General features: G+C 51.5%; 45 protein-coding genes (1 of these 45 only partly in view). 33 read left to right on the top strand and 12 right to left on the bottom strand.

Going from position 1 to position 52,871, the window contains the following annotated elements; all coding sequences use genetic code 11:
* Positions 1–140 precede the first annotated feature (140 nt).
* The 3 genes from E5987_RS01730 to E5987_RS01720 all read left to right on the top strand — a co-directional run bounded on the left by E5987_RS01730 (position 141) and on the right by E5987_RS01720 (position 3,069).
* Positions 141–1,205: a porin gene (locus E5987_RS01730; protein WP_160334357.1), complete on the top strand. Its 1,065-nt coding sequence runs from the start codon at positions 141–143 to the stop codon at positions 1,203–1,205.
* 295 nt (positions 1,206–1,500) lie between these two features.
* A complete protein-coding gene (locus tag E5987_RS01725; RefSeq protein WP_160334356.1) occupies positions 1,501–2,427 on the top strand; it encodes a ketopantoate reductase family protein in 927 nt (308 codons plus the stop codon).
* Between the two features lie 63 nt (positions 2,428–2,490).
* On the top strand, positions 2,491–3,069 hold the full coding sequence (locus E5987_RS01720) for an NAD(P)H-dependent oxidoreductase (protein WP_160334355.1): 579 nt from the start codon (positions 2,491–2,493) through the stop codon (positions 3,067–3,069).
* Between the two features lie 66 nt (positions 3,070–3,135).
* Here the strand turns inward: E5987_RS01720 and E5987_RS01715 are convergent, their stop codons facing one another.
* From E5987_RS01715 to E5987_RS01705, 3 genes are all read right to left on the bottom strand, one after another.
* The gene (locus E5987_RS01715) at positions 3,136–4,404 is read right to left on the bottom strand and encodes an aspartate kinase (protein ID WP_160334354.1); all 1,269 of its coding nucleotides are present in this window, start codon (positions 4,402–4,404) and stop codon (positions 3,136–3,138) included.
* A 146-nt stretch (positions 4,405–4,550) separates the two neighbouring features.
* Positions 4,551–4,964 (bottom strand): hypothetical protein, encoded by a 414-nt coding sequence (locus tag E5987_RS01710; RefSeq protein WP_160334353.1) that lies wholly within the window; start codon positions 4,962–4,964, stop codon positions 4,551–4,553.
* On the bottom strand, positions 4,948–5,628 hold the full coding sequence (locus E5987_RS01705; protein WP_160334352.1) for a VOC family protein: 681 nt from the start codon (positions 5,626–5,628) through the stop codon (positions 4,948–4,950). Before E5987_RS01705 ends, E5987_RS01710 begins: the two co-directional genes overlap by 17 nt.
* A 134-nt stretch (positions 5,629–5,762) precedes the next feature.
* On the opposite strand from E5987_RS01705, the gene E5987_RS13260 reads away from it, so the two are divergent.
* Positions 5,763–5,897 carry a hypothetical protein gene (locus E5987_RS13260; RefSeq protein ID WP_255453126.1) on the top strand — a complete coding sequence of 45 codons (135 nt, stop codon included), beginning with the start codon at positions 5,763–5,765 and terminating at the stop codon, positions 5,895–5,897.
* A gap of 92 nt (positions 5,898–5,989) precedes the next feature.
* Here E5987_RS13260 and E5987_RS01700 read toward each other — a convergent pair whose 3' ends face one another.
* Positions 5,990–6,565, bottom strand: coding sequence for a flavin reductase (locus tag E5987_RS01700; RefSeq protein WP_160334351.1), 576 nt, complete (start codon positions 6,563–6,565; stop codon positions 5,990–5,992).
* Between the two features lie 353 nt (positions 6,566–6,918).
* Here E5987_RS01700 and E5987_RS01695 point away from each other — a divergent pair, with 353 nt between their 5' ends.
* On the top strand, positions 6,919–7,890 hold the full coding sequence (locus tag E5987_RS01695; protein ID WP_160334350.1) for a TAXI family TRAP transporter solute-binding subunit: 972 nt from the start codon (positions 6,919–6,921) through the stop codon (positions 7,888–7,890).
* Positions 7,891–7,975: 85 nt separating this feature from the next.
* A complete protein-coding gene (locus E5987_RS01690) occupies positions 7,976–10,168 on the top strand; it encodes a TRAP transporter permease (protein WP_160334349.1) in 2,193 nt (730 codons plus the stop codon).
* Positions 10,169–10,293: 125 nt separating this feature from the next.
* On the opposite strand, the gene E5987_RS01685 is transcribed toward E5987_RS01690, so the two are convergent.
* The 3 genes from E5987_RS01685 to argA form a co-directional block, all read right to left on the bottom strand.
* Positions 10,294–11,442 carry a pyridoxal phosphate-dependent aminotransferase gene (locus E5987_RS01685; protein ID WP_160334348.1) on the bottom strand — a complete coding sequence of 383 codons (1,149 nt, stop codon included), beginning with the start codon at positions 11,440–11,442 and terminating at the stop codon, positions 10,294–10,296.
* A 229-nt stretch (positions 11,443–11,671) separates the two neighbouring features.
* On the bottom strand, positions 11,672–11,950 hold the full coding sequence (locus E5987_RS01680) for an oxidative damage protection protein (protein ID WP_160334347.1): 279 nt from the start codon (positions 11,948–11,950) through the stop codon (positions 11,672–11,674).
* 55 nt (positions 11,951–12,005) lie between these two features.
* Positions 12,006–13,337, bottom strand: coding sequence for an amino-acid N-acetyltransferase (argA, locus tag E5987_RS01675; protein ID WP_202074520.1), 1,332 nt, complete (start codon positions 13,335–13,337; stop codon positions 12,006–12,008).
* Between the two features lie 293 nt (positions 13,338–13,630).
* On the opposite strand from argA, the gene hrpA reads away from it, so the two are divergent.
* From hrpA to dusA, 12 genes are all read left to right on the top strand, one after another.
* Positions 13,631–17,752 carry an ATP-dependent RNA helicase HrpA gene (gene hrpA / locus E5987_RS01670; protein WP_160334346.1) on the top strand — a complete coding sequence of 1,374 codons (4,122 nt, stop codon included), beginning with the start codon at positions 13,631–13,633 and terminating at the stop codon, positions 17,750–17,752.
* Between the two features lie 150 nt (positions 17,753–17,902).
* Positions 17,903–19,003: a D-alanyl-D-alanine carboxypeptidase family protein gene (locus E5987_RS01665; protein ID WP_160334345.1), complete on the top strand. Its 1,101-nt coding sequence runs from the start codon at positions 17,903–17,905 to the stop codon at positions 19,001–19,003.
* A gap of 170 nt (positions 19,004–19,173) precedes the next feature.
* A complete protein-coding gene (dnaQ, locus tag E5987_RS01660) occupies positions 19,174–19,956 on the top strand; it encodes a DNA polymerase III subunit epsilon (protein ID WP_160334344.1) in 783 nt (260 codons plus the stop codon).
* Positions 19,957–20,099: 143 nt separating this feature from the next.
* Positions 20,100–21,170, top strand: a complete 1,071-nt coding sequence (rluB, locus tag E5987_RS01655; RefSeq protein WP_160334343.1) for a 23S rRNA pseudouridine(2605) synthase RluB — start codon at positions 20,100–20,102, stop codon at positions 21,168–21,170.
* Between the two features lie 188 nt (positions 21,171–21,358).
* The gene (rimP, locus tag E5987_RS01650; RefSeq protein ID WP_160334342.1) at positions 21,359–21,922 is read left to right on the top strand and encodes a ribosome maturation factor RimP; all 564 of its coding nucleotides are present in this window, start codon (positions 21,359–21,361) and stop codon (positions 21,920–21,922) included.
* Positions 21,923–23,425 (top strand): transcription termination factor NusA, encoded by a 1,503-nt coding sequence (gene nusA / locus E5987_RS01645; RefSeq protein ID WP_160334341.1) that lies wholly within the window; start codon positions 21,923–21,925, stop codon positions 23,423–23,425. It abuts the gene before it with no gap.
* A gap of 20 nt (positions 23,426–23,445) precedes the next feature.
* Positions 23,446–26,142: a translation initiation factor IF-2 gene (infB, locus tag E5987_RS01640; RefSeq protein ID WP_160334340.1), complete on the top strand. Its 2,697-nt coding sequence runs from the start codon at positions 23,446–23,448 to the stop codon at positions 26,140–26,142.
* 72 nt (positions 26,143–26,214) lie between these two features.
* Entirely contained in the window at positions 26,215–26,589 is a 375-nt protein-coding gene (gene rbfA, locus E5987_RS01635) for a 30S ribosome-binding factor RbfA (protein WP_160334339.1), read from the top strand.
* Entirely contained in the window at positions 26,590–27,510 is a 921-nt protein-coding gene (gene truB / locus E5987_RS01630) for a tRNA pseudouridine(55) synthase TruB (protein ID WP_160334338.1), read from the top strand.
* A gap of 18 nt (positions 27,511–27,528) precedes the next feature.
* Positions 27,529–29,379 carry a translational GTPase TypA gene (gene typA / locus E5987_RS01625; RefSeq protein ID WP_160334337.1) on the top strand — a complete coding sequence of 617 codons (1,851 nt, stop codon included), beginning with the start codon at positions 27,529–27,531 and terminating at the stop codon, positions 29,377–29,379.
* Positions 29,363–29,752, top strand: a complete 390-nt coding sequence (locus tag E5987_RS01620) for a YchJ family protein (RefSeq protein ID WP_160334336.1) — start codon at positions 29,363–29,365, stop codon at positions 29,750–29,752. The genes typA and E5987_RS01620 overlap by 17 nt, the downstream gene beginning before the upstream one ends.
* Positions 29,749–30,786, top strand: a complete 1,038-nt coding sequence (gene dusA / locus E5987_RS01615) for a tRNA dihydrouridine(20/20a) synthase DusA (RefSeq protein WP_370455735.1) — start codon at positions 29,749–29,751, stop codon at positions 30,784–30,786. The genes E5987_RS01620 and dusA overlap by 4 nt, the downstream gene beginning before the upstream one ends.
* A gap of 112 nt (positions 30,787–30,898) precedes the next feature.
* Here dusA and E5987_RS01610 read toward each other — a convergent pair whose 3' ends face one another.
* On the bottom strand, positions 30,899–31,951 hold the full coding sequence (locus tag E5987_RS01610; protein WP_251450864.1) for a hypothetical protein: 1,053 nt from the start codon (positions 31,949–31,951) through the stop codon (positions 30,899–30,901).
* Between the two features lie 261 nt (positions 31,952–32,212).
* Here E5987_RS01610 and E5987_RS01605 point away from each other — a divergent pair, with 261 nt between their 5' ends.
* The 4 genes from E5987_RS01605 (at position 32,213) to nrfD (ending at position 38,868) form a co-directional block, all read left to right on the top strand.
* Entirely contained in the window at positions 32,213–34,504 is a 2,292-nt protein-coding gene (locus E5987_RS01605) for an inorganic phosphate transporter (RefSeq protein WP_160334335.1), read from the top strand.
* A 310-nt stretch (positions 34,505–34,814) separates the two neighbouring features.
* The gene (locus E5987_RS01600; RefSeq protein ID WP_160334334.1) at positions 34,815–37,391 is read left to right on the top strand and encodes a molybdopterin-containing oxidoreductase family protein; all 2,577 of its coding nucleotides are present in this window, start codon (positions 34,815–34,817) and stop codon (positions 37,389–37,391) included.
* Positions 37,392–37,396: 5 nt separating this feature from the next.
* A complete protein-coding gene (locus E5987_RS01595; protein ID WP_160334333.1) occupies positions 37,397–37,969 on the top strand; it encodes a 4Fe-4S dicluster domain-containing protein in 573 nt (190 codons plus the stop codon).
* A 2-nt stretch (positions 37,970–37,971) separates the two neighbouring features.
* Positions 37,972–38,868, top strand: a complete 897-nt coding sequence (gene nrfD, locus E5987_RS01590) for an NrfD/PsrC family molybdoenzyme membrane anchor subunit (RefSeq protein ID WP_202074519.1) — start codon at positions 37,972–37,974, stop codon at positions 38,866–38,868.
* Between the two features lie 243 nt (positions 38,869–39,111).
* Here the strand turns inward: nrfD and E5987_RS01585 are convergent, their stop codons facing one another.
* Positions 39,112–42,090 carry an Rne/Rng family ribonuclease gene (locus tag E5987_RS01585; protein WP_160334332.1) on the bottom strand — a complete coding sequence of 993 codons (2,979 nt, stop codon included), beginning with the start codon at positions 42,088–42,090 and terminating at the stop codon, positions 39,112–39,114.
* 734 nt (positions 42,091–42,824) lie between these two features.
* Here E5987_RS01585 and E5987_RS01580 point away from each other — a divergent pair.
* Both E5987_RS01580 and E5987_RS01575 read left to right on the top strand, forming a co-directional pair.
* Positions 42,825–43,856: an RluA family pseudouridine synthase gene (locus E5987_RS01580; RefSeq protein WP_370528063.1), complete on the top strand. Its 1,032-nt coding sequence runs from the start codon at positions 42,825–42,827 to the stop codon at positions 43,854–43,856.
* Positions 43,843–44,496, top strand: coding sequence for an HAD family hydrolase (locus tag E5987_RS01575; RefSeq protein ID WP_160334330.1), 654 nt, complete (start codon positions 43,843–43,845; stop codon positions 44,494–44,496). Before E5987_RS01580 ends, E5987_RS01575 begins: the two co-directional genes overlap by 14 nt.
* Here the strand turns inward: E5987_RS01575 and E5987_RS01570 are convergent.
* Positions 44,474–45,208, bottom strand: coding sequence for an SAM-dependent methyltransferase (locus E5987_RS01570; protein WP_160334329.1), 735 nt, complete (start codon positions 45,206–45,208; stop codon positions 44,474–44,476). The genes E5987_RS01575 and E5987_RS01570 overlap by 23 nt on opposite strands.
* Positions 45,208–45,804, bottom strand: coding sequence for a Maf family protein (locus E5987_RS01565; protein WP_160334328.1), 597 nt, complete (start codon positions 45,802–45,804; stop codon positions 45,208–45,210). The genes E5987_RS01570 and E5987_RS01565 overlap by 1 nt, the downstream gene beginning before the upstream one ends.
* Positions 45,805–45,883: 79 nt before the next feature.
* Between E5987_RS01565 and E5987_RS01560 the strand changes: the two genes are divergently transcribed.
* Together E5987_RS01560 and rpmF are read left to right on the top strand one after the other, a co-directional pair.
* A complete protein-coding gene (locus E5987_RS01560; RefSeq protein WP_160334327.1) occupies positions 45,884–46,408 on the top strand; it encodes a YceD family protein in 525 nt (174 codons plus the stop codon).
* A gap of 92 nt (positions 46,409–46,500) precedes the next feature.
* A complete protein-coding gene (gene rpmF, locus E5987_RS01555) occupies positions 46,501–46,689 on the top strand; it encodes a 50S ribosomal protein L32 (protein ID WP_160334326.1) in 189 nt (62 codons plus the stop codon).
* Between the two features lie 129 nt (positions 46,690–46,818).
* Here rpmF and E5987_RS01550 read toward each other — a convergent pair whose 3' ends face one another.
* A complete protein-coding gene (locus tag E5987_RS01550) occupies positions 46,819–47,454 on the bottom strand; it encodes a LysR family transcriptional regulator substrate-binding protein (RefSeq protein WP_237178677.1) in 636 nt (211 codons plus the stop codon).
* Between E5987_RS01550 and E5987_RS13370 the strand changes: the two genes are divergently transcribed.
* The 7 genes from E5987_RS13370 to lepA all read left to right on the top strand — a co-directional run.
* Positions 47,398–47,727, top strand: a complete 330-nt coding sequence (locus E5987_RS13370) for a carboxymuconolactone decarboxylase family protein (RefSeq protein WP_288319302.1) — start codon at positions 47,398–47,400, stop codon at positions 47,725–47,727. The genes E5987_RS01550 and E5987_RS13370 overlap by 57 nt on opposite strands.
* A 231-nt stretch (positions 47,728–47,958) precedes the next feature.
* Complete coding sequence (locus tag E5987_RS01540; RefSeq protein ID WP_160334324.1) at positions 47,959–48,945, top strand: beta-ketoacyl-ACP synthase III; 987 nt, start codon at positions 47,959–47,961, stop codon at positions 48,943–48,945.
* 20 nt (positions 48,946–48,965) lie between these two features.
* Positions 48,966–49,907 carry an ACP S-malonyltransferase gene (gene fabD / locus E5987_RS01535; RefSeq protein ID WP_160334323.1) on the top strand — a complete coding sequence of 314 codons (942 nt, stop codon included), beginning with the start codon at positions 48,966–48,968 and terminating at the stop codon, positions 49,905–49,907.
* Between the two features lie 5 nt (positions 49,908–49,912).
* A complete protein-coding gene (gene fabG / locus E5987_RS01530; RefSeq protein WP_160334322.1) occupies positions 49,913–50,674 on the top strand; it encodes a 3-oxoacyl-ACP reductase FabG in 762 nt (253 codons plus the stop codon).
* Between the two features lie 94 nt (positions 50,675–50,768).
* Complete coding sequence (acpP, locus tag E5987_RS01525) at positions 50,769–51,008, top strand: acyl carrier protein (protein WP_160334321.1); 240 nt, start codon at positions 50,769–50,771, stop codon at positions 51,006–51,008.
* Positions 51,009–51,033: 25 nt separating this feature from the next.
* Positions 51,034–52,260 carry a beta-ketoacyl-ACP synthase II gene (gene fabF / locus E5987_RS01520; RefSeq protein WP_160334320.1) on the top strand — a complete coding sequence of 409 codons (1,227 nt, stop codon included), beginning with the start codon at positions 51,034–51,036 and terminating at the stop codon, positions 52,258–52,260.
* A 129-nt stretch (positions 52,261–52,389) separates the two neighbouring features.
* A protein-coding gene (lepA, locus tag E5987_RS01515) for a translation elongation factor 4 (protein WP_160334319.1) crosses the window boundary here: on the top strand, positions 52,390–52,871 show its 5' end (the start). 1,312 nt of this gene lie beyond the right edge of the window; only the first 482 of its 1,794 coding nucleotides appear in the window; the start codon lies at positions 52,390–52,392; the stop codon falls past the right edge of the window.

The raw sequence follows: 52,871 nt of genomic DNA, 5'->3' as shown, positions 1-52,871 counted from the left end.
TTTCATTAGTGTAGATATCTGTTCTTCAACTTTCATTGTTGACTCCCTAAGTAGTCAACTTTTTTCAGGACAAGACATCCTCTTTCGAGAGACGTAAGCATAGTTATAGAGAAACAAATAAGAATCCTAGGAGAAAACTTATGATTAAATTTAAACCGATCGCCCTGATGCTGGCTTTAGGCGCTTTCTATTGCCAGGGCGCTTTTGCTTCTCAGGTCACACTCTACGGCAAAATCGACGAAGGTCTGCTTGTTGGAAAGACTCGTCACGGTGATGCGACATTCCAAGTTAAATCCAGTTTTACTACCGGCTCCCGCTGGGGTATCAAAGGCGTTGAAGATTTGGGTAACGGCCTGAAAGTTGGTTTCATCCTCGAACAAGGTTATTCCGTAGATGACGGTGCTGCGGGAGACCCCGATCTTGCGTTTAACAGAGAGTCAGCGCTTTATGTTGACGGCGGATTTGGACGACTGACATTCGGCCGTCTCGGAACCTTAGGCTTCGCACAGAGCACCGGCATTCTTCGCGGCGCAATTTTTGGTGTTACGCACGGTGCCTCCGGCTGGGCTTCCGGCACAACATCCCTCCATTTCAGCCGAGTTGACAACGCTGTTGCCTATAAGACACCGTCTTTTGGCGGAGTAACGTTGCACGCAATGTACTCCAATGGTACTAACACGGATGACTCCAAGAATAAATGGTCTAAAAATAATCACTACTACGGCTTAGGCGCCTTGTATAGCTCCAAGACACTGAGCGGAAGTGTTATTTTTGAAACGATTGACTACAAGTCTTTAACTGGAAATACAAAGCATCCTTTGTACCATGTGACGATGGGCGGCTGGTGGCAGGTTGGTATTTTCCGCCCGATGGCGATTTACCAGTATCAGTGGGGCGAAAACAGATATAAACAGCATGCTGCGCAGATTGGTTCTCAGATCAAGCTTGGCGGCGGCACAGCAAAACTCGGCTTCAAGTATGTGACTCGTAAAATTGACGGCACCGCCTCTAAGATTGAAGGCGAAAAGAAAGGCAATCTCTGGAACGTTGGCGCTGGCTACGAATATCCGCTCTCCAAGAGAACTAAGGTATACGGCTTTGCCGGATACACGGACGGCGGAAAAGGCTGGGGTAAAGGCAAAAACCTCACTACTACCAACTTGAACGGCTATCAGATCGCCGTCGGTATGGTTCACGACTTCTAATACGTAGGAACATTTTCTCTACATAGAGACAATTCCTGGAAGCTTCCGGGCAGCACATCCTCCTAGTGTGGTTTGGCTGCCCGGTTTTTATTTTTCCTTTAAATCTTTTCATTGCGCAGCGCTGAGCAGGCGCTTGATAAGTTCGATATCTCTTTACAGATTTGAAACAGCACAAGTATTCGGCAGAATGACTTTACATGCGTCGCATTACTTTCTCCCGCTCGAAAGATCGATAAAAAGTGATAATCTCAAAAACTTCAAGCGGTTTGATATTGACTAAACGGTTACTCTGCCAATGACAATCCAATCAGCAGCAATTCTCGGAAGAGGCGCGCTTGGCGTGATGTACGGCTCTTTCCTGTCACCTCAGCTTCCTTCTGAACAAACTTATTTCCTGGCGGAACCCCATCGCGTGGAGCGTTATCGTCAGGAAAGAATTACCGTCAACGGAACGCCAGCAAACCTTTGCTTTAAAAGTCCTAAAGAACTCAATAAAGCGCCGGATCTTTTAATCGTGGCTCTTAAGGCGCCGGTCCTGAGACAGGCCCTTCGCTTGGTTAAGGACGCAGTGGATCAAAATACCATCGTGGTCTCGGTCATGAACGGAATCTCCAGCGAAGACATCATTGCTGAAGAGCTCGGACTGAAAAAGATTGTGCATTGTGTGGCGCAGAGGATGGACGCGTTGTTTCAGAACAACACACTGACGTACCGCACGTTTGGAGAACTTGTGATCGGCCTCAGCCCGCAAAATCGATCACAAATCGAAGCTCTGCAGGATACGGTTGAATTCTTCCGCCGAACTCAAATGCCGCATTTGGTCGACAGCAATATTATTCATCGAATGTGGTGCAAATGGATGCTGAATGTCGGTGTGAACCAAACGCTTTCCGTCTACAACGGCTGCTTCGAGATGATTCATAAGCCGGGAGAGGCCAGAGATGTCATGATCGGAGCGATGCGCGAAGTGCTGAAGCTCTCGGAGCTCGAGGGCACAGGGCTTACCGAGATGGATTTCAAAGAATATCTGAAAATTATTGACGAGCTGAACCCAAAAGGAATGCCGTCTATGCGGCAGGACCGTTTGGCTAAGCGCCCGACGGAAGTTGAGAGCTTCGCAGGAACAGTGATCGACAAGGCGGCTAGCTTCGGCTTAAACGTGCCGTTTAACGAGAAGCTTTATCGCCAGGTCAGACAGTTTGAGGCGGAATACCTGAAATAAGAACCGATGGATCGATAAAACGGTTCTATCGTTAAAATCAATCGATTGACTAGGAGTGGTGAAATGTCTAAGCATGTACTGATTATTGACTGCGGCTGCGAGAATTACGGCAGAGGCGGCTGCTTAAACCATTATCTGAGCAATATTGCCGACGAAGAACTTCAGAAGCTGGGCTATAGCACGGAAATCACACTCGTAGACAGTGAGTGGGAACCGGCAGCTGAAGCAGAAAAATTTAAACGCGCTGATTTCGTTATCGTGCAGACACCGGGTTGGTGGATGAGTACGCCTTGGCAGTTTAAACGCTATCTGGATCTTGTCTGGATGCAGCCCGGCATTGCGCACGGAGACGGCCGCCATCACGAAACTCCGACCAAGGGCTATGGCACCGGCGGTATTCTGAATGATAAGAAATACATGCTGAGCTCCACTTGGAATGCGCCGATTCAGGCTTTCACAGAAAAAGATCAGTTCTTTGAAGGAAAAGGCATCGACGGCGTTTTCTTCTGGCTCCACAAGGCGTTTGCCTTTATTGGCATGAAACCGATGGAATCCTTTATTTGCAATGACGTTCTTAAAAATCCCAAGATTGACGAAGACGTCAAACGCTGGAAGGATCACATTAAGAAAAACTTCGGTTAATTAAATTAGAAAGAAAACGGCGCAGAACTAAAAGTCCTGCGCCGTTTTGATTTTTAGAGCGAAAGATTAGCCTTCCATAGCGCCTGTCTCTTTGTCAAGACCAAATGCTTTATGGAGAGCGCGAACAGCGAGTTCCATGTACTTCTCATCCACAATGATCGAGGTGCGGATTTCAGAAGTGGAAATCATCTTGATGTTGAAGTTTTCCTCTGCGAGAACGCGGAACATCTTGGCTGCGACACCGGCGTGGCTGCGCATGCCGATACCGACGCAGGAAATCTTGGCGATGGAGGCGTCAGTCAGGATACCCTCTTCTCCGAGATAGGGAAGAACATTGTCCTTGAGGACCTGAAGAGTCTTGTCAAGATCGTTGCGGCTTACAGTGAAGCTGAAGTCCGTTAAACCGTTCTTAGCGGCGTTCTGAACAATCATGTCAACTTCAATGTTGGCTTCGGCGACATGACCGAGAATTTTATAAGCGATACCCGGGGTGTCAGGGACGTGCGGCAGAGTGATTTTGGCTTCGTTTCTGCTGAAAGCGATACCGGAAACAACGACTTTTTCCATCTTAGGATCATCCTCAAAAGTAATCAGGGTGCCGGAATTTTGCTCTTCATCCAGCGGAATATCAGGGTCTGTCAGGCTTGAGAGTACACGGGTCGGAATGTGGTACTTGCCTGCGAATTCGACGCTTCGAATCTGAAGAACTTTAGAGCCGAGAGAGGCCATTTCTAAAATTTCTTCAAAGGCAACAATGCTCAGTTTGCGGGCATTGCTGACGACACGGGGGTCGGTGGTGTAAATGCCGTCCACGTCTGTAAAGATCAGACATTCATCGGCTTTCAGAGCGGCGGCAAGCGCAACTGCGGATGTATCAGAGCCGCCGCGGCCGAGTGTTGTAATGTTGCCGTTTTCATCGCAGCCCTGGAAACCGGCGACGATGACAACTTTTCCTTCATCAAGATCCTTCTTAATGCGGTCGCCGTCAATTTCTTTAATGCGGGCTTTTGTGAACGCATCATCCGTAAGGACTCTAACTTGCGGACCGGTATAGCTTTTGGCTTTGAGTCCGATATTCTGAAGAGCCATTGCGAGGAGACCGATCGTGACCTGCTCACCGGTGGAAGCAATTACATCGAGTTCTCTGGGATCGGGATTTTTTTGAATTTCTTTTGCTAATGCGATCAGACGGTTGGTCTCTCCGCTCATCGCGGAAACAACCACCACAACCTGATGGCCGGCATTGTGCCACTTAGCAACTCTTCGGGCGACATTCTTGATTCGGTCAGTAGTGCCGACGGATGTGCCGCCGTATTTTTGAACAATCAGGGCCATGTTATATCTCTAAGTTTGGAGGGACTAGCGGTAACAATTGCTAGCGTTCAGATTTTTATTTTATGGAAAGAAATCGAAAATTCAGGAATGCTCAGAAATTTTTTTAACACTACGCGGTTAGAGATTTCCTGAGTCCTATGCCGTCTTTACATCATCATGCCGATATGGATAAATACAAAGAGTCCGCTAAAGAGCGTGATGAGATAAATGACAAGCGCAAAAAGATACGCGTAACGCGCAAGCGGCTGGGTCTTCAGGCGCCACGCGGCTCTGAATGACAGAACAGAAAACACAAATCCCCAGAGATACAGAATGACGGCGACGATCAAAAGGCAAAGACCTGCCGCGTCATAGTTGGTGTCCGGCCCGTACGAGAAGGCCATGCCGGTGCCGTAAAAGACTAAAAGCCAGAAAATGCTTCCGCAGAGCAGATAACCCCAAAATAATTTATGCACGGAGGCTGACGCCAGAAAATCCCGATTAAGGATTGATGATTTTTTATTTGTGTCCGCGGCAGCCGTCGGTTCTTCTTTAGGAGTATTGTCAGCCTGCTGTGTCATTTTCATTTCCTGTGTAAACAGAGAGTTCTACCAGATTCCGGTCCGGGTCCCTCAGATAAATGGATTGCATCGCTCCTTTGGCGCCACGCCTTTGGAGCGGTCCTTCAACTTCGACGCCCTGGTTCCTGAACGCTTCGGCGATTTTGTGCAGATCGCTTCCGGTTTCAATCTCCAGGCAGAAGTCGCCGCAGCCCGGTGTCGGATTTTCCGCCGCGGGCAAAAGCGGGTCGTTCTCGTCGTGGATATTTATTTTAGAGAACGGAAGATAAACTTCATAACGCCGTGATGTTTTTTCAACGCGTAGACCCAAATCGGAATAAAACTGCGCGAGTACCTGCGGCCGCGGGCTCGTGAGCACAAAGTGGTCGATTGCCCTGACCTTAAAGAGAGAGGAGGGCGCTTCAATCTTCGGTTCATAGGCGGGTTTTCCGTCTTTCAGAACAAAGTCGCCTTGGGCAAGCTGCGGATGACGGGCTAGGTAATCATCATTAATAATGATTTCGTTTCCGATAATTTTTCCAACCGAGATACGGTAAAGCGGTTTGGATCTTTTCTTAATCGGATCCCAAATGTTTTTGTATTCGAAAACGTATCTGGAATTTCTGACTTTCTGAATACCGAACTTCGCTTCTCTCAGATCGGTGACTCGCGCTTCATCTGACATCACAGGGCCTTTTGTGAAGAATGCCTATATTGGTCGTGAAATTTTACCCGTCTTTGCCCGCATGCTTAAACTCAAAAGCATACGGAAAGGCTGTAATCCGTTAAAACAGAAACACAGTATAGGAGATACTAATCATGGCATGTGACTGCAGCAAGACAGACAAAAAACCGGTTGAACAGAAACCCGAAGACAAAAACGTTGAAACTCTGAAGAAGATTGAAGAGGAAATGGTTGAAGTTGTCGATAAGGGCACGGAAGAAGGAGAATAATCTCCGACTTTTCTGAATAAAAAAGGACCTCGATGAGGAGGTCCGCTTTTAGGCGCCGGGTTCGAGAAAATCGGATCCGGCGTTTGCTGTGTTTAGAGCGTGACTTCTACGCTCTTGCCGATTTCATAGAAATGGCCGCCCGCCACGTAATGAAGAGAGCGAAGCTCTTCCGGGCCTTTTTCCAGATGCCAGTGGTTGTCGGAGAAGACACGGCTGTCGGCCCATGCCTTGACAATTTCTCCGACGAACATGTCATAGCTTTTTTCCATATGCGCTTCAGGAATACGCTTGATCAGCGCCCAAGCAGCGCAGCCTTCGGGAAGCGGAAAATCACAGCCTTCAATATTGAAGAACTTCAGACCGCTGTCCTGAATTTTGTTGGGATTGCCGTTCTTGCTGACAGAGCCGAGATAAAGCAGTTCCTTGCGGATGCCGTATCCCGGAACGGTCAGAAGGAAGTATTCAGCCTTATTCAAAATTTTGCGGGAGTAGTGAGTCGAGTCCACCACGACACTCATCTTTGTATAGTCAGCAGGACAGGCCCAGGAAGCAGGCATAACATCGATGTCGTCGCCTTCTTTGACTTCCAAAAACACCGTACCGCCTAAATTGAAGAGACGATAGGGGTTCTCAAGATCAACCGGTTTGACAAATTCTTTTTGACTCAATTTGTTCTCCTAAATGAATAAAAGCACAAGGCTGATATTTTAATTTAGGAACTAAATAATGCTTGCCCAAAAATAGCGCACTAAATCGGTGCATATTGCATCCTCTTAATTCTCTATATCGGTGCATAACTGTGCAGACGGTCGGATAAGGCCGTCTAAAACCGTGCATTTGGCTTACAAATAAAGTTGGCACGCTTCTTGCATGTGTACAAGTAGGAAGAAAAGGTTTGCAGAAGCAAACCCGCATCGGTCTAAAAGACTGAGCCGACTTCCCCGAATACAGCGGCTGTGCGGACGCCACAAGCTGAGCAGCTGCGGCTAATGGTTAATTTTCACTTCGCTTGGAGAATTTTATGTTTACTAAGAAACTTGTTCCGCTCGCTCTGGCCGCTTCTCTTGCGCTCTGCGGCGCATCCGTGTCGGCTAAGACCGAATTCGTCACGATTGGTACCGGCGGCATCACCGGTGTTTACTATCCGACAGGCGGCGCGATTGCCAAAATCGTCAACGCCAAAAAAGATCAGTACGGTGTACGCGCTTCCGTAGAATCCACGGGCGGCTCTAAATTCAATATCAACGCGATCGATTCCAAAGATCTTGACTTCGGTATCGCTCAGGCCGATACACAGTACATGGCCTACAACGGAAAAGGTCCCTGGGAAGGCAAGCCCGTTTCCAAGCTTCGCGCGGTGTTCGCTCTTGCTCCTGAAGCCGTGACATTCGTCGCAGCCGAAGACTCCGACATCAAGTCGATCAATGACGTCAAAGGCAAAACGATCAACCTTGGCGACCCGGGTTCAGGCAACCGCGTGAACTCTACCGATATTTTCAAATATGCCGGTATCGTTCCGGGCAAAGACTTCAGAGACGAAAAGCTCAAACCGGCTGACGCGCCCCGCGTGCTGCAGGACGGCCGTATTGACGGTTTCTTCTATACCGTCGGACATCCGAACGGCAACATCAAGGAAGCAACCGCAGGCAAACGCAAAGTCCGTATCGTTCCGATCACCGAGGTCGGCGATCTTCTGAAGGATGCGCCTTACTACGCAATGACAGAAATCCCGATGGATCAGTATCCAGACGCGACCAACGCCAAGGACAAGGTGAAAACGGTCGGCATGCTTGCCACGCTCGTGACATCGGCGGATACACCGGATGACGTTGTCTACGCGATCACTAAAGAAGTGATGACCAACCTTGATCAGTTCAAGAAGCTGCATCCTGCGCTCGCCGGTCTGACTCCCCAGAGCATGCTTGAAGGCCTGACCGCTCCGATCCATCCGGGCGCAATGAAGTACTACAAGGAAGCCGGCCTCATTAAATAAGCGCCGCTTCGCTTAAAAATGAAGACCCGCCGGCCTGCGGGTCTTCGCACCCCCGGTAGGGACCACAAAAAAATGAGAGGACGCCATGACGGACAAGAACAAAACAGAAATGCTTCTGCCTCAGGCAGGCATTCCCGGGTATATTCCCAAACCTAAAAAAGACGCGCCCGAAGATGTGATCGGGGAATATAAAAAGAAGGTTCAGCAGCAGGCCGAAAAAGGAATTGTCGGAGATAAGACAGGTCTGTCCGCTAAGCTGACCTATATCGTCGCTCTCGCATGGGCGTTTTTCCAGATGTCCACCGCTTCGTGGCTGCTTCTGGATTCTCTTTACGTGAAGGCGTTTCATTTGGCCTTCGCGCTTGCACTGATTTATCTCAATCTCCCAACGCTCAAATCCAATCTGAATTCGCGCTGGGACCTCCGTATTCTGCTTGCGATGAAACGCGTCACGATTGTCGACTTCATGATCGGCATCGTAGGCGTTATCGCCGCGCTTTATATTGTTATTGATTACGCCGGCATTTCCGAGCGGCCGGGGCAGCCGATCGGACGAGATCTGATATTCGGCGTGCTTCTTGTCGTCCTGATGCTTGAAGCGACAAGACGCGTGCTTGGCCCTGCGCTGCCGGTGATTTGCGGCGCGTTCATGGCCTACGTCTTCTTAGGCCCGTACCTTCCGGATGCAATTGCCTTTAAAGGTGCGACACTTTCCCGTTTCATCTCCCAGATCACTATGGATACGCAGGGTATCTATGGTGTGCCGCTTCATGTTTCCGCAACCGTCGTGTTCCTTTTTGTGATGTTCGGAACTATGCTTGACCGCGCGGGCGGCGGCGCGTTCTTTACTCGTTTGGCGATCTCCGGACTCGGACAGTACCGCGGAGGCGCCGCAAAGGCCGCAGTGGTGAGTTCGGCGCTCTCCGGAATGGTTTCGGGCTCTTCCATCGCCAACGTGGTGACGACCGGTACCTTTACGATTCCTTTGATGAAGCGTCTGGGCTATCCCGCCAAGAAGGCTGCCGCGATCGAGGTTGCTTCTTCGGTGAACGGACAGCTTGCCCCTCCGGTCATGGGCGCGGCCGCATTCATCATCGCCGAATACGTCAATGTTCCTTATGTAGAAGTGGCCAAAGCCGCTGCTGTTCCGGCATTCGCCTCTTACATCGGTCTGCTTTGGATCACGCATATTGAAGCCTGCAAGCTTGGTTTGAGAGGACTTCCCAAGAGCGAGCTTCCTCGATTTCTGATAGAGCTGAAAAACGGTCTGCATTATTTGATCCCGCTTGCCGTGCTTATTTGGGAGTTGGTGGTCGAGATGCATTCTGCAGAGCTCTCCGTTTTCAGAGCGATTCTGGCTCTTGCCATCATTATGGTTCTTCAGCCTGTCGCCATTGCCAGACTGCACAACGCTGATCTTTGGGCCGCCTTCAAGTTTGGTATTAAAAACACACTGAACGCTATGGCAGCCGGCGCCAATAATATGGCGGGCGTCGCGCTTGCCACAGCATCCGCCGGCATTATCGTGGGCTGCGTCTCGCTTGGTCTCGGCCAGCAGATCACATCCTTCGTGGAAGTGATGTCCATGGGCAACATCTTCCTGATGATCCTGATCACGGCTGTCGCGAGTCTGCTTCTTGGCATGGGTCTGCCGACGACAGCCAACTACATCATCATGGCATCGTTAACGGCGCCTGTGATTGTCGAACTTTCCACCGGTCTTTCACTGCACGGTCAGGAAATTGTGATTCCGCTGATCGCTGCCCATCTGTTCTGTCTGTACTTCGGTATTCTCGCCGACGATACGCCGCCCGTGGGTCTTGCCGCCTATGCCGGAGCCGCGATCGCCAAAGAAAACCCGATCTCAGTCGGTATTCAGGGCTTTTTGTACGACATCCGCACAGCGATCATCCCGATCTTCTTCCTCTTTAATTCCGACATTCTCCTTATTGGAATTGACTCTTGGGCAGCGAGCTTCTTTATCTTCGCAATGACCGGCCTCGGCATGGTTACGATGGCTTCTGCGGTGCAGGGCTGGCTGATCGGAAAATGCAATATTATCGAGCGTCTGCTTCTCTTGGCCTCGACCGTGATATTCATGTTCCCGGCGATGATTTCCGGTTTCGTTCTCCCGCACAGCCAGCGCTGGTGGGGCTACTTAGCTGCGATCGCGCTGCTTGGTCTCGTATTGGTTTGGCAGAAACTCCGGTATGACCCGAAGAAAGTTTCCGAGCGATCTGAAGAAATGATGGAGTCCGAGGAGCTCGCAGCCTCATAACAGTTTGACTATCCTTTCATTGTTCGTCATTTTCCGCAGCCCTAAAACCGCTGCGGTCTTTTTTTTAGGCATTAAAAAACGGAGCCGTCGCGGCTCCGTTATGTCCTATTCAGCTATGGCAGCGGTTATATCCAGCCTTTCTTACGGAATTCCTTGAGTTTCTCGACGAAGTACGTCATTTCAGCAGGCGTTCCGAGAGAAATACGGCACCACTGCAGAGCAGGCGGGAAGGGACGGCCCACCATGATGTTTTCGTCCTTCATATGTTCGAAGAACGGTTTCAGGGGCGCTTTCAAGTCGATAAATACGAAGTTGGTCTGGCTCGGAAGATACGGAATCTTGAGTTCATCCAAAGCTTTGTACAGAATTTCACGAGCTTTGTCGTTGCTTTCTTTGGATTCGGCAAGGAATTCCTTGTCGTTCATTTCCGCCATCGCTGCTGCCAGCGTGGACTGATTCATCATGACTTCGTAGGCGACGTGATCACGGATCTTGTTGATCACGCTGACGGCACCGATCGCATAGCCGAGACGCATACCGGCCATGGCGAAAATCTTGGAGAAAGTTTTCAGGACGACCAGATTGTCAAAGCCCTGTTTTACAAGTTCTACACCGGACTTGAAAGAAGGGTCATTGACAAATTCGCCGTAAGCTTCATCCAGAACGAAGAAGGTATTTTTCGGCTGAGACTTGATCCATTTGATCAAGAAGCCGCAGTCGGCAATGGTCGAAGTGGGGTTGTTCGGGTTCACCAGATAAACGATTACATGGTGCTTTTTAGCTTCGGAAGCGGCCGCTTTTTTGAGCGCTTCGAGATCGACACTCCAGTTCGGTCCCATCTTAACGTTCTTGATCGGCATGCCGTTGTGTTCGGCAACCATCGCGCCGTCACCGTAAGTCAGTTCCGGCTGAACGAGAACAGTGTTCTTCAGGTTGTAGGCCTCGATTGTGGCGCGAATCGCTTCCGCGGAGCCGTGTGTGAGAAGAACTTCATCGGGTGTGACGCCGACAAATTTAGCCAAGTCTTTCTTAAACTGAACCACCTGCTGGAAAGGGTAGCGGGAACCGTATAAAGCGGCCCTGGCGATGGCTTCTTTAGCCTTTTGGCTCATGCCGAGCGGGTTTTCGTTAAAGGATAAGAGCAAAGGATTTTGTTTAGTCGGTGCGGTAAATTCCGGCTGTTCGGCAAAGGCGGCGGAAGAGCCGGCAGAAACAAGAGCGGTACCAAGAGAGGCGCCGGTCAGACGAAAAAGCTGACGACGATTAAGAGTCATCACATATCTCCTAAATGAGTGAATGCCTTGATGTATAGTACATTATTGAAAAATTTTCCCTGAAATTTATGGATTTTCGATAATATTTTTATTCTCATTTCGAAGGCGCAGGCTGCTGCGAAATTTTTCTCGCAAATTATTTAAAACGACTGATGCGTATAAGTTGGTATTTGCGTCCGGCAATAAAAAAACTCCGCGCGGGCGGAGTTTGGTGTCGGCGGTGAAAGGCTTAGGCCTTCTTTTCGGGCTCAACGTAGCCTTCGGGATGGGCAACGCCTTCACCGAAGAAATGCGCTTCAATCTGTTCCATCAGCCACTTGCGGGCGCGGGGATCAGCCATAGAAAGGCGGTTTTCGTTAACAATCATGGTCTGAAGATGCTTCCACTGTTCCCAGGCTTCTTTGGAGACGTTGTTGTAAATCTTCATGCCAAGCGCGCCGGGAAGCGGCGGCAGATCGAGGCCTTCTGCCTCATGGCCGAGTTTTACGCACTGAACCATATGTGCCATTTGTATATTTCCTTTAAAAAGTTTCGGGATAGTGTACAGAGATTCTCCAAAATAGCTAGAGATCTTTGATAAAGATTTGTGAACGGCGCTGCCAGTTATAGAGTTTGCGCTTTTCGATCGGAAGGTCCTCGACGCTTGCCGGGCGGAATCCGCGCTTGAGGAACCAATGCATGGTTCGAGTGGTCAGCACGAACAATCGGGTAAGTCCGACTTTTCTGGCTTCGTTTTCAATATGTTTTAAAAGGCGTTCGCCGTCACCGGAACCCTGATAGGCGGAGTCAACCGTCAGTGCGCCCATTTCTCCGAGCTTCTCGTTGGGGAACGGGTAGAGGGCTGCACTGCCGTAAATAATTCCGTCATGCTCAAGCACATAGAATCGATTGATTTCGCGTTCAAGCTTTTCTCTCGGGCGCTTCACCAAGGTACCGTCTTCTTCAAGCGGTTCAAGCAGTTTGATGAGGCCGGAGACGTCGTCTGCGGTTGCCTGTCTGAGCGACTCGAGATTCTCAGACGTGATCATGGTTCCCACGCCGTCGTGCGTAAAGAACTCTTCAAGAATGCCGCCGTTGAGCGCGTAGGGGACAATGTGCACGCGCGAGACGCCGAGGTTAAGCGCTTTAAGAGCGTAGCGAAGGTTGTAAATATCCTCGTCATCGACAAGTTTTTTGCTCACAAATTCGTTTGCTTCCTGAACAGTCAGTTCGGTGACGACTTCACCGAATCTTCTGACACCGTCGACATTAGTGAGGAAGGCGAGTTTTTCCGCTTTAAGTTCGCCCGCGACAGAGGAGGCAAGATCTTCGCAGGTCAGATTGAACGCCTCTCCGGTCGGAGAGAAGCCGAGCGGAGCGATCAGCACGATATTGCCGAAATCGAGTTCTCTTTTAATCGCTTCCTTATCTACTTTGCGGACAACGCCGGTGAGCTGGTAATCGGTTCCGTCGATAATACCGAGGGGGCGCGCGGTCACGAAGTTTCCGCTGACGACGCGGCACTGGCTGTGCGCCATCGGAGTGTTCGGCAGTCCCTGTGAGAAAGCGGCCTCGATATCCAATCTGACTTCGCCTGCGGCTTCCTTTACGCAGCTGAGCGCCTGAGCGTCGGTGATGCGAATGCCGCTTACGTAGCGGGACTCGACGGCTTTCAGTCCCATGAGTTCTTCGACCTGCGGTCTTACGCCGTAGACGAGCACAATTCTTGCGCCGATCGCGGACATCATGCTGATATCGGCGATGAAGCTGTTGAAGTGATCTTCCCGGATCATTTCACCCGCAAGACAGATTACGACGGTCTTGCCGCGAATGGCGTGAATATAAGGCGCGACGCTTCTGAACCAGTCAACCCATTCAAGGCCCGGCTCTTCCATATCGGATGTGGTGTCAGTCATTGTCGAAATCAAGAATAAACGTTGCATAAAAATTAGGGACCATTTTAATGATTTTGATGCGCCGAATATTTTCTGCGGATCTTCATTCTGCGGTTTTAAGCGGATTGGTTTAAGAGAAATTCGGGATGGCTGCGGTCTTCTGATTTTTTAGGCGCACCGATACTTCTTTTGAAACATTTGCGCAGTCTTTAATCGTTTGGATATTCCTTGTCTCGGGCATAATCTTGCCTAACTAATTGAAGAAAAAGTTTTATCCTTACTCGAATTACTTATTGAAAAAGAATTCCACTGCCATGGCAGACAACTTTAAAGATTTAAGAGCAAAACTTGAAAAAGCGGCGGCCGCAAAGAAAACAGAACAACCGAAGGCTGCTGAAAAGAATGTAAAACCGGCGCAGCACAAAAAGGCTAATGTGCCAAAGACGGCTCCTCGAACAGAGAAGAAGACTGGGCAGCCGGAGAAAAAACAAACACCCCAGAAGAACAAGGTTCCGGTAAAAAAACAGCCCGGAACTTCTTTGAAGGACTTTTCTCAGCTGAAGGCGCTTCGCCATCAGATCGGATCGAGCGCGGAAGCCGAAAAGAAGAAAGAAGTAAAAAATAAAACACAGCCGAAGAAGACTGAGACAGCACCGTCTTCAGGCAAAAAGAGCGAAGTCAGAAACGTCCCGCCAAAACTTCAGCTCGAAGAGCAGCTGCCGGTTAGCGAAAGAGCAGATGAAATCGCCGAAGCGATAAAAAATAATCAGGTTGTGATCGTCTCGGGCGAAACCGGTTCCGGTAAAACAACCCAGCTTCCTAAAATCGCAATGATGGTCGGACGCGGCACAAAAGGCCTGATCGGACACACTCAGCCTCGCCGTATTGCGGCAACGTCGATTGCAAAAAGAATTTCTGAGGAAATGGGCGCCGAGCTCGGCTCTGTCGTGGGCTACAAGATTCGATTCAAGGATGAAATCCAGCCCGGCGCGTCCGTCAAACTGATGACAGACGGCATTCTCCTTGCTGAAACTCAGCACGACCGGCTCTTAAAGGCATATGACACGATCATCATTGACGAGGCGCATGAAAGAAGTCTCAATATCGATTTCCTGCTCGGCTACCTGCGGGAAATTCTGCCTAAGCGCCCCGATCTGAAAGTTATTATCACGTCGGCGACGATCGACTCGGAACGTTTTGCCAAACACTTTGAACCGGTCAACGGAAAACCTGTTCCGATTATTAATGTTTCGGGGCGTCTCTATCCGGTCCAAATCCGCTACCGTCCGATCGAAGATACGGACGAGAGCGACGATAAGACAATGATGAGCGCGATCGCCGATGCCTGCTCGGAACTGATGAGCGCGGGCAACGGAGATATTCTGGTCTTTCTTCCCGGCGAACGCGAAATCCGTGAAGCTTCTGAAGCACTTTCCGAATTCGCGCAGAAGGGCGTGGAAATTCTTCCGCTGTTTTCTCGCCTGAGTATCGAAGAGCAGGACCGAATTTTCCGGAGCGGCGGCCGAAGAAGGATTGTTCTTTCCACCAATATCGCTGAAACCTCGCTGACGGTTCCCGGGATTCGTTATGTGGTGGACAGCGGTCTGGCTCGTGTCAAACGCTATTCCTACCGCAATAAGGTGGAACAGCTGCAGGTCGAGGCGATCAGTCAGGCGGCCGCTCAGCAGAGAGCCGGTCGATGCGGCCGTGTCGCCAACGGTATCTGTATTCGTCTTTATGACGAGGACGATTTCAATCGCAGACCGGAATTTACTGATCCGGAAATTCTGCGAAGCTCTTTGGCAACCGTTATTCTTCGCATGAAATCACTTCACCTGACGGACGTCAGAGAGTTTCCTTTTGTCGAAGCGCCGCTTCCGAGAGCGATTTCCGACGGTTACGACCTTCTGAGGGAGCTGAATGCCGTGACGGAGCGAGGCGGAGAGCTGACTCAAATCGGCTGGAAACTCGCTCGCCTGCCGCTGGACGCAAGAATTGCGCGCATGCTGCAGGCCGCTGAAGAAAATCAGGCGCTTGCCGAAGTGCTTGTTATTGCTTCGGCGATCTCGATTCAGGATCCGCGCGAGCGACCCTTGGACGCTCAGGAAAAAGCAGCTGAAGCGCATAAAAAATTTGGTGATGATAAGAGTGACTTCAACTCCTGGCTCAAACTCTGGAACTGGACGCAGAACGAAATTGCGAATAAAGAAAGCAATCGACTGCTCGATCAGAAGTTCCGTCAGAATTTTCTTTCGGTCAAACGCCTTCGTGAGTGGCGCGACGTATATCGACAGCTGAAGGATTTGGTCGCGGAACTCGGCTGGCGCGTCAATACGGCGCCCGCAACGTACGAGCAGCTGCACAAGGCGCTGCTTACGGGACTCTTGGGCAACGTCGGCTTTAAGAATTTAGATGCGGATTTCCGCACTCCGCCTTATACAGGTGCCCGAGGCATTAAGTTCTGGCCTTGGCCCGGCTCCTCCATTGCGAAAAAGAGCGGCAAATGGATCATGGCGTCCGAATTAATGGAAACGTCACGCTTATATGCGAGAACGATCGCCAATATCGAGCCGGAATGGCTCGAGAAGGTCGGAGCGCACCTTCTGAAAAAATCCTGGAGTGATCCGCATTGGGAAAAGAAAGCCGGTCATGTGGTCGCGTTTGAAAAAGCGACGCTCTACGGTCTTCCGGTGTACGGACAGAGAAGAGTGGATTTCTCTAAGAAAGATCCTGCGCTCGCAAGAGAACTCTTCATCAGAGAAGCGCTCGTACAGGAGGACTACGAGAGCAGGGCGCCGTTCTGGCAGCACAATATGGCGATGATCCGTGATATTCGTGAGATGGAACACAAGTCACGGCGTCCGGACGTGCTGGTGGATGACAGTCTGATTTATGACTTTTATGACAAACGGATTCCGAAAGAAGTTATCAGTCAGAGCACTTTTGATAAGTGGCGCGCTCAGGTAGAGCAGGACAGCCAGAAACTGCTTTACCTGACAAAAAACGATCTGATGCGCCATGACGCTTCCGGCATTACGATCGAATATTTCCCGAAGAAACTGGAAATCGCCGGCGTCCCGATGGCGCTCAACTATAACTTTGATCCGGGCAGCGTTCGCGACGGCGTCACACTTACGGTGCCGCTCTTTGCGCTGAATCAGCTTGACGCGGAACGACTCGAGTGGCTCGTGCCCGGTATGGTCAAAGAAAAAGTTCAGATGCTCCTCAAGAGTCTTCCGCAGAGGCTGAGACGTCATTTTGTGCCGCTGCCCGATTGGGCGAAAGCCTTTGCTCAGCGTCACGAGGTCCCTAAAGGAGACCTGTTTGAGACGATTATCGCCGAAGCCAAAGAACAGTTCCGAATCGATATCCGTAAGTCGGATTTCAAATTGGAAATGCTGCCGCCGCATCTCAGCATGAATTACAAAGTGGTGGATGAACACGGCAGACAGCTCGATATGTCGCGAAGCATCCCTCAGCTGAGAAGCGCGCTCAGCGCTCAGGCGCGAGAGACCTTTCAGAATATCGCTTCAAAAGACAGCAAAGTTGCAGAAGAGCTTCAGGAGCAAATTACGGAATGGAATTTCGGAGAACTGCCCGAAGTCATGGAAATTAAACGCAAGGGCCTTTCTTTAATCGGACATCCCGCGCTCGTGGATAAAGGAGAATACTGCTCTCTTGAGGTCTTTGACGATCCCCAGCAAGCTCAGGAGCTTCATAAGAAAGGTTTGGTGCGCCTGATTCGAATCGCTCTGAAGGAGCAGATTAAATACCTCGATAAAAATCTGAAGTCGCTTCAGACAACGCAGATACAGGGCGCGTCAATCGTGAGCCTTAGAAAAGCATTTCCGTCATTTGAGGAAATCAAAGCCGACGTGATTGATGCTGCGATTGAAAGCGCCGCGTTTACGGAGGAGCTCCCGATGAATAAAGAACAATTCGGGGAAATGATCGGCAGAGTCAAAGAAAAACTGAATCTGCTCGCACTCGAACTCGGGAGGCTTCTTTCCGCGATTGTTGCCGAAGCCGCGCTCGCTCAGCAAAAGCTTAACGGCATCAAAGCCTACGAAAAAGTGCACGAAGATATCACGCAGCAGCTTTTCGATCTGTTTGAACCGCACTTTATCAGGAAGGTACCGATGGATCGCCTCAAACACTATTCGCGGTATATGAAAGCGATTCAGGTACGCATTGAGCGGCTGAGAAACGATCCGAACAGGGACGCCGAACGCATGGAAAGCATCCATGAACTGACGGTCCCCTATAAGCGTGAGCTTGCTTCGCGTAAGGGCGTCTATGATCCGCAGCTTGCCGAATTCGCCAACATGCTCCAGGAGCTTCGTGTTTCGCTCTTTGCGCAGGAATTGCGAACTCCTGTACCCATTAGTGTGAAAAGACTGAAAAAAATGTGGGAAAGCATCGTAAGAAAATGGTAAGTTTTTAATGCTGCCTGCGGATTTTTGATAGGTAATTTCCCGTATTTTTCTGCCAACTGGCGGATTTTACGTGCTTCTTTATTTGCATCTAAGCATAAATAAAGTCAAAATTTAACTGCGTGCGGCAAATCAAATCATAAGGGGAAGTAAATGCGGCTACTTGCGTCGTTTTTTTGTGCATTTTTTCTTTTAACGGCTTCAGCGGCGCCGGAAGTTCAGGCAGCTCAGAACAAACGTCCGGCAGCGGTTAAGAAAGTGAACACGACAAAAACCGCAAAAGCCCCGGCAAAGAAGGCCGCAAGCGCAAAGAAAGCCTCCAAAGGAAAGAAGAACGTCGCAGCCGCCCGCAAAACGACTAAGAAAGTTTCCTCTTCAGCCTCCCGCAAGTTTGCTTCCTCCAAACATTACGCAAAGAAGAAAAAGACCTACGCACGCCGTCACGTGAGAGGACCCTCGTACGCTCAGCTGATGGGACTGCGCGGCTCCTCCGATCCGCTCGCGCTCTCGACCACGGCAGTGCTTGCCTATGATATGGAAAATGATCAGATTCTCTATGAGAAGAACGCCGATACCTCGCTTCCGATCGCTTCCATTACCAAGCTGATGACCGCGCTTGTGATCGTGGAGTCCGGTGTTGATCTGGATCAGAAGTTTGCCGTGACGACCGAGGATTTTGTTAAGTCAAGCGCACGCAGCAAGCTGAGAAAAGGCATGGTCCTCTCCCGCAAACAGGCGCTTCATCTGGCTTTAATGAGTTCAGACAACCGCGCAGCGCATTTCCTTGCAAGAACATTCCCGGGCGGAAAAGCCAAGTTCATTTCCGAAATGAACGCAAAGGCGGTTCTGCTTGCGATGGATGACTCGGTTTTTTACGACTCAATCGGTCTCAATAACGGTAACAAGTGTTCCGCGCTTGATCTGTCGCACTTGATCGCGGCGGCTGCCGAGCACGATGTGATTCGTGATCTTTCGACAACACCTGAAGCTTCCTTCAGCGTCGGAAAGCGTTATGTTGTGAGCCGAACAACCAATAGTTTTGTCGCTAATGACAACTGGGATATCGAACTTCAGAAAACCGGTCTGACGACGGCCGCAGGCTACTGCATGGTTATGCAGACCAATATTTCCGGACGTCCCGTGGCGATGATTTTCCTTGACGCGCCCAACAAAGCAGCCCGCAACCACGATATACAGAAGCTGCACGACTGGCTGACTAACGGTAAGATGCTGGAAACGGCCTCGCTGAACTAACAGAAGTTTCAATGATTCATCCTGCGTCCGAATGCCAGAGCATCGGCGCGGGAAAGTTTTTTTAGAGCCGGCATTATTGTCGGAATTTGCAACTGAAGAGAATGCTTGAGCGGATGAAGAGCGGTCGATGCGCTAAACTCGTGCGATATTAAAAACATACGGGAAAAGCTGTGAGAGAGATTTGTCTGGATACCGAAACCACCGGCTTCGCGGTTAAAGAAGGCGACCGCATTATCGAAATCGGCTGCGTGGAGCTGAGTGATCACGGCATCACGAATCGGAACTTTCATACTTATTTAAACCCTGAAAGAAAGATGGAAGCCGACGTGATCGAGGTGCATAAGATCACGAACGAGATGCTGGTCGACAAGCCTAAGTTTGAAGACAAGGCCGACGAATTTATCGATTTCGTCAAAGGCGCTCGTCTGATTATTCATAACGCGGCATTCGATGAGGGCTTCCTGGACGCTGAACTGGAAAAGATCGGCAAACCCAAGCTTCGCGATCTCGGGTGCGAAATTGTGGATTCTTTGGAAATCGCAAGAAGCGTCTATCCGCAGATGCACAATAACCTGGACGCGCTCTGCAAACGCCTCAATATCGATACCTCTCAGCGCGAGAGAGAGGGGCACGGTGCTCTGCTCGACGCGGAACTTCTCGCTCAGGTTTACTTGGTTCTCAAACAGCAGCAGACCTCGTTCGATATGGACGCGGCGTCTGTCGCGTCCGTTGCGCGCCACGAGAGTGTCTCCGTCGGGGAGCTTCCGGTGATCCGCGCTTCAGAAGAAGATTTAAGCGAGCATGAGCGTGTGCTGGAGATGGTCAGAAAATCCGCAAAGGGCCCCGCGCTCTACGATATTGACGAGACGGAATTTGCGCAGAAGCGTGCGGAAGAACAGAAGGAACTGGACGAGAAAGCGGCCAAGATGAAGTCGCTTCTTGAGAAACTCTGATCGGGGCGGTTCCTCGTCCGGGTTTCGCTCAATGCGTTACAGTTCGCGGGAATCAGAAAAGAGATAAAACAGCATATTGAATGTTCCGAATACGGGACACACGGACCGCCAGTGTTGGTCCGCAATTGGAAAGGATTAATCGTATGACAGAAAACAGAAGAAGCCGAGGCGGCAGAAATACGCCGTTCAGATCGGCTGCGCCTCGGACAGTTCGTCCTTTGGACGCGCGCGGAATGCCTCGCGGAGAAAATAAGCCGAGGACCGCCTCTTCAGTGCCCGCGGATGTGAAGGGCGAAAAAATTCAAAAAGTACTCGCTGACGCGGGTGTCGGTTCCCGCCGGGATATGGAACAGCGCATTGCCGAGGGCAGAATCTCGGTGAACGGGGAGCCCGCTCATATCGGCCAGCGCGTCTTCCCGACCGATATCATTCGCATGGACGGTCGAGCAGTGCGCAGAGCGAGCGTTCGCGAGAATAATGTTCCGCGTGTACTTATTTATCACAAGCCCGCAGGCGAAATCGTTTCGCGTGACGATCCGGAAGGCAGACCGACGGTTTTTGATCATCTGCCGCGCATGGGCGGAGCCCGCTGGATTAATGTGGGACGACTCGACTTTAATACCGAAGGCCTTCTTATTTTTACTACGGACGGCGCGCTCGCGAACTATCTGATGCATCCGCGCAACTGTATTGTCCGCGAATACGCGGTTCGTGTTCAAGGGACGATGTCGCCTGAAGCGAAAGAAGCGCTCCTCAAAGGCGTTAAGCTCGAAGACGGAACTGCGAAATTCGCAACGATTGAGGAGGGCGGCGGCAAAGGATTTAACCGCTGGTACAACGTGACGCTCAGCGAGGGAAGAAACCGTGAGGTTCGCCGCATGTTTGACGCGGTGGGTCTGCCGGTCTCGCGCCTGATTCGTGTGAAATACGGAGAACTGGAGCTGCCGCAGAAACTTCCGAGAGGAAAGTTTGAACAACTGACACCGGAAGAGACTCAGGCCTGGTTTGCCGCGATCGGATATAAAGGCGGCTCAGATTCGCCCAATTCGAGAAACTCAGCCAAGAGCTCTGAAACCGGCGCAAAAGTGAAGACGCGTGCAGTCGATCCGCTGAAAAGCACGGCACACTACCTTTCCGAGGGACGTATCGAAGGGGTTCCCGCAAGACGCAGACCGAGCCGCGGCCGATTTAACTCAAAAGAAAAGTTACGATAATTCCGAATATTAGGGCAAATAAGGGTGTAGAATTACGGCAAATTATGTTAGGGCGGTCTGCTGAAACAGCGAATCGGCCCTGACAGCGTGTCCGCTTTGTGTGCGAACACGTCCCTGTCATAGTGTTTATAAAGATGGGCTTTGCAGCCCATTTTTTTTTGATTTTTGAAATTTAGGTGTATCGGTAAATGGCAGTTTCAGCACAGTTATTTGAGATGATCGATACCACGGTTGAAGGGCTTGGATACGAGCTTGTCGACGTGGAGAGATTAGCGCGCGGCCTGATCCGTGTCACGATCGACAAGGAAGGCGGTATTTCCCTTGACGACTGCGAACGAGTCAGCAATCAGCTTAATACGATGATGACGGTTGAAAATGTGGATTATGACCGTCTTGAAGTGTCTTCTCCGGGCGTGGATCGTCCCCTGAAGCGCGCACGTGACTTTGTTCGGTTCGTCGGTCAGATGGTTCATGTTGAACTGTTTACGCCGCTCATGGCGCCGGGACTTCCGGAAAACGGACGCCGCCGCATGGACGGAACGCTGCTCAGCGTTGAAGGCGAGGAGACCAATCCGGTCCTCACGCTGAAACTGTGCGAAGGACGCCTTGCACGTACACCGAGTGAAAAGAATAGATCCGCGAAGGCCGCGAAGAATAAACCGGCCGAACCGGAAGTTATTGTGAGTTTCCCCTTCAAAGATATCGAAAAAGCCAACTTGATTCCTGAGTTGGATTTCAAAGGATCGAAATAAATGAGCCGAGCTTTATTAGAAATGGTTGAAGTCCTCGCCCATGAAAAAAACGTGGACAAAAGCGTCGTACTCGGCGCACTTGAAAGCGCGCTCGCGAGCGCGGTAAAAAAATCCGAATTCCCCGGAACAGACGCTGACATCGTAGTGAAAGTCGACCCCGAGACCGGCGATCAGCAGGTCTGGCGTCAGTGGAAGATCGTGCCCGATGAGGACGGTCTGCAGGAACCCGATCGTGAAATTCTTCACTGGGAAGCCGAAGAAGACTACAGCGATCAGGGCCCGACAGAAATCGGCGACTACGTTAAAGAGCCTCTTAAAGAAGTCAATGTTACCGGCCGCCGTTTCGCGACTGATGCCAAACAGGTCATTCTCCAGAAGCTGAGAGAAGCGGAGCGTACTCAGCTGCTTAACGAATTCCTTGCCAATTACAAGGACGTTAAGATCGTGACCGGTCAGGTCAAGCGCTTTGATAAGTCCGATATGATCGTTGAAATCGGCCGTATCGACGCTCGTCTGCCGAGAAGCGAAATGATCCCCAACGAGATCTATCGTATCAACGACCGCATTCGTGCCTACATTCTTAAGATTGATCCGACCTCTCGTCAGCAGCAGATCATCCTCAGCCGTACCTGCAACGAGTTCCTTGCCGAACTGCTTCGTCAGGTTGTGCCGGAATTCAACGAAGGCCTGCTTGAGATGAAGGGCGTAGCGCGTATCCCCGGACGCCGCGCTAAAGTCGCCGTTCAGGTTAAGGATAAGAGAATCGATCCGATCGGCAGCTGCGTCGGTGTTCGCGGCGCCCGCATTCAGAGCGTTTCTTCCGAGCTCTTCAACGAACGAGTCGACATTATCCGCTGGTCGGATCAGCCCGCTGAGTTCGTGATCAGCTCACTTTCTCCGGCAACGATTTCTTCCATCATCGTTCATGAAGATGAGGGCAGAATGGAAGTTGTGACTCCGGATGAAGAAAACACAAGAATCGCCAAGGGCACCGATTACATCAACGTGAAGCTTGCTTCGGCGCTGACCGGCTATGAGATTGACGTGATGGATCACGATCAGGCAGAGAAAAAGCGTGAAGAAGAAATCGCACCGCGCCGCAAAGAACTTATGGACGCGCTGAACGTGGACGAGGAAATCGCGCAGCTTCTGATTGAAAACGGTATTGAAACCGTTGAAGAAGTGGCTTATCTGCCGGAGGAAGAGCTCCTCAGCATCGAACAGTTTGATGAAGACCTCGTCAAGGAACTTCGTTCTGTCGCACGCAACGCTTTGATCACAAAAGCGCTCAAGAGGGAAGAGCTGCTGAAGTGGGCTGATCCCGCTTTGATCGACCTCAGCGGTATGACGACAGAAATCGCAGAGAAGCTGCATCCGGCCGGCATCACGAATCTTGAACAGCTTGCCGACTTGGCTACTGACGAGCTGGTTGAAATGACCGGTATCAGCGAAGAGAAGGCTGCGGAACTTATTACTAAGGCCCGCGAACATTGGAACCAGTAACGACGGGAGAACAATAATATATGGCAAAAAATACAGTAGAGACATTAGCCCAAACCCTTCAGATGCCCGTCAGCGTCCTGCTTGAGCAGCTTAAAGAAGCGGGACTGACACAGTCCAAATCGGATGATGAGATCAGTGACTCTGAAAAAGAGAAACTGATTACCGCCCTTCAGGTTGCTCGCGGCAGCGAAAAGGCCGGACAGCGCAAGATTACGCTGACCAAACGCAAAAAAACCGTGATCACTCAGTCCGGAAACGGCGGCCACGCTGTTCAGGTTGAAGTGAGAAGGCGTCATGTCCTTGTGAAGAACCCGGAAGTGGTCAGCAAGGCTCGTGAAGAAGCCGCAAAAGCGATTTCCGAACAAAAGGAAAGAGCGCGCAAAGAAATGGAAGAAGCGGCTGCACGCGCTCGTGAGGAAGCTCAGCGCAAAGCGCGTGAGGAAGCTGAAAAAGCGGCTAAGGAAAAGCTCGAAAGAGAAAAAGCTGAAGCCGCGAAACGCGCAGCTGACGCCGAACAGGCTGCTGCCCGCCGCAAAGCCGCGGAAGAGGCAAAAGCAGCCGAACAGGCTAAAGCCAAACGCGAAGCTCAGGCTAAAGAACAGGAAGTCGCCCGCGAGCGTGATTCCGCTCGTAAGGCTGCTGAAGCTGAAGCCCGCGCTATTCGTGAAATGATGTCGGCACCGAAAAAAGTTTTGAATGCGCCCAAAACCCCGACCGAAGAAAAGAAAGCCGAACCGAAGAAAGCGCATAAGAACAGTGTTAAGAAAGAAAACAAGGTTTCGAAGAAGAACGGAGACTCCTGGGGTGACGAAAACCAGAAGCGCCGTACGCTTAAAACCCGCGGCGGAGATTCCTCAGGTGAGGAAAGCAGCGGCTGGAAGAATGACCGCAGATCTAAGCGTCACGCTAAGAATCAGCATCAGAACAGACAGCAGCAGAATGCGCCGCAGGAACCGATCGTTCGCGACGTAGTTGTTCCGGAATCCATCACGGTTTCCGATTTGGCCATGAAGATGAGCGTTAAGGCGATCGAAGTCATCAAGACCATGATGAAGCTTGGCGACATGGTGACGATCAACCAGGTTCTTGATCAGGATACGGCGATGATCGTTGTGACGGAAATGGGCCACCGTGCGACGGCCGCTAAGCCGGAAGATCCGGAAGCGTTCCTTGCAGAGGAAGAAGCAGAACTGCAGAACAAGTATCCGAAAGAGCCGAGACCTCCGGTTGTTACCATCATGGGTCACGTTGACCACGGTAAGACTTCACTGCTTGACTACATCCGCAGAACTAAGGTTGCGGCCGGTGAAGCGGGTGGTATCACACAGCATATCGGTGCTTATCATGTGAAGACCCCGCGCGGCATTATTACATTCCTGGATACCCCCGGACACGAAGCGTTTACCGCGATGCGAGCCCGCGGCGCTCAGGCGACCGATATTGTGATTCTGGTGGTTGCGGCCGATGACGGCGTGATGCCGCAGACGAAAGAGGCTATTGCGCACGCCAAAGCGGGCAATGTGCCGATCGTGGTCGCGATCAACAAGATCGATAAGCCGGAAGCTAACCCGGAACGCGTGAAGCAGGAACTGGTTGCTGCCGACGTTATTCCTGAAGAATACGGCGGCGATGTGCCTTTCATCTGCGTTTCCGCTAAGAGCGGACAGGGCGTGGACGAACTCTTGGAAAACGTACTTTTGCAGGCTGAAATTCTCGAACTGAAAGCCGTCAAAGAGGGCCCGGCCAAGGGTGTTGTGATTGAATCGAGACTTGACCGAGGCAAAGGCGCCGTTGCTTCCGTTCTGGTTCAGTCCGGAACACTCAAGAGAGGCGACATTGTGCTCGCCGGCGCAACATTCGGCCGCGTCAGAGCGATGCTCGATGAAAACGGCAAACAGGTTCAGCACGCAGGTCCTTCGATTCCGGTGGAGATTCAAGGTCTTTCAGGCGTTCCGCAGGCAGGCGACGAAATCCTTGTTCTGCAGGAAGAAAAGAGAGCCCGCGAACTGGCGAACTATCGTCAGGGCAAATACCGTGAAATCAAGCTCAAACACACGGCCGGCGGTCTGGATAAGATCTTTGGAGGTCCGGGAGACGGAGAAATCCAGAGCCTGCCTCTGGTCATCAAGGCCGACGTACAGGGTTCTCAGGAAGCTCTGGTACACGCGCTGACCAAACTTTCTACCAACGAAGTCAAGGTTAGCGTGGTTCATGCGGCGGTTGGCGGTATCAGCGAGTCTGATATCAACCTTGCGATTGCCAGCAATGCGGTTGTGATCGGCTTTAACGTTCGTGCCGACTCTTTGGCAAGAAAACTTGCCGAGGACAACGGTATCGATATTCGTTACTACAACATTATTTACGATGCTGTAGACGACGTGAAAGCGGCGATGGGCGGATTGCTGACGCCGGAACGTCGTGAAAACCATGTCGGTCTGGTGGAAATTCGTCAGGTCATTCACGTGCCCAAAGTGGGCTCCGTGGCAGGCTGCATGGTGCTCGAAGGGGTCGTCAAACGCAGCTCGCACGCACGTCTTTTGCGCAACAATGTTATTAAATGGACGGGAGAAATCAATTCTCTGCGCCGCTTTAAAGACGACGTTAAGGAAGTCAAGGCGGGCGCCGAGTGCGGTATCTCTCTTAAAGGCAATGACGACATTCAGGTGGACGACCGTCTTGAGATCTTTGAGGTCGAAGAGGTGGCCCGTACACTCTGATTGAATTAATCTGAGGCACAGGGAGCCTTCGGGCTCCTTTGTGTTTCGGAAGTTTTAGAAGGAGACTAAGAAATGATTAAATCAGCTAAACCGGGTCGCGCAAATCGCATTGCGGATCAGATTCAGAGAGATGTAGCCGAACTGATTCAAAAGGAAGTCAGTAACCCGAAAGCGGGGCTTGTCACGCTGACCGGCTGCGAAATCACTCCGGATTACGCACATGCGACGATTTATTTCACATCGATCGGTTCGACTCCGGAAGAAGCGACAGAAGCGCTCAACAGCGCCGCTCCGATGCTGCATTCCAGAATTTTTAAACTTCTGAAGATTCACACTGTTCCTCAGCTTCATTTTGTGTACGACAAGAGTGTTGAACGCGGCTTCGAGATGGATAAACTCATTAAAGAAGCCCGTGCTGAAGACAGTGAAAAAATTAAAGGTGAATAAGTGGGGCGCCGAAGAAAAGGTCTGAAAATTGACGGAGTTGTGCTGCTCGATAAACCCGTCGGGCTCTCAAGCAACGCAGCTCTGCAGAAGGTTAGACGAGCTTTGAACGCTCATAAAGCCGGGCACACCGGAACGCTGGATCCGCTCGCAAGCGGTCTTCTGCCGCTTTGCTTCGGAGACGCGACTAAGTTCTCCGCTGACCTTCTTCATGCGGAAAAAGAATACGAAACAACGATTCGATTCGGCGTGAAGACGACAACCGGAGACGCTGAAGGCGAAGTGGTGAGTGAGAGAGAGCCGACCTTTGACTATAAGACCTTTTCCGAGGTCCTTGAAAACTTCAGAGGCGAAATCGAGCAGGTTCCGCCAATGTACTCCGCCCTGAAAAAGGACGGAGTTCCGCTTTATAAATTAGCAAGAAAAGGCGAGGAGATCGAGAGAAAGCCTCGTAAAGTAGTAATATCCACACTTGACGTTTTGGACTTTAATCCGCCCGAAGCGACTCTTGTGGTGCGCTGCTCTAAGGGCACTTATATTCGTGTGCTTGGAGAGGACATCGGAGAGGCGCTTGGCTGCGGAGCCCATTTGAAATCATTAAGAAGAACCGCCGTTGGTGATCTGAGAAATTCGGAGAGTGTCACGCTCGCGGATTTTGAAGCGATGAGCGAAGAAGAAAGACTAAAAGTGCTTCTGCTGCCGGATCGGCTGCTCAGCACTTTGGTGCGCATTGATTTGGACGAGGCGCAGACCGAGAGATTTAGTCATGGGGGAAAAGTTTTCGTCGACGAGTCCGGACCCGAGGAAAAGGTCCGAGTTTACGGAATTCGTCCGGACGGAGAAAGATTTTTAATGGGCGTCGGCCGACTTGAATCCAATCAGGAGCTGATTCCCGAACGTTTGTGCGCATTTGCGGCAGAATAACTGAACTTAAATTTTTATATGACTCGAGCGATTAGAAATATTGCGATTATTGCCCACGTTGACCACGGCAAAACGACTTTGGTGGACAAACTGCTTCAGCAGTCCGGCACCTTCCGTGAGAACCAGGCGGTGGCCGAACGTGTGATGGATAGTAATGACATTGAACGCGAACGCGGCATTACCATTTTGGCCAAGAACTGTGCGGTTGAATATCAGGGCACCCACATCAACATTATTGACACACCGGGACACGCGGACTTCGGCGGAGAAGTCGAACGTGTGCTTTCTATGGTTGACGGTGTGCTGCTTCTGGTGGACGCGGTCGAAGGCCCGATGCCTCAGACGCGCTTTGTCACGAAGAAGGCTTTGGCCCAGGGTCTCAAGCCGATTGTTGTGATCAACAAGATTGACCGTCCCGGCGCTCGTCCGGATTGGGTCATTAATCAGACGTTTGACCTCTTTGACAAACTCGGCGCAACCGAGGAACAGCTGGATTTCCCGGTCATTTACGCATCTGCTTTGAACGGTTTTGCGGGCTACACCGAAGACGTGGAAGAGCTCAAGAAGATCGGCAATATGAAAGCCGTCTTTGACACTATTATCGAAAAGGTTCCGGTTCGTGACGACGATCCGAACGGTCCGCTTCAGATGCAGATCTCTTCCCTTGACTATTCGAGCTATGTCGGCAAGATCGGCATCGGCCGTATCAAGAGAGGCCGCATCAAACCGCTTCAGGAAGTTCTGATCATGAACGGTCCGGACTCTACGCCTAAGCGCGCTAAAGTCAATCAGGTTCTCAAGTTCCAGGGCCTGGAAAGAAAACTGGTTGATGAAGCTGAAGCAGGCGATATCGTTCTGATCAACGGTATTGATGAGATCGGTATCGGCACCACGCTGTGCGACGTCAACCACCCGGATGCGCTTCCGCTTCTGCATGTTGACGAACCGACGCTCACTATGAACTTCCATGTCAACACCAGTCCGCTTGCCGGCAAAGAAGGCAAGTTCGTGACCAGCCGTCAGATCAGAGAGCGTCTTGAGCGCGAACTGAAGTCCAATGTGGCTCTGCGCATGAAACCGACCGCTAACGAAGGCGTGTTTGAGGTTGCGGGCCGCGGTGAACTTCACCTTACGATTCTGATTGAGAATATGCGCCGCGAAGGTTATGAACTTGCGGTTTCCAGACCGCGCGTGCTTTACAAAGAAGTTGACGGCGTGAAGATGGAACCGTTTGAATCTCTGACCGTGGACGTTGAAGAAACGCATCAGGGCCCCGTGATGGAAGAACTCGGCCGCCGCAAGGGCGACCTGCAGGACATGCAGCCGGACGGAAAAGGCCGTGTGCGTCTAGAGTACAAGATTCCTGCCAGAGGCCTAATCGGCTTCCAGAACGATTTTCTGACCATGACGCGCGGTACTGGCGTGATGAGTCACGTTTTTGACGAATATGCTCCTGTAAAATCCGGCGATCTCGGCGAAAGACGCAACGGCGCTATTATCAGTCAGGACGACGGCAATGCGGTTGCTTACGCCTTGTGGAAGATTCAGGAACGCGGCCGCCTCTTTATCGGCCCGGGAGAACCGATTTACGAAGGTATGGTTATCGGTATCCACTCTCGTGACAACGACATCGTTGTGACCCCGATTAAGGGCAAACAGCTGACCAATATTCGTGCTTCCGGCACTGATGAAGCGATTCGTCTGGTTCCGCCGATTCAGCTCACGCTTGAAAGCGCGGTTGAATTCATTAACGACGACGAACTTGCGGAAATCACTCCGAAGAGCATTCGCATTCGCAAACGCTGGCTCAAAGAGTTCGAAAGACGCCGTGCGGCACGCGGAGACGAACGCGTTGGCCCCGGAATTTAATTCCGACGATCCTTGTCCCTGCGGCAGCGGCAAATGCTTCGGTGTTTGCTGCGGGCCGTTTTTAAAAGGCGCTCCCGCATCTGATGCTCGAGCGCTTATGCGTTCCAGGTACACCGCATTTGTGCTCAAGGATGTCGATTATTTACTGCAAACCTGGCATGAAACCACTCGCCCTAAGAACCTTGAACTTGACGAGACGGTCTGGAAATCTCTGAAAGTATCTGTGTATCTGCCGCTCTCAGAAACAAGCGCCCGCGTGAAGTTCGCAGCCAAAGGTGCTGATCCTGAGGGCCGCGCCTTTACGCTTCGCGAGGACAGCCGTTTTGTTAAGGAAAACGGGCGATGGTATTACGTTGATGGGAAATTTAAATAGTGCCTGATACAACAATTCTGAATCCGCAGGACTGGCGTTTCTGTGTCGCTCCGATGCTTGATTTGACAGATCGCCATTGCCGCTATTTTCATCGCCTTCTGACCAAGCGGGCGCGCCTTTATACAGAAATGGTAACGACCGGTGCTCTGGTGCACGGAGATGTCCCGCATCACTTGGATTTTTCTCCTGAGGAGCATACGGTAGCACTGCAGTTAGGCGGCTCAGACCCGAAGGACTTGGCGCACGGCGCCGCGCTGGCAGAGAAATGGGGCTATGACGAAGTGAATCTTAACTGCGGCTGTCCCTCTGAGCGCGTGCAGAAGGGCTCTTTCGGAGCGTGCCTGATGTCTGAGCCGAACCTTGTCGCAGACTGCGTCAAAGCGATGCAGGACGCCTGCAGCGTTCCCGTCACAGTGAAGCACCGTATTGGAATCGATCAGATTGAAGAGTATGCCTTCGTCAGAGATTTTGTCGGAACGCTCTATGAGGCCGGCGTACGAGTTTTTATTGTTCACTCGAGAAACGCTTGGCTTAAGGGGCTTTCCCCGAAAGAAAATCGAGAAGTGCCGCCGCTTCGCCGTGGAGTTGTTTATCAGCTGAAGAAAGACTTCCCGGATGCAATTATCGTGATCAACGGAGCGATTCCGGATCTCGGAGTCGCAGATGAACAGCTCAAACATGTTGACGGCGTGATGCTTGGCAGAGCGGCCTACTATACGCCTTGGCTGCTTGCGGATGTTGACGCGAGAATTTACGGCGACGAGCATGAACCCGTGACGCGCGAGCAGGTGATTGATGAGATGGAGCGCTATGTTCGTCTGATTAAACCTGACGATCATTCGCTTCGTGCGGCCTGCCGTCACATGCATGGCCTTCTGACCGGATTGGCGGGCGCCAAGGTCTGGAGACGCACGCTGAGCGATGCCGCTCTGATTCGTGAGAAGGGTGCGGATATCTTCCGCTACGCTTACGGTAAGGCCGGCTGGACTGACGTGGATCAGTTTTCGGCTGAGGACAGCGAGTTCTTCTCCTAACCAATAAAGCAAAAACCTCATTCACTGTGAAATGAGGTTTTTGTGTCGGGCAGGTCATATTGAATGGTCTGTCTGATTTTTTTTGAGGGGAATAAATCCTCTCAAAACATAATTACTGAGCAGCTTTCAGGATTGCTTCGGCAGCTGTTGTATTAAAGAAATAGCGGCGGCTTTCAAGGGTTGTGCCCTTAGCGAAGAATTTGCCCGGACGGAAAATCTTGTCGCCTTTAGAAGGAGCAATGAAGGCGAGCTTGGAAACACCGCTTTCGTTGGAATCAATGCCGTATTCAGCCGGAGTGACTTCCTTAGGCATTGTCAGGACAACCGCATGTGTCTTGGGGCTGTTAACGAGGACCCAGGAGCCTTTTGCAACAGAGGGTTCTCCTGTCGGCGTGCAGAACATGGTGTCGCGTTTGACCGGAGTTACAGAGAATGTGCCGCTCTTAGCCTTCGGATCATTGCCGTCGAACATAATGCCGTAAGCGTGGCCGGAGACGCGCTTCAGGCAGAACGGAATCTTGTTGAAGTTTGTCAGCAGCTCGCTGCTGGTTTTAGCGCTGGTGAAGTTTTCGTTAACCGGCATAACCATTTCGTCGTTCAGGAACGTCGTGTCGGCTTTATAAGCGATGGAGCCCTGAGGGAATGTGGCATTTCCAACTCGTTCGACTTCAGCGAGGTCTCCGCCCTGGCGGTTTTTGAGGAAGGAAGCGATCTTAAGGCCGCTGACATCATAAGCTCTCAGCTTGAACGCAAGCGAGATCGGCTGCTTGCTATTGCCGTATTTCAGAAGCGCATCGCCGTTTTTTTCAAAAGAAACGGAAATCGGCTGAGCCAGAGAAACTTTTGCTGCGGTCGTCGCAACATAGCCAACATCCATCTGAGCAGGGATGAGACCGAGCGTGCCTTTGTCCTGTTTCAGAAGAAGAGGAGTGGCTCCTTTCTTCGGTTTTTTACCTGCAACAACGCTCCATGCTGAAGTATTTTTCCCGTCGATCACCCAAATCGGGGAGGAGGTCATAATGGATTGTGTTGTTTGATTAAGAGCAACGGGTTCTTTATTTGAGGAACCGAACAAATCGGAGAGAAAATCTGCGTGGCTCAATGAGGCAAAGGAAATAAGTGAAAGTGCGACAGCTGACTGTGCCGATAAAAGTTTGAGATTCACGATGACCTCTGAAAATTAACAAAAATAACAAAAAAGAATGCTAGCGCAAATATTCGTAAAACCTAAAGGTTGCACTAACAAAAAACCTAAATGAGGGCCAAATACTGAGATACAAAGTGCCACTTAGGCGGTACAGGGTTTAGGATTACTTTTGAGGCAGTAGTTCTTAGATACAAATGGAAGGGGTGTTTTTGATGGTTTGTAATTATTTCGTCATAAAGCGCTAATAGAATTGCCCCGTTTAAAAATTTGAATTTTAGTATGGATACCTTTTTAACCTGTACGATGCTCTTTCTGATGCTGTTGGCGTGCGTTAATTTGTTCGTTGGCGTCAGTAACGATGCAGTCAATTTTCTGAGTTCAGCGCTTGGCTCTAGAACAGCGCGTTACAACGTGGTGTTGGGTGTAGCTGCCGCCGGCGTACTTTTAGGGTGTACGTTCTCAAGCGGCATGATGGAGATCGCCAGAAGCGGTATTTTCAATCCCCAGCTGTTTACCTTTTGGGATGTCATGCTGATCTTCTTTGCGGTCATGCTGACAGATGTCCTTCTGTTGGATACGTTTAATTCCCTCGGTCTTCCGACCTCCACAACCGTATCGATAGTATTTGAGCTTTTAGGCGCAGCGGTGATTTCCGCAGCCTACAAACTGTGGGTCAGCAGCGGCTCCCTTGCCGGTCTCGGTGCCTATATCAATAATGAAAAGGCATTTACGATTATTACCGCGATTTTGGTTTCAGTTGCCATTGCATTTACCTTCGGCGCTGTGATTCAGTGGCTGATTCGCGTCATTTTCTCTTTTAAATATCAAAAAGTTTATCGATTCTTAGGCGGTATATATTCCGGCCTCTGCATTACTGCGATTTTCTACTTCCTCATCATGAAGGGCGCAAAGGGCGCTTCCTTTATGACGCCTGAGCTGCTCAGCTTCCTTGACAGCAATACTTCAACCATTCTTTGGTCATGTTTCATCGGTGTCTCTGCGGTCTTCCAGCTGCTGATTTGGTTCTTTAACTTTAATGCGCTGCGCGTGGTGATTCTTGCGGGCACTTTCGCGCTGGCGTTCGCGTTCGCGGGCAACGACCTTGTGAACTTCGTCGGCGTTCCGCTTGCCGCGATGCAGTCCGTAGACATTGCGGCGGCAGCTAAGGCCGCGAACGAAGCACTGACACCTCAGACCCTTTACATGGGCGCACTGAAGGAATCCGTACGCACACCGACCATTTACCTGGTTCTCTCGGGTCTTATCATGGTCCTCACACTGTGGTTCAGTCCGAAAGCCAAACGCGTGGTGCAGACTGCGATTAATTTGTCCGCAAGCGAAAGAAGCGACAAGGAGCAGTTCGGTGCGACAACGGGCGGCCGCGTGATGGTGCGCTCCGCGCTCAGCGCAAAGAAGATTCTGAATCAGCTGCTTCCGGACAGTGTGCTGCGCGGCATTGACTCTCGTTTTGAAAAGCCGCGTCTGAAAAAAGGCGAGATCGCGCTGCCCTTTGACGAGGTGCGTGCGTCGGTCAATCTGGTTTTAGCCAGTATCCTGATCGCGGTAGCCACTTCAATGAAGCTTCCTTTGTCCACAACCTATGTGACCTTTATGGTTGCCATGGGTTCTTCTCTTGCCGACGGTGCATGGGACAGAGAGACGGCGGTTTATCGAATTTCCGGCGTTATGGCCGTGATCAGCGGATGGTTCCTGACCGGCTTTACCGCGTTTATTCTTGCCGGTATTGCCGTACTGCTCTGCATTTGGTTCGGGCCGTGGTTTATGGTGCTCGGCGGTATCCTCGTGATCATTCGTCTCTTCAAGAGCAACTTCTTCCCGAAGAAAGAGAAGGTTATTGAGACAGAGGGAATTGAGCCGGGAATGGCTCGTGAGGAACTGAGACTGAAGCTCAATCATGCGATCGCCAACAACTTAGACGACACGGTTTCCATTTTCTCTACGGCCATGACCAACTTCCTTGCCGAGGACTATGAGGAACTGAAGAAAACCCGTCTCAGAGCGCAGGGCCTTCTCGATAAGATTTCTTATATGCGAAGCCAGTACTATCTGATGTTTGTACGAGGCGAGGGTCCGAGCAAGGATTACGACGCTCGAAACTATTATTACCGTACCTTCTCCAACATGAAGGACGTCGCTCAGGATCTGCGCAATACGCTTTCTCAGATGGAGGATCATCTGGCGAATTCTCATTCGGTCTTTAAGGGCGTTCTGCGCAGCAATCTGCTCCAGGCTTTGAACGAGCTGACCGGACTTGAGCATACGCTTTCCAAGTATGTTGAAGCCGGCGAAATTTCAGATGATATCCTGCTGAGACTCTCCGACACCAATCTTGAAGAAGTCAACAAGTTCCAGATCGTGCTGATGAAACAGATTGAAGAGCATCAAATGCCGCTGCACCGGAGTGAGCTTTATCTGAGCATCCTGCAGCTTTATCGCGAAATCGTGAACCGCTATACGGTTATCGTGCTTCTGCAGAGAGAACTGAACTTTGTTCTTTCTGACCCGGATCGTGATAACGGCGCTCCTGAGTACGCCGTAGAACAGAAGTAAGATACTCAGCTCAATCAGCCGCATCTTCAAAAGGGATGCGGCTTTTTTTACGTTGCAGAAAATGAGACAAATAAGATTGGGAATATTGAGAGATTAGTGAAAACTCTAACGCTAGCTCTTGTTGTTACACTTTTTAAAGATTTGACGTAACTATCGCTTTGTCTTTGCTGTAAACCTCAATAAATTTCAAAAAAGATATATAAGAAATATCTATGAGACAGTTTCCTTAGGATATTTATCGGGTTTATCCGTAGATTGAACAGATTAATCTGTCCTTGTTTTGACACCCCAATACAAGGAACAAATGAATATGTCTAAAGGACTAGTCGACTTATCCGTTTCTCGGCGTGTTCTCTTGAAAAACACTGCAGCGACGGCTGCCGCAGCTGCAATGCCCAGCTTGTCTATGACAGCGGCAGCCGAAGAAATTAAGAAACTTGAAAAGGAAGGTTGGAGCAAACATCCGGTCGCCTGCACGATGTGCGGCGCATTTTGCGGTCTTCTGGCGATGAAGAAGGAAGGTGCGGTGGTTTCGGAAAGTACGGTCCGAATTTTCCCAAATCCCGGGCATCCGCAGCAAGGTTACTGCGGACGAGGCGCTGCCGCGATGTGGGTATGGAACCATCCGCTTCGTCTTCGCAAGCCGCTGAAGCGCGTCGGAGAGCGGGGCGAGGGCAAGTTTGAAGAAGTGACTTGGGATGAAGCGCTGGATGCGATCGCCGCTAAACTCAAAAAACTGGTTGAAGCGAACGGAGAAAGCTGCATCAGTACGACATCTCACTCGTTCTCAGGCTTCAGCAAATGGCTGACTTTCCCGTTAGGTTCTCCCAACGATATCGGTCATCAGTCCACCTGTAATCTCGGCGGCATTGCGGCACGAGACTGGGTATTCGGAAAAGGCTTCAGCGGCGCAGGAAAACTCGAACCCGATTACGCGCACCTGCGCTATCTTCTGCTGATCGGAAGATCGATGGGAAGCTCCATGGGCGCTCTTCACACGCTGAACGAAGCAAGAGCATGCGGCTGCCACGTTGTGGCGATCGATCCGAGAATGCCGGACATTGCATACGGCAATGCGGATTGGGTCGGTATTCGCCCCGGAACCGATGCCGCGTTTGTCTTAGGTCTTATCAATCAAATGATTGAGAACAAGACATTTGACAAAGAATTTTTAATCCGTCACACCAACGGCGCTTATCTCATTAAATCAAACGGCACGCCGCTTACAGAGGCTGACTTCCGCAAGGACGGAAGTACTTCCGTTTTTGTTGTCGCCAACAGTGCCGGAACACTTTCTCTTCGTTCGGTAAAGAGAGACGAAAAAGGAGCCGCGATTGGTTTTATTGAAGACGAGAACTTTAAACCGGAACTCGAATTCAGCGGCGAAGCGATTCTTGCAAACGGAGAAAAAGAGCCTGTCAGAACCGCTTTTAGCGTGCTTAAAAAGCTTGCGAGCGAATACACACCTGAAAAGGTCCAGGAAATCACTGGCATTCGTCCTGAAGCGCTTAAGGGCATTGCTTTTGACTATGCCAACAATAAGGGCTGTATCGACGATGGCTGGTATACCTCTAAGAACGGAACCGACGTGGAGCTTTATCAGCTTATCTGCATTGCCAACGCGATGAACGGCAATATCGATCAGCCCGGCGGCCTGATCGTAACTGCCGGTGCGGGCTTTAAGGTTCCGAGCGTAGCCGCAGGCAAAGGTCCGAACGGCGAAACCTGGGCTATGGCTAAAGAAAAGCGAATCGATAAGATTGTCTATCCCGAAACGTCCGGTACTTATTCGGTTGCGCTTGACGCAGCGGTTTCCGGAAAACCCTATCCGATTAAAGCGGCCTTCTTTGTCGGCACGACCATGTTCCATCGCCAGGCGGATGCGAAAAAACTCGCGGAAAACCTTAAAAAGCTGGATTTGGTAGTTGTTCAAGACGTGCTGCCTCAGGAACTTGTGGATTACGCCGATTATGTGCTGCCCGCCACGTACTTCATGGAACGCAGAGATATGTCCGGCGTTAAATGGGCTCGAGACGGATCGATTTATCTCTCAGACCCGCAGCTCACTCCGCCTAAAGGCTGTGAAGCGCGTCATGATGTCTGGATTCTTTTGGAGATTTTGCGCAGAGCATATCCCGAAAGAGCCGAGCGCGTCGGCTACAAGGGATGCAAAACCGCAGAGGAATTCAACGCTTACTTCGGCGCTTTTGTTGACCGCGGCTACAAGAAGTTCCTGGATGACTGCGAAAAGAAAAAGCCCGGAAGCGCAGAAGCGATTCGTAAGTCGATCAGCGAAAACGGCTGGGCTACGATTAAGACCAAGAAATACGGCGAATATCCTTATTTGAAGCCGTTTGGTACTCCGACCGGCAAAGTTGAGATTTACGGCTTTAAGTCGTTCTCTAAACCCGGATACGCTCAGGCGATCGCTCCGATTTCCGGCTACATCCCGTCTCCGGCTTATACGCAGCCCAAAGCCGATTCCAATGAATTTATTTTGGTTTCCGGCAAGAACTGCGTGACCTGCTCCGGTCTCAATATGTTTACACAGCCCACTCGCTTCATGGGTGACCGTACTGTCTGGATGAATCCGCAAGATGCGGCTCGCCTCGGCATCAGAAACGGCGACATGATTGAAGTGGAGGGCATGGACTCCGGCTATAAAGCCAATACGCAGGTCACGGTCACCAAACGAGTCGTTCCGGGCGCGGTCTTCGCCTATGGTTTTTCCGGCGGTGTCCGAACAAAAACACTGATCAAGGATCCGAACTATCAGTTCGTGAAAGAAGGTATTAATTCGCACTGGTACGACACAGGTTATGCCCAGCCGGTAGTCGGCAATGTCGCCAACAACTCCGCAGTGCGCATCAACAAGGTGAGAGGATAACTATCATGAGTGAATCTAAGAAACAGTTGGCTCATTTGTTTGACGCAACTCAGTGTATCGGCTGCGGTGCGTGCGTGTTGGCCTGTTCTCAGACGAATTTCCCGGAGATGTTGAATCGATCCATTCCGAAACGAAATTGGCCCGCTTCCAATATCCGTAAAGTTCAGTCCGAAGTTCGTCGTCCGGTGACGCTGCTGGTTCAGTGCCAGCAGTGTTCGGATGCACCCTGCGTTAGAACGTGTCCGTTCGGCGCGAACTACTATGACGAAAACGGTTTAGTTCGTACTGATCCGAATAAGTGTGTCGGATGCAATTACTGCATCGCAAGCTGTCCCTATGATGCGCGCTGGTCGTATCCGGACAGCGGACTGCCGATGAAATGTATCGGAGAGGGCTGCATGAAGCTCATTGAGAACGGCGAACAGCCTGCCTGTGTTAAGGCTTGCCCGGCAGGTGCCCGAGCGTTTGGCGACATCAATGATCCGAATTCTTTGATCGCGCAGAGAATCCGTCAGTCCAAAACAGAAACACTGATGCCTCAGAAAGGCACTCGTCCCAACTTCTTCGTAGTGGTGTAAATATGACAAACATCGCCGATTTTAATTTAATGACAACTCAGCTTGAAGCCGCGCACTGGGGCTGGACGATCGCCTTATTCCTCTGGGCGGTCGGACTTTCCGGCATGGGCTTTTTCCTCAACTATTGGGTTCGCCAGAAAAAGTTTGTGTACCTTTTGACGGCGGCCGCCATTATCGGCACGCTGCTCGTGGTCAGCCATCTGGCAAGAATGCTGAACCTTCCGTTTGCGGTTTTAAGTTCCGTCTTTGATATGGCGCTTAACCTCAGCTCCTGGATGTTCATTGGTATTTGTCTGCTGTCGCTGCTCTGCGTCGGTTCGCTCTTTTACTCGATGATCTGTGCCGGGATTTTGTTCAAGGGTGAGAAGTGGCAGCAGATGGCTGATTCCAATTGGTTCAACGGCATCTTTTCCGTGCTTGGCGCGGCCTGCACGGTGTACTCGGGTTTCCTGCTGACTCAGGCCGTAGGTATTCCTTTCTGGAATTCAGCCATTATTCCGATTCTTTGGATTATCTCTGGCATGGCCTGTTCCGTTGGCGCAATTGAGCTTCTGATGGTATTCGGTCAGATTGACGCAAACCGCGTTAAGTGGAGCCGCACAACTTCTATTTGGGTTGAAATCGCCGAGCTTCTGACGATCTTTGCCTTCCTGCATGTATCGCTGTCCTCCAATATGGAAGCGGCAAGAGTGGGCGCAGAGAGCCTCCTTTACGGTCCTAACGCGCTGATGTTCTGGCTTGGCGTGATTCTATTCGGCAGTTTAGTGCCGCTCGTTGCCACGATCCTGACCAGAAGTCATAAGGTATTGGTCTGCACTGCCGTCTTGGGCATTATCGGGGCTCTGCTTCTGAGAGCGTCCGTTCTTTTTGCCGGCTACTATGATCCGATTCTGATGTAACAGTAAGACCGAAACTGCGGTCTGATAAAACCGGAGACTGCCGCAGCGCGGCTCTCCGGTTTTTTGCGCCTTTCGCAGATGTACTTCCGCAAATGGAAGCTGTCAGCCAAGGTCTATGGAAGAGCAGTAAATCCGGGCCTGTGTCTTATCGGTCGATGCAGGAGAAGGGCCGATCATGTTCAGCGCAAAAAAAGGCTCCGCTCGGATAACGAGCGGAGCCGGAGCTTAAAAAGCAATTCAGACTTATTCTTTTTTCGTCTGAACTAATTCAAGCGGCGCGTCATTGACTTCAGCAGCGCGTTTAACACGCTTTCTGCCGAGTTTCGGTTTGCTGACTTCCACCGGTGCGGATGTAGGAGCGGCTTTAGTAGCAACCAGCTCTAAGCCTGCTTCGGCAAGGATCGGTTTGAGATCGTCTGTCGGAGCTTTCACGCTCTTGACTTCAGCAGGCTTTGTCTCGACGGCTGCGGGCTTTGATACAACCGGTTTTGTCTCAGCGGCGGCCGGTTTGACTTCAGGAGCCGGCGCGGCTTTCACTTCTGCAGCCGGTTTTTCTTCACGTACGACAGGAGCCGCGGAAGAAACCGCCTGTACCTCTACCGGTTCAGCTGCCTTAGGCGCTTCCGTCTTTGTCTGAACGAGCTGAAGAGGAGCTTCTTCGGCTGCTTCAGGAGCGCGTCTAGCGCGGCGCGGCTTTCTTGTCTGAGCCTTTGCGGCATCATCAGCGACATGAAGGTTTTCCGGAGCCTTGACTGTCGGCTTGCGGACTTCATTGTTGATTAACGGAGCCTCAGCCTGCGGAACAGTGCGTTCGCTCTGGACAATGTCGTCGATCGCGGCAACGACCGGAGAAACTGCTACGGGCGGCACATCCGTTTTGACGCGGCGCGGCTCATTGCGGTCTCTGCGCAGTCTGCGGCTTCTTCTCTGACGAGGCTGCTCAGGTAGAGTGGACTGAGATTCCTGAGAAGGAACCATCTTCACCGCGACATCCTCGTTCTGCTCAGCGTGGCTTTCCGCAGCCTTAGCAGGCGCGGTTTTCACAGGAGCTTCTGCCTTGGCTTTAGACGCAAATTCAGATTTGGACTTCGGAGCCTGATTTTCAGAAGCCTTGTTTTCTCTGCGTTCGCTGTGCGCGGCGTTTTCTTTCTGAGTTTTGCGCGTACGATCGACTCGTTCACCGGCATTGGGTTTGGAAGAGGTGCGGGCAGCCGCTTCGGACTCCTCACGAACCTGCTGACGAATTTCTTCGTTGCGTTCGCTCTTGGCCTGGCGAATCTGTTTGACCGCAGCACTGCGCTCGGCCTTTTCTTTCTTCTGTCTGCGCTGCTCTTCGGCGCGTTCCTGACGGCGGTTCTTGCGCTCGGACGCGTCTTTTCTCTGAGTGCGTTTATCGTTTCTGTCGCGGCGCTGCTTGGCTTCGGGCTTCTCTTCAGAGGAACCGAAGAAGAAACCGAAAATCTTCTGAAGCAGAGATTTTTCGCTCTTGGCTTCAGCCTTGGCTTCTGCGGCGTCAACGTGTTTCGGCGCATTGTCTCTCGGGGGCAGGCCCTTGATCACAGGAACCTGACGGGGACGAGTGGACGGCTGAACATTCTGAGCTCTGGAGTAAGGCTCTTCGGGTTCGGGAGCGAGTTCCTCGACACGCTTGTAACTCGGAGCGCCTTCGGTCAGGAGGTCCTCTTCAGAGCGCAGACGTTCGATCTGATAATGCGGAGTTTCAAGTGTCTGGTTCGGAATCAGGATGACTTCAATGTGATGACGATGTTCGATCTTGGCGATTTCGTCACGTTTTTCATTGAGAAGGAAGGTGGCGACGTCAACCGGAACCTGAGCCTGCAGCGCAGATGTTCCGTCCTTGAAGGCTTCTTCCTGAAGGATACGCAGAACCTGAATCGCGCTGGATTCGGTATCACGGATCGCGCCGATACCGTTGCAGCGCGGGCAGGTGATATGGCTGCCTTCGTAAAGGGAAGGACGCAGTCTCTGACGAGAGAGTTCAAGCAGACCGAAGCGGGAGATCTTTGCGATCTGAACGCGGGCGCGGTCGTAATGGATCGCTTCCTTCATGCGCTGCTCGATCGCTCTCTGATTCTTCGGATCTTCCATATCGATGAAGTCGATCACGATAAGGCCGCCAAGGTCGCGCAGTCTCATCTGACGGGCCACTTCTTCGGCCGCTTCATAGTTGGTTCTGAAAGCGGTTTCTTCGATGTCGCCGCCGCGAGTGGAGCGGGCGGAGTTAACGTCGATCGCAACCAGAGCTTCAGTGTGGTCGATCACAATGGAGCCGCCTGAGGGCAGCGGAACGGTACGGGAGTACGCGGTCTCGATCTGATTTTCGATCTGGAAGCGGGAGAAGAGCGGGACATCGTCCGTGTAGCGTTTTACACGGCTGACCATGTCCGGCATCACATGACCCATGAACTGACGGGCCTGTTCGTAGATATCGTCTGTATCGACGAGAATTTCCGCAATGTCCGGCTGGAAGTAGTCACGGATCGCGCGAATGACCAGATTGCTTTCTTCGACAATGAGGAAAGGAGCGGGATTGACGCGTTTGAGCGGTTCGCCCTTGGGGCCGACGGGAGTGGAAACGTAGTTGCCCTGTTTGTCTTCATACTGGGGAGCAGCCGCCTCGGAGATCGCATCCCAAAGTTTCAGAAGGTAATCCAAGTCCCACTGAAGTTCTTCGACGCTGCGGCCGATGCCGGCGGTACGAGCGATAAGGCTCATGCCTTTAGGCGTGGAGAGCTGAGACATGGCTTCGCGTAGCTCCTGACGTTCTTCGCCTTCGATACGGCGACTGACACCGCCTCCGCGTGGGTTGTTCGGCATAAGGACGAGATAGCGGCCGGCAAGAGAAATAAAGGTTGTCAGCGCAGCGCCTTTATTGCCGCGCTCTTCTTTTTCAACCTGAACAATGAGTTCCATGCCTTCGGTAACAGCCTCCTTGATGGAGGCTGTACGGACATCGACCCCTTCGTTAAAGTAGGCGCGTGAGATTTCCTTGAAGGGCAGGAAACCGTGACGTTCTTCACCGTAATCAACGAAGCAGGCTTCGAGGGAAGGTTCAATGCGTGTGATGACGCCTTTATAGATATTGGACTTTCTTTGCTGACGTTCTGAAGACTCGATATCAATATCGATAAGCTTCTGTCCTTCAACAATACTGACACGCAGCTCTTCAGCGTGCGTGGCATTAAATAACATGCGCTTCATGAAGCACTCCTCGGTCACTTTCGCGGACCATAGACGTGCTGACGGAAAAGACTAGAAATTCGGGCGGCCGAATAGGGATATCAAAGGCATCTCGCTTTTGTAGTGCAGCAATCGGCTGCCGGAGGCTTCATAAGGTCGAAAGATGGAGGCTGCGCGGACTTGCCCCTACCCCGCAAGAGGGTATCAGCAGACAATGTTTTGCCGCGTGCCGTTAAGCTCACTTTCTTTATCCCGATTCCATGGATCCTGCATCAGATCCGTGTTCCAATTTTTGTGCGCGCATCAACCGGATGCTGCGCCCCGTTTCTACTCAATTCTGTACAGCAATGACCGCAAGGGTCATCGGCGAGCTGCGACGATCATGCCTGATCGGAGCACCGCCAAATATTCATTACAAATATCTTCGACGCGAATCGTTTCCGTGAATGAAGCTCGTACTTCCTATGCATCATCGGTTCGCTCTGAGGGAGGAACCCTAGATAGGGAGCCGTTTTCTTTCTTTCGACTGAAAAGATTACAATCGGCGAAGGTCATAAAGAGGCCGTTGAATCGGTGCGAATCAACCGAAACGCGTTTCGGAGCAGAAAATATTTTCTGTCCGACCGATCGCCTCGAGCAGGATTTTAATGCAAATGTCAAAGACACGCCAAAAGTATGAACAATTGAGCCCATCCGGGGCACAATCAGTAACGAAAAAAAACAGAACCCGCAGCGGCAGGGAACTGCTTGCCGCGATGAAGGCCGCTCAGAAGAAAAAGCCGCAGCCTGTAAAAGCAGCCTCTCAGAAGAATTCTTCAGCTCAGAGCGAACAGGTCAGATTTATCAAGGTGAATGCGTCTTCAGACGGACAGCGCTTGGATAACTTTCTGCTCTCTGAGCTCAAGGGCGTTCCGAAATCCATGATTTATCGCGTGATACGCTCGGGTGAGGTTCGCATCAACAAGGGCAGAGTTCATCCGGACAGCCGTGTCAGTGAAGGAGATGAGGTTCGCATTCCGCCGATTCGCGTCAGCGCGCAGCCTCAGGAGAAGAAAGCGCCGCCGCTGAAACTCTCTGAAATTCCGACGATCCTGTACGAGGATGAGCATATTTTGGCAGTGGATAAACCCTCGGGCATGGCCAGCCACGGAGGCAGCGGCATTTCTTTCGGACTGATTGAACGCATGCGCGCTTCTCGTCCTGATCTTCCTTTTCTCGAACTTGTTCATCGATTGGATAGAGGGACATCCGGAGTGTTGGTTCTGGCAAAAACCAGAAAGGCGCTTGTCCGTCTTCACGAAATGATTCGTGAAGGACAAATGCATAAAACGTACAAGACGCTTGTAAAAGGCGACTGGCAGAACGATCGTCAGCATGTCAAGTTTCCGCTCTATAAATATGTCACGGCCTCCGGCGAGCGCAGAGTGCGGGTTGATGAAGAGCAGGGGCTGCCGAGTCACTCAATTTTTCGGCTGATTGAGCGCTTCGGGGCGGTTTCGCTTCTTGAAGTAGATTTGTTGACAGGACGCACGCATCAGATCCGTGTACATGCGGCGCATTTAGGTTTTCCTCTTGTCGGAGATGAGAAGTACGGAGATTTTGAATTCAACGGCGAGGTTGAACACGGTCTTCTGGGATATCCTTTCAAAAGAATGTTTCTGCATGCCGGATCAATCGCATTTCACCATCCGGTGAGCGGAATTGATCTGAAAATCGAGGCACCGCTTCCGAAAGAGTGCCGGGAACTGTTGGACGCATTGGAAAGGAAAAAGCGTGACGCCCTATAAATTCGCGGTTTTTGATTTTGACGGAACACTTGTAGATTCCGTGGACGCAATCGCAAAAGGAATACAGAAAGCGAATCAGACGATCGGGATTAAACCGGTCAGCTACGAAACAGCAAAAAGCGTTATAGGCCTTGGGTTCAAAGACATTATTCCGATTGTCGCTTCAGATCTTGATCCGGCTCGTTATGAGGAATACAAAAATATTTACGTCGGATACTTTCTGCAGAGCGACCCGTATCTGAAGCTCTTTCCGAAGGTGCTCGATCTGATGGATCGGCTGCATGAAGCCGGTATTAAAACTGCGATTGCCACAGGTAAAAGCCGCAAGGGACTTTCCAGAATTGTGAACCGCATGGGGATCGAAGCTTATTTTGATGACTCGGTGACTTCGGACGAAGCCAAGCCGAAGCCTGATCCGCTCATGCTTCATATGCTGATGGAGCGCGGCGGATTTAAGCCTTCGGATATGGTTATGGTCGGCGACACCGAACACGACATCAGACTTGCAAAAGCAGCCGGAGTGGATGCGATTGCGGTTTCGTGGGGTGCCGCCCCGAGGCTGAGGCTTGAAGAGTATCAGCCCAAGCACATTGCCAACACGATGGACGAGCTTGCTTCTATGCTCGGCGTCCGCGTTTAGAGGCGAGGATTCCGAACACCGTCGGAAGTTTCGGCAGGTTCAGATCCTTTGATTTCCATTGAGCGGCCGAGAAGGTTCTGATTTTTTCAGCCTCTCCCGTAATGTCTGTGGCCGCCATAATCAGCGTTGTCGGTGCGCAGACTCTCATTAAATCGGCGAGCATGCCGCTGTTGCGATAGGGCGTTTCGATAAATAGCTGAGTTTCGCCCTCGGCGCTCGCACTCTTTCTTTCCAGATCTCTGATCGCGTTCGTGCGCTGAGGCTCTTTAATCGGCAGGTAGCCGCAGAAACGAAAGTGCTGTCCGTCCATTCCGGAGGCCATGAGTGCCAGAAGAATGGAGCTCGGTCCGACAAGCGGCACGACGCGTATGCCCAGACGATGAGCTTGCTCAGCGATTTGCGCGCCGGGATCTGCGATGCCCGGGCAGCCCGCTTCGCTCACGATACCGATGTCAAAACCCTCCAGAGCGGGTTTCAGCCAGGTTTTAATCAGATTGACATCCGGGCGGTGTCCGATCTCTTCAATAGAGAGAGAAGCGATCGGGAGCGGATGCTCGGCCGCTTTGAGAAAAGCTCGGGCCGATTTAGCGTTTTCCGCCAGAAAATATTTGAGCTCGCGCGCGACGTGAATCGAGCTTTCGGGCAGGGAAGCCGAGACGCTTCCCTGTGAAATCGGCACGGGGAGCATAAAAAGCCTGCCGAGCTGCGTCATTATCTGAGCTCCGGAAGAACGCTGATGCCTGCCTTAGCGAGCATGGTGGTGAGTTCAATCAGCGGCAGTCCGATAATTGCTGTCGGGTCGGAGGAGCGGCATTCAGCGATGAGCGCGATACCGAGTTTCTCGATTTTGGCGCTTCCAGCGCATCTGAAAGGTTTCTCGATTTCAAGATAGCGGCGAATGGCCTCAGGCGGAAGATCGCGCATCTTGATTTCGGTGGGAACAACGGTCGAAGAGACGTTGCCTTTTGCGTCGATGACGGTCATTGCGGAGTGAAACACAACTTCTTTGCCGCTCATCGCAGAGAGCTGCTCAAACGCCTTTTCGAAGCATCCGGGTTTGCCAAGCGGTTTGCCGTCAAGTTCGAGTACCTGATCGCAGCCGATCACGACGCAGTCGGGGTGCTGAGCGGCGACCGCCTGTGCTTTAAGAATTGAGAGTCTTAGGGACAGGTCTTTAGGCTTTTCGTCCTTGAGCGGTGTTTCGTCAACTTCGGGCGAACAAGTTGTAAAGGGCAGCTGCAGGCGTTCGAGCAATTCTTTTCTAAACGGAGAGCTCGAACCGAGAATGAGTTGTAATCTATTATCCATTTTTGGGTTATCGCATCCACAGAAATAAATGAATGCGACTATTCTAGTTCAGTGCTAGGTATTAACAAGAAGGATCCGAATGTCTGAGTATCTAAAATCGACAGACTATGTAAACGCATATGATCTTGCCCGTGACAGACGTGTCATTTCGGGGAAGGTTCGGCTTACCGATATGCCGAGACTGCGTGAAGAGATCTGTCCGACGGACGCTGAATGCGTTTTTGAGATCAAAGGGATGACCGCCAAAAAGGGCTGGCCCGGAGCTGTCATGACGCTCGCCGCTAAAGTGCCGCTTATTTGCAATCACTGCGGCAAACCGATGGAGTTCCCGATTGAAAGCGACGTGCTTTTCCGTTTCGCCAGAGACGAAAAAGAAGCCGATTCCATTCCGATTGACGACGAAGACGACACAGAAGTGGTTGTCGGCAGTGAGAAGCTCAATCTGATGGAATGGATTGAAGAGGAGATTCTGCTTTCGCTTCCTTATGTTCCGGTTCACGACTACGCGTGCAAATCCGACATTGAAGCGCCTAAGCAAGAAGAGCCGAAGAAAGAAAATCCCTTTGCAAAACTTAAAGACCTGCAAGGTTTGCGAAAGAATTAACGTTAGTGTAGAATCCGATGTTTTCCGAGAGCGGAAGTGTTTGTGTTGTCCGCTCGTTTTTAAGATTTAGATATTATTTTCGTGGGGTTACCATGGCTGTTCAGCAAAATAAGAAGTCGACCAATAAGCGCGGCAATCACCGTGCTCACGATTTCCTGACCAATCCTCCGCTCGCTGTCGAACCGACAACAGGCGAAGCACATCGTCGTCATCACATTTCTGCTTCCGGTTTCTACCGTGGCAAGAAAGTCATCGCCACTAAGAACGACGATCAGGAATAAGTTCTTCCCTGAGGACTGCTCTCATTCGAGACCCACGGCGGACGATGCGGCAGGAATTATGAAAGAATTTGTATCTTAGGCTTAAGCCTAAAGATCAAGAAAGCTCGAGGTCAAACTCGGGCTTTTGTTTTATAGGCCTGCAGATTTTTTCCGCCGACCGCCGAGCTTTTTCAGAACCTCATCTGCGGTTTCCGCTGAATCCAGCGCGCAGAGCGTCTCCCAAAAGATTGCCGCGGCTTTAGCGATAGGACGGTTTTTCTTTTTTACAGCGACGTGACCGGAAACTCGTTCGGGCGTAATCGGAACAAATCTCAAACCGCTTTTACCACGATTGGTAAAAGAGCCTTCCACACACAATAGAGCGCCCATGCCGGAGCTGACCAGGTCAAGAGCGTTGGAGGGCAGGTTGTGGTAAGCCGCTACCTTTAAATCCTTATCGGAAACTTTGAGCCAGCTGCTGATCTCTTCCAGCACAATGAATCTTCTAGGCAAAATCAAAGTAGTGGCGACGACTTCGCTGAAAGTCATCTCTTTTCGATCGCTCGGAAAGTCTGCCTTTCGAACGACAAGCCCCCAGCGATCTTTTGCCGGAATCGGCGTTTTATCGTATTTTGCGCTCTCAACCGGCTCCAGAAGAATGGCTAAATCCAGTTTGTTCTCGTCCATTGAACGCTTCAAATCATCACTGTCGGCAGAATAGATTTCAAAGTGGACGTGCGGATACTGCGCTGTAAATTTCTGCATTTCCCGAGTGAGAATCCGCATGGCAGAAGTTTCGACAATGCCGATGCGGATGATGCCGCGAAGGAACTCCTCTTTTTCCGAGAGCTCCATTTTCGTCTGGTTCGCGAGCTCGTTGTCTTTGCCGCGATTGCCGCGCTTGGCGGATGCGAGTCTCAGTTAAAGGCGCACACGGGAGCTAATCTCAAAGAAGGAAACACGAAGCAGAATCTCGCTGACGCGCTGCAGATCGCTATTCCGCTCAACGGATTCCCGAGAACTTTGAATGCGCTCGCGGTCGTGAATTCGTTTAAATAATCTTATAAGCCGTAATATTTTTGCAGGGAAGGCCATAAGCGGGCTTTCCTTTTTTATTGGGCACCGCACAGGTGTCTTTCAGAAGTACAGGAGTGAGTGTTGCGATTTTTCCCGGATAGTTTTTACGGATTTTAGAAATTGTTTTTTCTTGTAATGCTGAAAAAGCGGTTCGCACAGAACCCCAGAATAAAGTAATCTCTCGTTTATCTGTTTGTAATGGAAACGAAATTCGTGTGTGAAAAAATTTATTCCCGAATCGCTTCTACAGGAAGTTTCCTGCCGGAGAAGATCGTCAGCAATGATGAACTTGCGGCCAAGCTTGCCGAAAGAGGCGTAGAAACCAGTGACGAGTGGATTCGTACCCGCACCGGTATTGAGCAGAGATATTTTGCCGAAGGCGCGGGCTCCACGACCGCTATGGCCTTTGAGGCCGCAAAGCGTGCCTTGGAAAACGGCGGCTTTACACCTGACGAGATTGATCTGATTATCGTCGCGACGACGACGCCTGACTCCGTTTTCCCGAGCACGGCGTGTCAGGTGCAGGCGCTCCTTCAGGCCAGCAGCGCCGGCGCTTTTGATATTCAGGCGGTTTGCTCCGGATTTGTTTACGCGCTCTCAATCGCCGATTCAATGATCCGCGCAGGATCCGCCGAGCGCGTCTTGGTGATCGGTTCAGAAAGCCTTTCGCGCGTTTTGGATTGGGATGATCGTACAACCTGCGTTCTCTTCGGTGACGGAGCGGGCGCTGCGGTGCTCGAAAAGAGCAGCGAACCCGGAATTCTCGCAACAGAACTTAAAGCCGACGGCACGCGCGGTGTGCACGTGCTTGCTGCCGACAGCCATATTGACAACGGCAAGATTGTCGGAGACCCCTATATTCGTATGGAAGGGCGCCTCGTATTTAAGGCCGCGGTGGAAAAAATGACGGAAAGCGCGCTGAATGTGCTTGCGGCGGCAAATCTCGCGCCCGGTGATGTCGATGTCTACATTCCGCATCAGGCAAATCTTCGCATCATGAATATGGTTCGCGGCAAGTTAAATATTCCTGAGAGCAATCTTGTGGTTTCCGTCACTAAGCACGGAAACACGTCGGCGGCAAGTGTTCCGCTTGCGCTCGATAAGGCCCGTCAGAGCGGACAGCTCAAACGCGGCGACATTGTTCTGCTTCAGGGCGTCGGGGGCGGCTTCACCTGGGCTTCCGCACTGCTTAAATTCTAATAAAACAACTTATAACGCAAATGTCAGAAAAGAAAATTGCTTTTGTATTTCCGGGACAGGGCAGTCAGTCCGTCGGAATGCTTTCAACCCTTAAGGACGAACCGATTGTGCAGCAGACGCTTGAAGAAGCGAATGAAGTACTTGGATTTGATTTAGCGAAACTCATTGCCGAAGGTCCGTCTGCGGAGCTGAGCCTCACTGTCAATACGCAGCCCGCATTGGTCACCGCAAGCACCGCGATGTATCGCTACTATCTTTCCAAAGGCGGCCGACGCCCCGACGTAGCGGCCGGCCACAGCCTCGGAGAATACTCCGCGCTGGTCGCTGCCGGTGCGCTTGAATTTAAGGATGCCGTTAAGCTCGTGCGCTTCCGCGCCGAGAAAATGCAGGAGGCGGTCCCCGTCGGTGAAGGCACGATGGCCGCGATTCTTGGTCTCGATGACGACAAAGTTAAATCCGTCTGCCTTGAGTGCGCCGCCAACGGCGTCGTCGAAGCGGTGAACTTTAATACACCGGGACAGGTCGTGATTGCCGGCACCGTTGCCGCAGTGGAAGCCGCAATGAGCAAAAGTCTTGAAGCGGGTGCAAAACGCGCGATCCGTCTTAATGTCTCCGGCCCCTTCCATTCTTCACTGATGAAGCCCGCCGCGATTGCGATGGAAGAGCGCCTGCGCACAGTTGAACTGCGCTCGCCTGAAATTCCGGTTCTGCACAATGTGGACGTCCGTCTCAGAAGCGAAGCCGACGATATTCGCGGCGCGCTCTCCGCTCAGGTTTCTTCGGCTGTTCTTTGGGCCGATACCGTCCGCGAAATGGAAAAGATGGGCTGTACCGAACTCTATGAAGTCGGCCCCGGCGCTGCGCTTACCGGTATGACCAAGAGAATTACCAAGGGTATCGCGGCAAAAGCATTGAACAGCAAAGAAGCGCTTGAAGAAGCGGCTTCTAATAATCAGGAGTAAGAAGATTGACCACAAATAATGTATTCAGCGCTGAAGCGCTTAAAGGCGAAATTGTTTTGGTGACAGGCGCTTCCCGCGGTATCGGTGCCGCGATTTTTGACGCGTGCCTCAAAGCGGGCGCCACCGTAATCGGCACGGCAACAAGCGAAGCCGGCGCAGCCAAAATTACAGAAAGAGCTCAGGGCGCAAAGGGATTCGGCCGTGTGCTTAACGTGGCCGACCGCGAATCGAGCGACGCCTTTATGAAAGCGATTGAAGCCGAATTCGGCGCGGTCACGGTTTTGGTGAACAACGCCGGCATCACACGCGATACGCTTTCGATGCGCATGAAGGACGAACAGTGGGATGAAGTGATTGAAACCAATCTGACAGGCGGATTCCGTCTTGCCCGCGCATGCCTTCGCGGCATGATGAAGGCGCGTCACGGCAGAATTATCAGCATCGCCTCCATCGTCGGCATGATGGGCAACGCGGGCCAGGCTAACTACGCAGCGGCCAAAGCGGGCACAATCGCGATGAGCAAATCGATCGCGCGCGAGATCGGTGCGAGAGGTGTTACGGTCAACTGTGTCGCGCCCGGATTTATTGCGACCGATATGACCGACGCGCTCAGCGAAGCTCAGAAAGCCGCGCTTTTAGCGCAGATTCCGATGGCTCGCTTAGGCAAGCCGGAGGATATCGCAGACGCTGTCGTCTTCCTTGCGTCCGTTGCCGCAGACTACATCACCGGACAGGTGATCGAGGTCAACGGCGGTATGAGAATGTAAATCCGCCTTTTTTGGCTAGTTTAAACATCGGCGGCTCGGATATAATTCGAGATTAGCCTAATTATGCAGTACATATTTTTTTAAGAGGTTACAAATGGACAATATCGAACAGCAAGTTAAGAAAGTAGTTGCCGAACAGCTCAGCATCAACGAAGCAGACATCAAGAATGAAAGCTCTTTCATTGGCGATCTGGGTGCCGACTCTCTGGACACAGTTGAGCTCGTTATGGCTCTTGAAGACGCTTTCGGCATTGAAATCCCTGACGATCAGCAGGAAAAGATTCAGACTGTTCAGCAGGCTATCGACTTCATCAAAGCCAATCAGAAGGCCTAATTTTTAAGCATTAACGGAGCAATTAATGCGTCGAGTAGTCGTTACCGGCTTGGGCATGATCAGCCCGATTGGCAACACGGTAGAGGAGAGTTGGGAGAATGCGCTGGCGGGTAAATCCGGCATCGCTGCGGTGACGCACTTTGATGCGTCCGCTTTCGGCTCCCGCATCGCCGGTGAAGTCAAGAATTTTGAAGTGGAGAAGTATCTTCCGGCGAAAGAAGCGCGTCGTTTTGACCGCTTTATTCAGTACGGAGTGGCGGCTTCTCTTCAGGCTCTGGATGACAGCGGACTTCAGATTGATGAAGAAACCGCGGTGAGAGTGGGCTGCGCTGTCGGCAGCGGAATCGGCGGATTGGAAACAATCTGCGTCAACAACGGTTCCTATCTGGAAAAAGGACCTCGTCGAATTTCGCCGTTCCTGATTCCGGGCAGTATCGCCAATATGGTTGCCGGTCAGGTTTCCATTATGCGCAATCTCAAGGGACCGAGTCTTGCCTATTCGACGGCCTGCACGACCGGTCTGCACAGTATCGGCGAGTCCGTCTGGCTCATCCGCCGCGGTGACGCGGATGTGATGGTCGCCGGCGGCGCTGAAGCCGGTGTCTGCCCGCTCGGTCTCGGAGGCTTTGACTCCATGCACGCGCTTTCCCGCCGCAATGACGATCCGCAGACCGCGTCCCGTCCCTTTGACAAGGACCGAGACGGATTTGTCTTGGGCGAGGGCGCCGGTGTGCTGGTGCTTGAAGAGTACGAGCACGCGAAAAAACGCGGAGCGAAGATCTACGCCGAAGTGGTTGGCTACGGTCTTTCTGCAGACGCGCATCACATCACGACGCCGAGTGCGGAAGGTCCGATGCGCTGTATGCAGGCTGCCCTCAGACAGGCGGGAATCAACGCTTCCGATGTTCAGTACCTGAACGCGCACGGAACCAGTACGCACGTTGGCGATATCAATGAGACCAAGGCGATTAAGCTCGCTTTTGGCGACGCGGCCAAGGATTTGGTGGTTAATTCCACAAAGTCTATGACGGGTCACCTTCTCGGAGGCGCCGGCGGTATCGAGTCCGTGTTTACCGTTCTGGCTCTGAAAAACCAAGTTTCACCGCCGACCATTAACATTTTTGAACAAGATCCGGAGTGTGATTTGGATTATTGTGCGAACGAAGCGCGCAAAATGCGAATACGCTACGCGATGAAAAACTCGTTCGGTTTCGGCGGAACCAACGGTTCTCTTGTTTTCGGTCAGGTTTGATCTCAATCCGACTGAACAGCAGCAGGGGTCGCGCAAGCGCCCCCTTTATGTTTTTTTGAACCGCCTTGTCCGCATCCATTCGAAACAATTCTGATGGATGCGGACAAGCAAACATCCATTTAGGAATGTATGAAGCAGATCAGAAACTTTTCTATTATCGCTCATATCGACCACGGCAAATCCACGCTCGCTGATCGTTTGATTCAGCGCTGCGGCGGTCTTTCCGAGCGAGAGATGGAATCTCAGGTCCTGGACTCCATGGATCTGGAAAAAGAGCGCGGCATTACTATTAAGGCTCAGACCGCCTCTCTCAATTACAAGGCTAAAGACGGCCAAACGTACTTATTAAATCTTATTGATACCCCGGGACACGTTGACTTCAGCTACGAAGTCAGCCGTTCGCTTTCAGCCTGCGAAGGTGCGCTGCTTGTTGTGGACGCCACGCAGGGTGTGGAAGCTCAGACAGTTGCCAACTGCTATACCGCCATTGAGCTCGGCGTCGAAGTGCTTCCGATTCTCAATAAGATGGATCTTCAGAGCGCAAATCCTGATGAAGCCCGTGAAGAAATCGAAGAAGTCATCGGAATTGACGCGACGGACGCGGTTGAAGC

Source organism: Parasutterella muris, from assembly GCF_009767915.1.
Classification (GTDB): domain Bacteria; phylum Pseudomonadota; class Gammaproteobacteria; order Burkholderiales; family Burkholderiaceae_F; genus Parasutterella; species Parasutterella muris.
Note: the sequence above shows the minus strand (reverse complement) of the source record. Positions and strands in the feature narration are given on the sequence as shown.

Excerpts from the sequence above, each read along its gene's own strand:
- E5987_RS01600 (WP_160334334.1), top strand. The coding sequence starts at position 34,815 with ATGTCTAAAGGACTAGTCGACTTATCCGTTTCTCGGCGTGTTCTCTTG.
- E5987_RS01560 (WP_160334327.1), top strand. The coding sequence starts at position 45,884 with ATGTCTGAGTATCTAAAATCGACAGACTATGTAAACGCATATGATCTT.
- E5987_RS01715 (WP_160334354.1), bottom strand. The coding sequence starts at position 4,404 with ATGGCCCTGATTGTTCAAAAATACGGCGGCACATCCGTCGGCACTACT.
- typA (WP_160334337.1), top strand. The coding sequence starts at position 27,529 with ATGACTCGAGCGATTAGAAATATTGCGATTATTGCCCACGTTGACCAC.
- E5987_RS01550 (WP_237178677.1), bottom strand. The coding sequence starts at position 47,454 with ATGCGGATTCTCACTCGGGAAATGCAGAAATTTACAGCGCAGTATCCG.
- E5987_RS01580 (WP_370528063.1), top strand. The coding sequence starts at position 42,825 with ATGAAGGCCGCTCAGAAGAAAAAGCCGCAGCCTGTAAAAGCAGCCTCT.
- rbfA (WP_160334339.1), top strand. The coding sequence starts at position 26,215 with ATGATTAAATCAGCTAAACCGGGTCGCGCAAATCGCATTGCGGATCAG.
- E5987_RS01585 (WP_160334332.1), bottom strand. The coding sequence starts at position 42,090 with ATGAAGCGCATGTTATTTAATGCCACGCACGCTGAAGAGCTGCGTGTC.
- infB (WP_160334340.1), top strand. The coding sequence starts at position 23,446 with ATGGCAAAAAATACAGTAGAGACATTAGCCCAAACCCTTCAGATGCCC.
- E5987_RS01605 (WP_160334335.1), top strand. The coding sequence starts at position 32,213 with ATGGATACCTTTTTAACCTGTACGATGCTCTTTCTGATGCTGTTGGCG.
- E5987_RS13260 (WP_255453126.1), top strand. The coding sequence starts at position 5,763 with ATGGCATGTGACTGCAGCAAGACAGACAAAAAACCGGTTGAACAGAAA.
- E5987_RS01730 (WP_160334357.1), top strand. The coding sequence starts at position 141 with ATGATTAAATTTAAACCGATCGCCCTGATGCTGGCTTTAGGCGCTTTC.
- nusA (WP_160334341.1), top strand. The coding sequence starts at position 21,923 with ATGAGCCGAGCTTTATTAGAAATGGTTGAAGTCCTCGCCCATGAAAAA.
- E5987_RS01685 (WP_160334348.1), bottom strand. The coding sequence starts at position 11,442 with ATGACTCTTAATCGTCGTCAGCTTTTTCGTCTGACCGGCGCCTCTCTT.
- nrfD (WP_202074519.1), top strand. The coding sequence starts at position 37,972 with ATGACAAACATCGCCGATTTTAATTTAATGACAACTCAGCTTGAAGCC.
- E5987_RS01570 (WP_160334329.1), bottom strand. The coding sequence starts at position 45,208 with ATGACGCAGCTCGGCAGGCTTTTTATGCTCCCCGTGCCGATTTCACAG.
- fabF (WP_160334320.1), top strand. The coding sequence starts at position 51,034 with ATGCGTCGAGTAGTCGTTACCGGCTTGGGCATGATCAGCCCGATTGGC.
- E5987_RS01695 (WP_160334350.1), top strand. The coding sequence starts at position 6,919 with ATGTTTACTAAGAAACTTGTTCCGCTCGCTCTGGCCGCTTCTCTTGCG.
- E5987_RS01705 (WP_160334352.1), bottom strand. The coding sequence starts at position 5,628 with ATGTCAGATGAAGCGCGAGTCACCGATCTGAGAGAAGCGAAGTTCGGT.
- E5987_RS01690 (WP_160334349.1), top strand. The coding sequence starts at position 7,976 with ATGACGGACAAGAACAAAACAGAAATGCTTCTGCCTCAGGCAGGCATT.
- hrpA (WP_160334346.1), top strand. The coding sequence starts at position 13,631 with ATGGCAGACAACTTTAAAGATTTAAGAGCAAAACTTGAAAAAGCGGCG.
- E5987_RS01665 (WP_160334345.1), top strand. The coding sequence starts at position 17,903 with ATGCGGCTACTTGCGTCGTTTTTTTGTGCATTTTTTCTTTTAACGGCT.
- E5987_RS01595 (WP_160334333.1), top strand. The coding sequence starts at position 37,397 with ATGAGTGAATCTAAGAAACAGTTGGCTCATTTGTTTGACGCAACTCAG.
- rimP (WP_160334342.1), top strand. The coding sequence starts at position 21,359 with ATGGCAGTTTCAGCACAGTTATTTGAGATGATCGATACCACGGTTGAA.
- E5987_RS01565 (WP_160334328.1), bottom strand. The coding sequence starts at position 45,804 with ATGGATAATAGATTACAACTCATTCTCGGTTCGAGCTCTCCGTTTAGA.
- acpP (WP_160334321.1), top strand. The coding sequence starts at position 50,769 with ATGGACAATATCGAACAGCAAGTTAAGAAAGTAGTTGCCGAACAGCTC.
- E5987_RS01720 (WP_160334355.1), top strand. The coding sequence starts at position 2,491 with ATGTCTAAGCATGTACTGATTATTGACTGCGGCTGCGAGAATTACGGC.
- E5987_RS01710 (WP_160334353.1), bottom strand. The coding sequence starts at position 4,964 with ATGACACAGCAGGCTGACAATACTCCTAAAGAAGAACCGACGGCTGCC.
- rluB (WP_160334343.1), top strand. The coding sequence starts at position 20,100 with ATGACAGAAAACAGAAGAAGCCGAGGCGGCAGAAATACGCCGTTCAGA.
- E5987_RS01725 (WP_160334356.1), top strand. The coding sequence starts at position 1,501 with ATGACAATCCAATCAGCAGCAATTCTCGGAAGAGGCGCGCTTGGCGTG.
- E5987_RS01680 (WP_160334347.1), bottom strand. The coding sequence starts at position 11,950 with ATGGCACATATGGTTCAGTGCGTAAAACTCGGCCATGAGGCAGAAGGC.
- argA (WP_202074520.1), bottom strand. The coding sequence starts at position 13,337 with ATGACTGACACCACATCCGATATGGAAGAGCCGGGCCTTGAATGGGTT.
- fabD (WP_160334323.1), top strand. The coding sequence starts at position 48,966 with ATGTCAGAAAAGAAAATTGCTTTTGTATTTCCGGGACAGGGCAGTCAG.
- rpmF (WP_160334326.1), top strand. The coding sequence starts at position 46,501 with ATGGCTGTTCAGCAAAATAAGAAGTCGACCAATAAGCGCGGCAATCAC.